The organism is Binatus sp. (SeqCode), assembly GCF_049584895.1.
In the GTDB taxonomy this organism is placed as follows: Bacteria; Desulfobacterota; Binatia; order Binatales; family Binataceae; genus Binatus.
Genome location: NZ_JBAUYR010000009.1, coordinates 57672 through 115342, shown reverse-complemented (window position 1 = coordinate 115342; position 57671 = coordinate 57672). Strand labels below are relative to the sequence as shown.

At 58.7% G+C, this 57671-nt stretch carries 42 protein-coding genes and 5 pseudogenes (1 of these 47 only partly in view); 19 read left to right on the top strand and 28 right to left on the bottom strand.

Annotation, left to right across the window (positions count from 1 at the left end; all coding sequences use genetic code 11):
- Nucleotides 1-80: 80 nt before the first annotated feature.
- The 4 genes and pseudogenes from WB650_RS02235 to WB650_RS02220 form a co-directional block, all read left to right on the top strand.
- Nucleotides 81-377 carry a DoxX family protein gene (locus tag WB650_RS02235; RefSeq protein WP_423959253.1) on the top strand — a complete coding sequence of 99 codons (297 nt, stop codon included), beginning with the start codon at nt 81-83 and terminating at the stop codon, nt 375-377.
- A 92-nt stretch (nt 378-469) separates the two neighbouring features.
- Nucleotides 470-1696, top strand: a complete 1227-nt coding sequence (locus WB650_RS02230) for a CaiB/BaiF CoA transferase family protein (RefSeq protein ID WP_422303505.1) — start codon at nt 470-472, stop codon at nt 1694-1696.
- Between the two features lie 45 nt (nt 1697-1741).
- Entirely contained in the window at nt 1742-2098 is a 357-nt protein-coding gene (locus tag WB650_RS02225) for a hypothetical protein (RefSeq protein ID WP_423959252.1), read from the top strand.
- A 240-nt stretch (nt 2099-2338) separates the two neighbouring features.
- A pseudogene (locus WB650_RS02220) lies at nt 2339-2551 on the top strand (ATP-binding protein); the annotation flags it as partial.
- 504 nt (nt 2552-3055) lie between these two features.
- On the opposite strand, the gene WB650_RS02215 reads toward WB650_RS02220, so the two are convergent.
- On the bottom strand, nt 3056-3304 hold the full coding sequence (locus WB650_RS02215; RefSeq protein WP_422303514.1) for a hypothetical protein: 249 nt from the start codon (nt 3302-3304) through the stop codon (nt 3056-3058).
- Nucleotides 3305-3333: 29 nt separating this feature from the next.
- Between WB650_RS02215 and WB650_RS02210 the strand changes: the two genes are divergently transcribed.
- From WB650_RS02210 to WB650_RS02195, 4 genes are all read left to right on the top strand, one after another.
- Nucleotides 3334-4371 (top strand): winged helix-turn-helix domain-containing protein, encoded by a 1038-nt coding sequence (locus WB650_RS02210; RefSeq protein WP_423959251.1) that lies wholly within the window; start codon nt 3334-3336, stop codon nt 4369-4371.
- 154 nt (nt 4372-4525) lie between these two features.
- The gene (locus WB650_RS02205; protein WP_422303502.1) at nt 4526-4753 is read left to right on the top strand and encodes a tautomerase family protein; all 228 of its coding nucleotides are present in this window, start codon (nt 4526-4528) and stop codon (nt 4751-4753) included.
- A gap of 302 nt (nt 4754-5055) precedes the next feature.
- Nucleotides 5056-5808 carry a glutathione S-transferase family protein gene (locus tag WB650_RS02200; protein ID WP_422303501.1) on the top strand — a complete coding sequence of 251 codons (753 nt, stop codon included), beginning with the start codon at nt 5056-5058 and terminating at the stop codon, nt 5806-5808.
- Between the two features lie 386 nt (nt 5809-6194).
- The gene (locus tag WB650_RS02195) at nt 6195-6587 is read left to right on the top strand and encodes a hypothetical protein (protein ID WP_422303500.1); all 393 of its coding nucleotides are present in this window, start codon (nt 6195-6197) and stop codon (nt 6585-6587) included.
- Nucleotides 6588-6665: 78 nt separating this feature from the next.
- Here WB650_RS02195 and yghU read toward each other — a convergent pair whose 3' ends face one another.
- From yghU to WB650_RS02180, 3 genes are all read right to left on the bottom strand, one after another.
- The gene (gene yghU, locus WB650_RS02190) at nt 6666-7532 is read right to left on the bottom strand and encodes a glutathione-dependent disulfide-bond oxidoreductase (protein ID WP_422303499.1); all 867 of its coding nucleotides are present in this window, start codon (nt 7530-7532) and stop codon (nt 6666-6668) included.
- The gene (locus WB650_RS02185; protein WP_422303498.1) at nt 7529-7675 is read right to left on the bottom strand and encodes a hypothetical protein; all 147 of its coding nucleotides are present in this window, start codon (nt 7673-7675) and stop codon (nt 7529-7531) included. The genes yghU and WB650_RS02185 overlap by 4 nt, the downstream gene beginning before the upstream one ends.
- Nucleotides 7676-7739: 64 nt before the next feature.
- Nucleotides 7740-8195 (bottom strand): hypothetical protein, encoded by a 456-nt coding sequence (locus WB650_RS02180; protein WP_422303497.1) that lies wholly within the window; start codon nt 8193-8195, stop codon nt 7740-7742.
- A gap of 291 nt (nt 8196-8486) precedes the next feature.
- Here WB650_RS02180 and WB650_RS02175 point away from each other — a divergent pair.
- Nucleotides 8487-8801: pseudogene (locus WB650_RS02175) on the top strand (PaeR7I family type II restriction endonuclease); the annotation flags it as partial.
- A 68-nt stretch (nt 8802-8869) separates the two neighbouring features.
- Here WB650_RS02175 and WB650_RS02170 read toward each other — a convergent pair.
- The 8 genes from WB650_RS02170 to WB650_RS02135 form a co-directional block, all read right to left on the bottom strand.
- Complete coding sequence (locus WB650_RS02170; RefSeq protein WP_422303496.1) at nt 8870-9040, bottom strand: hypothetical protein; 171 nt, start codon at nt 9038-9040, stop codon at nt 8870-8872.
- A 35-nt stretch (nt 9041-9075) separates the two neighbouring features.
- Nucleotides 9076-9894: a DUF4239 domain-containing protein gene (locus WB650_RS02165; RefSeq protein WP_423959248.1), complete on the bottom strand. Its 819-nt coding sequence runs from the start codon at nt 9892-9894 to the stop codon at nt 9076-9078.
- A gap of 228 nt (nt 9895-10122) precedes the next feature.
- Nucleotides 10123-10674 (bottom strand): hypothetical protein, encoded by a 552-nt coding sequence (locus tag WB650_RS02160; RefSeq protein WP_422306444.1) that lies wholly within the window; start codon nt 10672-10674, stop codon nt 10123-10125.
- 13 nt (nt 10675-10687) lie between these two features.
- On the bottom strand, nt 10688-11053 hold the full coding sequence (locus WB650_RS02155) for a hypothetical protein (RefSeq protein WP_422306446.1): 366 nt from the start codon (nt 11051-11053) through the stop codon (nt 10688-10690).
- 560 nt (nt 11054-11613) lie between these two features.
- On the bottom strand, nt 11614-12624 hold the full coding sequence (locus WB650_RS02150; RefSeq protein ID WP_422306448.1) for a hypothetical protein: 1011 nt from the start codon (nt 12622-12624) through the stop codon (nt 11614-11616).
- Between the two features lie 24 nt (nt 12625-12648).
- Nucleotides 12649-15243, bottom strand: coding sequence for a hypothetical protein (locus WB650_RS02145; RefSeq protein WP_423959245.1), 2595 nt, complete (start codon nt 15241-15243; stop codon nt 12649-12651).
- Between the two features lie 888 nt (nt 15244-16131).
- The gene (locus WB650_RS02140) at nt 16132-16791 is read right to left on the bottom strand and encodes a hypothetical protein (RefSeq protein ID WP_422302531.1); all 660 of its coding nucleotides are present in this window, start codon (nt 16789-16791) and stop codon (nt 16132-16134) included.
- Between the two features lie 134 nt (nt 16792-16925).
- Nucleotides 16926-17216, bottom strand: coding sequence for a recombinase family protein (locus WB650_RS02135; RefSeq protein WP_422302529.1), 291 nt, complete (start codon nt 17214-17216; stop codon nt 16926-16928).
- A gap of 384 nt (nt 17217-17600) precedes the next feature.
- Between WB650_RS02135 and WB650_RS02130 the strand changes: the two genes are divergently transcribed.
- On the top strand, nt 17601-19217 hold the full coding sequence (locus tag WB650_RS02130) for a M48 family metalloprotease (protein ID WP_423959242.1): 1617 nt from the start codon (nt 17601-17603) through the stop codon (nt 19215-19217).
- A 175-nt stretch (nt 19218-19392) separates the two neighbouring features.
- Here WB650_RS02130 and WB650_RS02125 read toward each other — a convergent pair whose 3' ends face one another.
- The 7 genes and pseudogenes from WB650_RS02125 to WB650_RS02095 all read right to left on the bottom strand — a co-directional run bounded on the left by WB650_RS02125 (nt 19393) and on the right by WB650_RS02095 (nt 33420).
- Complete coding sequence (locus WB650_RS02125) at nt 19393-27027, bottom strand: RHS repeat-associated core domain-containing protein (RefSeq protein ID WP_423959241.1); 7635 nt, start codon at nt 27025-27027, stop codon at nt 19393-19395.
- A gap of 305 nt (nt 27028-27332) precedes the next feature.
- On the bottom strand, nt 27333-27830 hold the full coding sequence (locus tag WB650_RS02120; RefSeq protein ID WP_422302524.1) for a YybH family protein: 498 nt from the start codon (nt 27828-27830) through the stop codon (nt 27333-27335).
- Nucleotides 27831-28315: 485 nt separating this feature from the next.
- A pseudogene (locus tag WB650_RS02115) lies at nt 28316-29323 on the bottom strand (alpha/beta fold hydrolase).
- Between the two features lie 96 nt (nt 29324-29419).
- Nucleotides 29420-29611, bottom strand: coding sequence for a hypothetical protein (locus WB650_RS02110; protein WP_422303469.1), 192 nt, complete (start codon nt 29609-29611; stop codon nt 29420-29422).
- Nucleotides 29608-30408: pseudogene (locus WB650_RS02105) on the bottom strand (DUF2652 domain-containing protein). Before WB650_RS02105 ends, WB650_RS02110 begins: the two are co-directional and overlap by 4 nt.
- A gap of 105 nt (nt 30409-30513) precedes the next feature.
- Complete coding sequence (locus WB650_RS02100; protein ID WP_422303468.1) at nt 30514-32226, bottom strand: ATP-binding protein; 1713 nt, start codon at nt 32224-32226, stop codon at nt 30514-30516.
- 63 nt (nt 32227-32289) lie between these two features.
- Complete coding sequence (locus WB650_RS02095) at nt 32290-33420, bottom strand: adenylate/guanylate cyclase domain-containing protein (protein WP_422303467.1); 1131 nt, start codon at nt 33418-33420, stop codon at nt 32290-32292.
- Nucleotides 33421-33658: 238 nt separating this feature from the next.
- Between WB650_RS02095 and WB650_RS02090 the strand changes: the two genes are divergently transcribed.
- A complete protein-coding gene (locus WB650_RS02090) occupies nt 33659-35050 on the top strand; it encodes an FAD-binding oxidoreductase (protein WP_423959238.1) in 1392 nt (463 codons plus the stop codon).
- 269 nt (nt 35051-35319) lie between these two features.
- On the opposite strand, the gene WB650_RS02085 is transcribed toward WB650_RS02090, so the two are convergent.
- The 3 genes from WB650_RS02085 to WB650_RS02075 all read right to left on the bottom strand — a co-directional run bounded on the left by WB650_RS02085 (nt 35320) and on the right by WB650_RS02075 (nt 36910).
- Nucleotides 35320-35637: a hypothetical protein gene (locus tag WB650_RS02085; RefSeq protein WP_422303465.1), complete on the bottom strand. Its 318-nt coding sequence runs from the start codon at nt 35635-35637 to the stop codon at nt 35320-35322.
- A gap of 48 nt (nt 35638-35685) precedes the next feature.
- The gene (locus tag WB650_RS02080) at nt 35686-36003 is read right to left on the bottom strand and encodes a hypothetical protein (protein ID WP_422303464.1); all 318 of its coding nucleotides are present in this window, start codon (nt 36001-36003) and stop codon (nt 35686-35688) included.
- Nucleotides 36004-36304: 301 nt separating this feature from the next.
- Entirely contained in the window at nt 36305-36910 is a 606-nt protein-coding gene (locus tag WB650_RS02075) for a hypothetical protein (RefSeq protein ID WP_423959236.1), read from the bottom strand.
- Nucleotides 36911-37117: 207 nt separating this feature from the next.
- Between WB650_RS02075 and WB650_RS02070 the strand changes: the two genes are divergently transcribed.
- A complete protein-coding gene (locus WB650_RS02070; protein ID WP_423959234.1) occupies nt 37118-37243 on the top strand; it encodes a hypothetical protein in 126 nt (41 codons plus the stop codon).
- Nucleotides 37244-37829: 586 nt separating this feature from the next.
- On the opposite strand, the gene WB650_RS02065 is transcribed toward WB650_RS02070, so the two are convergent.
- The 3 genes from WB650_RS02065 to WB650_RS02055 all read right to left on the bottom strand — a co-directional run bounded on the left by WB650_RS02065 (nt 37830) and on the right by WB650_RS02055 (nt 43103).
- Nucleotides 37830-40598, bottom strand: a complete 2769-nt coding sequence (locus WB650_RS02065; RefSeq protein ID WP_422303462.1) for a protease pro-enzyme activation domain-containing protein — start codon at nt 40596-40598, stop codon at nt 37830-37832.
- 147 nt (nt 40599-40745) lie between these two features.
- Entirely contained in the window at nt 40746-42308 is a 1563-nt protein-coding gene (locus WB650_RS02060; RefSeq protein ID WP_423959232.1) for a PQQ-binding-like beta-propeller repeat protein, read from the bottom strand.
- 441 nt (nt 42309-42749) lie between these two features.
- On the bottom strand, nt 42750-43103 hold the full coding sequence (locus WB650_RS02055; protein WP_422303460.1) for a hypothetical protein: 354 nt from the start codon (nt 43101-43103) through the stop codon (nt 42750-42752).
- 703 nt (nt 43104-43806) lie between these two features.
- Here WB650_RS02055 and WB650_RS02050 point away from each other — a divergent pair.
- Nucleotides 43807-43959 (top strand): annotated as a pseudogene (locus WB650_RS02050) (helix-turn-helix domain-containing protein); the annotation flags it as partial.
- Between the two features lie 159 nt (nt 43960-44118).
- Nucleotides 44119-44640, top strand: a complete 522-nt coding sequence (locus WB650_RS02045) for a PAS domain S-box protein (RefSeq protein ID WP_423959263.1) — start codon at nt 44119-44121, stop codon at nt 44638-44640.
- Between the two features lie 221 nt (nt 44641-44861).
- On the opposite strand, the gene WB650_RS02040 is transcribed toward WB650_RS02045, so the two are convergent.
- The gene (locus WB650_RS02040; RefSeq protein ID WP_423959230.1) at nt 44862-45344 is read right to left on the bottom strand and encodes a helix-turn-helix domain-containing protein; all 483 of its coding nucleotides are present in this window, start codon (nt 45342-45344) and stop codon (nt 44862-44864) included.
- A 523-nt stretch (nt 45345-45867) separates the two neighbouring features.
- On the opposite strand from WB650_RS02040, the gene WB650_RS02035 reads away from it, so the two are divergent.
- Nucleotides 45868-46482, top strand: a complete 615-nt coding sequence (locus WB650_RS02035; RefSeq protein ID WP_422303824.1) for an AAA family ATPase — start codon at nt 45868-45870, stop codon at nt 46480-46482.
- Between the two features lie 87 nt (nt 46483-46569).
- Here WB650_RS02035 and WB650_RS02030 read toward each other — a convergent pair whose 3' ends face one another.
- Both WB650_RS02030 and WB650_RS02025 read right to left on the bottom strand, forming a co-directional pair.
- Nucleotides 46570-49998, bottom strand: coding sequence for an NERD domain-containing protein (locus WB650_RS02030; RefSeq protein ID WP_423959229.1), 3429 nt, complete (start codon nt 49996-49998; stop codon nt 46570-46572).
- A gap of 191 nt (nt 49999-50189) precedes the next feature.
- Complete coding sequence (locus WB650_RS02025; RefSeq protein ID WP_422300741.1) at nt 50190-51950, bottom strand: thiamine pyrophosphate-binding protein; 1761 nt, start codon at nt 51948-51950, stop codon at nt 50190-50192.
- 218 nt (nt 51951-52168) lie between these two features.
- On the opposite strand from WB650_RS02025, the gene WB650_RS02020 reads away from it, so the two are divergent.
- The 4 genes from WB650_RS02020 to WB650_RS02005 form a co-directional block, all read left to right on the top strand.
- Nucleotides 52169-54055 (top strand): FAD-dependent oxidoreductase, encoded by a 1887-nt coding sequence (locus WB650_RS02020; RefSeq protein ID WP_422300742.1) that lies wholly within the window; start codon nt 52169-52171, stop codon nt 54053-54055.
- A 329-nt stretch (nt 54056-54384) separates the two neighbouring features.
- A complete protein-coding gene (locus WB650_RS02015) occupies nt 54385-55647 on the top strand; it encodes an acyl-CoA dehydrogenase family protein (RefSeq protein ID WP_422300743.1) in 1263 nt (420 codons plus the stop codon).
- 30 nt (nt 55648-55677) lie between these two features.
- Complete coding sequence (locus tag WB650_RS02010) at nt 55678-57237, top strand: AMP-binding protein (protein ID WP_423959226.1); 1560 nt, start codon at nt 55678-55680, stop codon at nt 57235-57237.
- Between the two features lie 13 nt (nt 57238-57250).
- A protein-coding gene (locus WB650_RS02005) for a thiolase family protein (RefSeq protein WP_422300745.1) crosses the window boundary here: on the top strand, nt 57251-57671 show its 5' end (the start). Its footprint extends 803 nt past the window's final position; only the first 421 of its 1224 coding nucleotides appear in the window; the start codon lies at nt 57251-57253; its stop codon lies off the right edge, out of view.

Sequence of the window (57671 nt, the reverse complement as noted above, 5' to 3'; positions counted from 1 at the left end):
TCTGCGCGCTCTTGGAGGGTCTTTTCCTTTCTGCGGTGGCAGACCGCTTTGGGATCTGGGGCGCTTACGGATATCCGAATATGGCCTGGGGCAGTTACCCCCGATTCGTTGCCTATACCGCTAAACTTCTTCGGCTTCTGCCGCCGACTATAGTTCCAGCGCTGGCTTTCGGAGCAACGGCGGCAGAGACTCTTTTCGGTCTGCTCCTCGTTCTCGGCGAGAAAACTCGGCTTACGTCTTTGTTGAGCGGAGCTTTTGACCTGGTTGCAGCAAAGCTGGTCCGTCGATACGTAACGGAGAGACCCTGGGGCTCAAATTCGGGCTCGGACTTCGTGCGCAATCCTCCGAGTGTCGCTGCGACTGGGAACTGGAATTGAAAATTAAGATTTCGGGCTCAAAACTTGAAAGATCGATAAGCAAGAAATAACGATTGGGCACCAAATGTTGGGCTGACCGATAGGGAATCGCAATGACCAAAGCAGAATTTTATCGTCACGCGCGCGCCGATCTGACCGGGCCGCTCGCGGGTGTGAGAGTGCTGGAAGCTACCACCACGGCCGCCGGTCCGCTCTGCTCCGCCACGCTCGCCGATCTCGGTGCGGATGTCGTCAAAGTGGAAGTGCCGACTGGTGAAGTCAATCGCCGATTGCCGCCCTTTTATCCGGGTACAAATGTCGGTGCGATCAACGGCAATATCAACCGAAACAAGCGTAGCCTGAGCCTGGATCTGCGAAAGCCGCAGGGGCGCGACATCTTTCTCAAAATTGCCGCCAAGTCGGATATCGTTGTGGAAAACTTCAAGAAAGGAACCATGGCGGGATGGGGCGTTGGCTACGACGATGTCCGCAGAGTTAAACCCGACGTGGTCTATGTCTCGATTACCGGCTGGGGACAGTTCGGGCCGAATTCGGATCGCGCCGGATACGATCCGATTGCGCAAGCTGCGTCTGGGTGGATGTCGATGAACGGAAGCGTTGAGGGTCCACCGGTCAAAGCTGCGACGGCGATTGGCGATGAAGCGGGCGGACTAAACGGAGCAATCGGCGCGATGGCGGCGCTGATCCATCGCAATCGCACCGGCGAAGGACAGCATGTCGACATCTCGCTGCTGGAAGGGCTCGCAGGGGGAGCCGCCGGAGTTCCGCTGGCGGTGTCGGCGATGGGTATCGTGCCGCAGCGCTTGGGTAACGAGTTCGGATTCGCGGTGCCGTCGAATTCATATCGATGCAAGGACGGATGGGTGTATGTCGCCGTGCTGCTGGATACTCATTGGAAGGCGCTGGCGCCGATACTCGGACATCGAGACCTGGCCGAAGATCCCAACTTTACGAAGTTGCCGAATCGATTGGCGAATCGGGACGCGTGCAATGCGATGGTCGCCGCGTGGGCGGCCGAGCGCACGCGCGCGGAGGCGATTGAGGTCCTGCTGAAGGCGGGACTCGCTGCGGGTCCGGTCAATACATACAACGACGCCGCCAACGACCCGCACATCATTGAACGCGATGTTCTGCAGCTGGCTAAGATCGAAGACGGCTCAATTGCGATTCATACCGGACCCGTCGCGAAGTTCTCCCGCACGCCAACACGCGTGCGAAGCGGCGCTCCTTCGATCGGCCAGCACAATGACGAGATTCTCGACGAGATCGGAATCGATGCGGCGTCTAGAGCGCACCTCAAGAAAGCTGGAGTGATCTAGCTCTCCTGTCTCAGAGCCAGCGAACTTTAATTGAGGTCAAATCCTATGAAATACACGCGCATCTACGCTGACGCCGCCGGGGAATCGCATCTGCAGGATGTCGACCCTGCAATGAAGCCGGCGGGCAACGCCTCCTCGATGTCCGAATTGATCGCAGCCAAGGGAGTCATTTTCCGCGCGACCCGCAGCGGTGAGTATTTGATCGATTGGCATACCGCGCCGCGCCGCCAGTTCGTCGTCAATCTGACCGGAGAGGTTGAGATAGAAGTCAGCGACGGCGAGACTCGCCGCTTCGGCCCGGGATCGATTCTTCTGGCTGAAGATACAACCGGCAAGGGGCACATCTCACGCGGAATCGGAAACGACGAGCGCCGTACGCTATTCATTCCACTTTCCGACTGAGATGGTGTAGGAACTCGATTCTCTCGAATGTGGATAGGACCTCTATGACCTGTGTGTGGCGAATTGTTAATTTTGCTTGGAAATGACCAATTCGCCACGGACACGGCATAAAGATTGCCGAAATCATCATGTTGGATCTTCCGCGACTTTTTCGTCGCTCGTCGCGGTTCTGATAGGACTATATGCAGGACGACCTTCGTTTAGCTTTCACGGAACGAGGTCGACGGTAGTACCGTCGAGATGTCTAGAATCGCTGCAACTGCGAGCCAGATGGTGCGTCCGATCTTCGGACGAGAGCGAGAGCTAAGGACGCTGTACGAGGCCGCGCGCATTGGCGGACCGCGCGTGATTCATCTGCACGGCGTTTCAGGCATCGGAAAGTCTGCTCTCATCCGTGCGTTTGCCGATGCCGAACGAAAGCGAGGCAGAAAGGTATGCTTGCTCGATGGCCGTGCGCTCGAGCCAAGCGAACGCGGTTTTTTGTTCGAGTTGTCGCGCGGCCTTCGAGCCGCGCGTCCGACGTTGCCTGCGGTCTCACGAGCCTTGGCCGCTATCCGAGGCACTGTTCTAATCATCATTGATTGCTACGAAGTCCTGGGCTTGCTCGATGCGTGGTTGCGCCAGGTTTTCGCAGTTCGGCTTGGCAGCAATGCGCGCCTCATACTGGTTAGCCGCTTCCCGCCGGCACCCCAATGGAGCGAAGCTCCTGAATGGCGCCATGAATTCCGTGCGCTCCAACTGCAGCCAATCAGCGAGGTCGCGGCGCTGGAATTGCTTGCAAGTCTCGGAACTGATTCTTCGCGCGCCTACGCACTCGCGAAGTTTGCACATGGCCATCCACTCGCCCTCGTCATCGGCAGCGCCGCCGCGTCGCGACTTCCGTCAACGGCAGGTACGCCGCATGCCGCTATAAGTGTTTTGGCTCGCCGGTTCCTGGGAGAAGTCGAGAACCCTAAATTACGTGAAGCTTTGCGCGCGGCGTCGTTGGCGCGCCGCATAACCCGAAGCCTGCTGCGAGCGCTGACACCCGACATTGCCGACGACGATCTGTTTGATCAGTTGACCGGCATTCCGTTCATCGAGCCGGCCAGCGACGGTCTGATTATCCATGACGCAGTGCGGGAGGCGCTTCGCGCCGATCTCGAGGCCATCGATCCCAGAGCGTTCCAGCGCTACCACAGGGCGGCCTGGCAACAACTCGTTCACGAAGCAAAGTCGGCGGCGGTTTCCGACTTGTGGCGCTATACGGCGGACCTGATTTTCCTGGTCAACAACCCCGTCGTTCGCGAGGCTTTCCTCGCGATGTCGGCGAATTTTATGTCGAACGCGCGGGACCGGCGGACGGGGCGGCTATCGCAGACATCTCGGCTGCTCACGATGGTGAAACGGGTGCCGGGATTATTGAACGCTGGCGCAGGCACCTGCCGAGGGCATTCTATGTGGTCCGCGATGCGCGCATGCAGGTTGCTGGCTTCTATTGTCTGTTCGATCCGCGGGAGGCGGCGCCGACGCTGTTGGACAATGATCCAATCACATCGAATTGGATAACAGACCTGAGGAAAAACCCGCTTCCCAAAGGACAGACCGCACTCTTCTTGCGCCGCTGGCTCAGCCGTCAATATGGCGAGGCACCTTCCGGCGTCCAGGCTGCAGCGTGGCTGGACATCAAACGCCACTACATGGAACGGCGGCCGTTTTTGCAGCGGGTGTATCTGGGGCTGACAAACGTCGCACCATATGCCGCGGTGGCTGAAGGTCTGGGCATCCGGGTAATCGATGAGCCCCCAACAGTTATCGGCAACACGAGTATTTCAAGTCTCGAACTCGATATGGGTCCACTATCGGTGGACGGTTGGCTCGCGCGGCTGGCAGCCGCCGAAATCGGCGCGGAGCAAGACGGCCTTCTCGACGAGCGGCGCAGAGCAATAGTTCTCAATGGGCGCGCGACTGATCTCACCCGCAAGGAATTCGAGGTCATGCGCTACCTGACCTTGAGACAGGGCGAAGCGGTAAGCAGAACCGAACTGCTCAACGATGTGTGGGGAATCAAGCACGACGGCGGAGGAAACGTGGTCGATGTGATCGTCGCATCTCTGCGGAAGAAACTTGGAGCCTCCGCCAGCGTGATCGAAACCGTTCACGGCCACGGCTACCTATATAGAAGCCCAGGACTCTCGGCGGAAATTGCTGAAGCCGACGCAGCTGTGCGTCAGCAAAGCAGCCGCACGGCGGGCCGTATCAAGACCAAACGGCTGGCCCGCTCCAGATTCTAATAAATTTCTCATCAATCTTTGCTGCGCGAGGCGGCGGGACGACGCACAATAGCACTCGTCATCGCAACCGATCGTCACCGGGGTCCCGGGCCCGCGAGGTCGCTTGCGAGGCAGTAGATGAATCTCAAAAGGACCGAATCATAGGAGAAGGAAAATGCCACTCATCCAAGTTCATTTAATCGAAGACGTATTCACGCCAAAGCAGAAGAACGAGATCATTGAGAAGCTCACCGAAGCGATGGTCTCGATCGAGGGCGAGAACATGCGCGGAGTAACCTGGGTCACGATTGACGAGGTGAAAAGTGGAGCCTGGGGAATCGGAGGAAAGGCCCTGACCACCGAGATGGTCAAGGCAATCGCGGCCGGTAAGTCCGCCGCTTGACGGAGCGACAGTGGCCCGGCGGCGATATCATCGCCGCCGGCTGTAATTGTCGCGTCACGGATTGTCCATCGGTCAATCCTCTCGTAGCCCCAACTGGTCGCCGACTGATCCGGTCGCCAATGCGAAACACTGCCCAGCGGGTCATCGCTTGATCCGCGATGACGTTCGCCAGTACCGAGGAGCAGCCGAGCGCTCGGCGAGCAGCAAGCTGCACTGGCAGCATTCATGAAGAAGTAAGAGACCTGGAATCTCTGTTCGACAAATAGATAGACGATAGTAGCGCGATAGAAATAGGAGACATAGTGGCGCACCGAGTACAGATCATTGGGAGTTACCTTTCACCGTATGTCCGCAAAGTCCTCGTGTTTCTCGACCTGAAAGGTATTCCTTACGAGGTCGACCCCATCGTTCCTTTTTTCGGTGACGAGCGTTTCTCACGCATCAGTCCCGTGCGGCGCATTCCTGTCCTGATAGATGACCAGACCACTCTCGCGGACTCTTCCGTCATCTGCCAATACCTCGAAGATCGCTATCGAGAGCCGAGGCTGTATCCCGCTGACATCGTTGATCGCGCCTGCGCCCGCTGGCTCGAAGAGTATGCGGACTCGCGCATGGGCGAGGTGTTCATCTGGAGGCTGTTCAACCAGGTGGCGATCAAACCAACGGTGTGGGGAGAGCAAACCGATAAGGCAACGCTGGAGAAGACTCTCCAGGAGGACATGCCGCAAGTGCTCGACTATCTGGAGGTGCAGGTTCCAGCCGAGGGTTTCATCTTCGGCAGTGTATCTATTGCCGACATCAGTATCGCGTGCTTTTTTCGGAACGCGACGTTTGCGCGGTTCCAGCTTGACGCAGCGCGCTGGCCCGGAACGGCCGCGTTCGTTGAACGCGTGCTGCGGCTGGAAAGCTTTGAGAAGCTCAAACCGATTGAAGAACGTTTGCGGCGCACACCGCTGATGCAGCATCGAGCCGCGCTGATGGAGATGGGAGTGCCAATAACGCAAGACACCTACGGCACCGCGAAGCCCCGCCGCGGCGTCATGCGCATCGATTAATCCAACCAATCGCGCCAACTGTGTGCCGCGAATCGCTGATTTTGCCAGAATCAGCAATCCGCCACACAGGCGCACCGGAGCGGCGCACCCGCGCTACCGCAAGCGCGCTTCAGCTCCTATTGGCGTCAGCATTGTAAGGATTACTTCGGACCCCAGCCGCCGCGTGAGTTGGAATTCGACACAGACAGGGAGAGCGCCGCGAATAATCGAACAAGCGGCGTGAGGCCGAGTGATTGGTGGAGCGGAAGAGATGAGTAGCGATCGTCGAGTCATGTGAGGTATGGCACGCCGTGAGCCGCGCCGGCCGCCACAACACTGTGAGTGACAGTTTGATACTAAATTCCCTTCTCCCTCCGAGCACCAACGGCGCTTATCGCGGCTCGACAGTGGCGGCGTATTTCCTCACTCTCTTCAGCGTTCTTACGATCGTGCCCGGCTGCATCCATGTGCTCGCTCCTGATGGAGGAGCGGGAAGCATCGCTGGCCTCGACCTCAGCCAGAACGGCCGACTAATCATCGCGCTTTTCGCCTGGGCGGGTGCGACGCAAATCGCGTTCGGCCTGGCGATGCTTATTATTTCCCTGCGCTACCGGACCCTGGTACCGATAACGCTCGCTCTGGCGATTGTCGAACGCACGCTGCACGCGCTCGACGCATGGGTTTTCAGATCCGTGCCGGGCGGACATCATCCACCGGAGCACTATGGCGTGCTGGTTGTTCTCCCGCTGCTGCTCGCGGCTTTGGGCGTCTCGCTCCGCTCGTCGCCGCGTGGCAGATGATCGGCGATCGAAGGCTTAGCGCGCCAGCGTGTTATGACGTCGTCCGAGTTAACGTCGCCAATCTCGCGCAACGGAAGTTCATCTTCCTGCGGCGAGCTTGTCCTGCGTCTTGGTGTCGAAATCGCTAGCGTCGTGCCGTTCGTGCAACTGGCTCGACGGCTCACCGTAAACGCGGTTGACCATCCGTCCCCGCCTTACTGCCGCCCGCTCCACGAGTGCGTCAGCCCAACGACGCACGTTCTTGTAGTCCTGCACGCTCAGGAACTCGGCGGCTCCGTAGAGCACGCCCTTCGCCAGCGCGCCATACCAAGGGAAGATGGCCATATCAGCGATCGTGTAGATGCTGCCCGCGATGTACTCACTTTCCGCGAGGCGACGCTCGAGGACGTCGAGTTGTCGCTTCACCTCCATGGCAAACCGATCGATTGCATATTCGATCTTCTCCGGGGCATACGCATAGAAGTGGCCGAACCCGCCGCCCAGATACGGCGCGCTTCCCATCTGCCAGAACAACCATGACAGGCATTCGGCGCGCGCGCTTGCCTCGGTTGGTACGAAGGCGCCGAACTTTTCGGCGAGATACAGGAGGATCGCGCCGGACTCGAAGACCCTGATCGGCGTAGAACCGCTGCGATCAACGAGAGCCGGGATCTTGGAGTTCGGATTCACTGCGACAAAGCCGCTACCGAACTGATCGCCGTTTCCGATGTTGATAAGCCAGGCATCATACTCCGCGCCGTTGTGCCCCAGGGCCAAGAGTTCCTCCAACATTATGGTGACTTTCACGCCATTCGGCGTGCCGAGCGAATAGAGCTGGAGGGGATGGCGGCCCACCGGCAAATCCTTATCGTGCGTTGGTCCGGCGATAGGACGGTTGATGTTTGCGAACTGTCCGCCGTTCGACTTGTTCCAGGTCCACACCTTCGGAGGAACGTAATCGCTCATTTTTCAATACCCACTTCTTTCGCCGGGTGAATAATCGGGATGCGATCACTCCGGACTTTATTGGTTTTATCTGCCGCGAAATCGCTTTGACGGCCGCGATCTAGCAGTTTAATCCAGGCCGCCGACCCGTGTGAAGTGCTCATCAGACGAGCAGACTACTTCAGTCATCTGAAGGTGAGTTTGCTCACACGATTCAGACGACGGTTCTTACCTCAGCGGCGGCAACACGATTGGGTCGGGGAGTTGCGACGCGGGCCAAGGCCGGTTGTGCTTCGCCGCGATCTCGGCGACGACACGTTCCCAGCGCTCCTTCCCGAAGCTCTTGTAGGTCTGGAACGGATTCACATATTCTCGCATGCGGAAAGCCTGACCGTTTCTGATGGTGATCAGGGTGAAATAGCGCTGGGTATAGCGGCCGCCGTCCACGGTATCGCCACCGCCTGATGATTCCACGATGGTAGTATCCGGATCGGCTGTGGGATGCACGCTACCGGCTTTGTGCTGAAGCGCGGAACCACGCTGAGCAGAAGACCGTTCCGGTACATCCGATCCGGAAGTCGACCAACGAAAAGACGACCGTCTTTCTGAAAAGATTTGTCGCCCGGCAATCGAGGAAATGGAGAAGTCGAGATGACCGAAGGTGAAAAACAAGTGGAAGCGCATGGATTGCTAAAATCCGCGGGCTTCAGCGCCAGTCACATGAAGGAAGATTGGTTCAATCACGAGCAAAGAAAATTCTTTACGAGAAGAGTCGTGCGGGATATGCCGTTGGTGTGGCTTCGGAAGAGACTGAAGGAAGCCGTGCCAAAAGGTGAATATTGGTTCTTCAGTTACTATAGTCGTGCATCCGGAGCGTGGGAGGTCATCTTCGCCAACTTCGAACTCATAGATTTGAGGCCAGTCCCGAAATCCGTGGAAATCCGACGTGAGCCAAGGCCGACTTGATGCCGGATCGGCCAGCAGCCGCGCCCGTTCGTCGGATGGATGATGCTGGTCGAAGACGCGCCCGAATCCCGTTCATCTATTCGGGACAGGTCGCCGCACTTTCCCGTCTTTCCGGAGTTTTAAGGAGCATCGTATCTAAAACGGTACGACATTCTGTGCCAGAAGCTCATTCAGGAACAGCTTTACACCACGGCTTCCATCATCGCTTCGCCGCGCACCGCGGCAGCGACAGGCGACTATGCGGAACTCTCTGACATGACGAGCCTGAAAACATTCGTCGCATCGCTTGCAGGACACGTTGCTGCTGAAGTGGCCAGGAAATGAGCTTGGAAAGAACCCTCCAGTGCAAGACCGAGGTCGTTACTAATCCTCTTCATGGCGGCGTCCTCCTATCAAAGCCGCCCGATCTTCAGATCGGGCGAGGATTGCCGCCACTTAAATTCAAGAGCTTCGCGGGCATCGCGACGCACTGGATTCCAGACATTGAGACCAAGAGCGAACCACATGCACGCGGTGCGATCCTGGTTGATTTCGACCCGCACGAGGTGGAAATCGTCAGCCACTGATTTATAGTTTACGCGATACTTCTACTGCCATTCTACGGAGCTTTTGGTGCAGGTGCGACCGACATCTTGTAGTTCGTGGCCTCTTCCATTCGCGAGATTGCGTATCGGTACGGATCATCCGGGATTGTCATCATCCCGTGGTACGGATGCGCCAATTCCAGGATCGCGAGAATGGTTATCCCAAGCCAAATAGAAAAGAAGGCGCACATGACTACTTGGGCGCGAAAATCGTGGCTGCTAAAGAAATAGCTGAACCCGATCGTTATTATGCAACCTAGGTAAATTATGAGCCACACCATCGACGGAAGGTCGTCATGGTAGAATAGCAGCCGCTGACTGCGCGTCTGGCTGATCTGGCTGAGCTGCTCGAGCGCCTTGTCGAGTAGCATCTCCTCGTGGCTATCGGCCGCGTGATAGGAGACCACCATCGACCAGAGGTTATGGGCGCCTTGCTTGCCCATCTGATAGCGCATGGTCGCCATCTGGGGCCATTCCTCATCCACCACACGATGGGTGTATTCGAGCACCGCGGAGTCGAGCTGGCTGCGCATCGGTTCGGCAAGTCCAGCTCCCAGCTTGTAGAGGCTTTCCAGTGCCGTCGCTTCATCGTGCGCGTTAGCGTTGGCCTGATTGAAGCGCTCCCAAGCCGCGACAATCACGAATCCGAGGACGAGCCCATAGAACGCACCCACTACTCCAAAGGTCACGCCTGCAACCTCATGGTTTTCTTGCAGGCGATCCACGGGCACCAGTCGCCTTACAACGTAAAGACCGAGGACACTGCCGCCTCCAAATACCACAGCGATGAATGCGAGTTGTGCGGGGATACCCCAGTCGAGCAAGAAGTCCATTTGTCGCCAATTCCTCCTGAGTTAGCCGAGCGCTCGCGCAAGATTAATGATCTACGTTATAGCGTCTGAATCCACGGTAGTGAGCGTGTTGGCGGCGATTCGCAGTAGCCATAATAACCAGCAGGGTGGTTGTTTTCGTGAAGTCGGAGTCGCCTTTCGTCCTTCCATAGAGTTTAACAAAATCGCTTTTCGGTACGTTAGGTCCTCATTAAATAAAATAAGACTTCGTCACTGAAACAGATTCCAACCGAGCGCCGGCACGAGTTGATCGTAGGACACTCCGAGGAGCCACACGAAGGCGACGGCGCCGCTGCCTGACGACGCGCGATTGAGAGCGACTTGGACACTGAGATTTATCTCGAATGTCGAGTTGAGCCACGCGATCCCTGGCGTCAGTTCGAAGTCCAGCTGCGAGGAGTTTCGATGCGCGCTCAAGTACTGCGCGTAGTCGAAATCGAGATGAGGGGTGAGATCGCGCAGTGCGTACGGCACCGAACCGCCGGCGACTTTCGCGTCGAGGTAGTTAAGCGAATACTCGAGCTCGAGGTCGGCTGACACCAGGTCGTCGCGCGCGCCGGTCACCTTGCTTTCCCATCCCGCGTCTCCTTCGATGCCGGCCGGGCGCCGCATGCTTAGCGAGTCGGGTAAATCTCCGAAGCCCTTCTGAAAAAGCAAATCACCGCCGGCGCGCGGATGGGATTCAGAGCCTATGTTGCTGCTGCCGACGGGCAGTTCGAGCGAGGGATTTACCGTGAACACGAATTCGTGGCGTGGGAGCATGATGAGCACGCGTTTATAGCCGAGGCCCAGGTTGGAGAATCCGCTGGCGCTGGTCTGCTCGCCTTCCTGTTCGGAGACGCTGGTAGCCGACGAAGAGCGAGAAGCTGGACTTGGGCGAAATGGTCTTTTCGAGATACAGCGACTCGGAATTCTGCGCGCGATCGTAGCTTCCTGAGAGAGTGAGATAGTTTTCCACCGTCGCGTCGTTGCCGATGAAGTTGCCGACGAAAGATCGCGGGGTGGGGTCGGCGCACGCGAGTGGCGTGCAGAGGAGGATCGAGTTGGCGCACACGATGGCAGCGAGTCGCGACGGGCAGTTAATACTGCCGGTAGTGGTCTGGCGAGGTGCGTACCAGCATCGGTAGTTTCGTTCCGTCAAATTGTGTTTTTGATCGAAGCGTGACCCGCTTTGTCAGCCAAGGCGATTCTCCGCCGGTCATTGCGGGCGAAGGCGGTGCTGTGCGGTATCTTGACATCGAGGTATAGGGAACCAGGTTAGCGCAGTGGGGGCCGCAGCATAAGGCGTAAAAGTTCAGGGTGCGGACAGTGGTGTTGGGGGAATTGCGCTGCCCGTGGTATGGAAAAATCGAAAGCTGACGGAGCTGGAGGCCTACGATGTAGATCTCGATGTTCCATCTGATGCCGTATCGCGAGCTGCCTGACGACTTCGCGCAGAGGTATCATTCGGTGTGGGTCGATCCGCCGACAAATGCCTGCACATCCTGCCTGAGTATTTTCCGGTCACTGGCAACCAGGACTGAACGACAGCTGAAACGGCCGATTTTGTCTCTCACCCGCCGCCTCGCCACCTCCGCACCGCCCCGATCACATCCAAACCAACGTCCATCAGCGCATTGGTAGCATTTTACCAAATTGCTAACTGAGTGAGAAAACGGAAATCCGGGCTTATAGGCCATCCGCCCTGTGCCTTGGCGACAATTATTGTGACGAAGGCGGCGATTCACAGTAGCCGTAATAGTTGGCTGGAGATTCTGTTACGGTCTTAAGGGGGCTGGGGCATGTATCAGAGACACTGGTGCATAATGTATCACAAATCCTTCCGTGTAGCTTATAAACATTCGCATCGCCTATTGATTCGCTTATGCTACCTGCCGGCAGTGCTTTTCCACAGTAGTATTTAGTAGAACTCACACTGCCGGCAGCCCTAAAGCTGGCAAAATTGAAGCATTGTACATATTGCGTGCTGTTCGATGGTGGAACAGATGGTGGATCAAAGACGCCGTTTTCCGCGTCATATTCAAAAACATAAACCGCATTTCTCGGCGGAACGCCTTCGGCTTTATTTTTGACTGGTATACCCTCGAAGCCCGTAACGATAGCCTTACCAAGGTCGTGTAAACCGTCACTCGTCCAAAACACTGCCGCTGAACCTGACGTCATCTTGTTTTTCAATTCACCAAGTAAAATTGTGGGTGTGACCCTCGTCAAGAATTCATCTAAATTCATACCACCGATCGTGATAATAGGGTCGGCATTCATCACGGTGTTAGCTAAAGGCCGGGCTGTATAAAATGGGTTATTTGTGCCCCCGCCACCGGTCGGCAAAACCGGGTTAACTGAATAGACAGTCGCAACAGGGCAATAGTTCTTGATGCTCTCGAAGCTGGTTATCATCTCGACGTAAAGATTGGCATGCTCGGTCCCCGTCGGTTTGAGTTTGGTGGTACAGTGGACCGAGGAGCCGGGAAAGCAAGCGTAAGGGGGCACCACCACATCCGACGAGACATCTTCGGCATGACGAAAGGCATAAACAACAGGCGTGCAGGCTGTCTGTGCGGTTGCGCTTGAGGTCAACAAGAGCAAGCTACAAAATGAAACTAGCGAAGATGATAGGACATCTCTTATATTCAGGTCGATTCTCCAGTTATTAAGGTAGCTGTTAGCCCAGCCGTCCCCGGCGCGTCGCAGGCGCGCCGGTAAACTGTTCACTCTTCCGCCAAGCTCCGACTCCGTTCACTGTATATTGACGTTCCCGGAGCTGCTGATTTTCAGTTTCCAGTTGGAAATCTCAGTGTATTTGTTCACGTCCAACTCGTTCGTGAAATTGATCAGTCTCGCGGTGTCCGGGCCACTGGCGTCCTCGGCGCGCTGGCGCAGATAGTAAGGAGGAATGCTTTGATAGTACAAGGTGGCCTGGACTAGTGTCGCGTTCGCGAGTCCTCCCGTGAGCGGTAGCTGGTAACGCACTACGCTGCAGCCGCATCCTCCCTGATAGCTCGGGTCTGCGCCGGTGCCCACCGGAGCAAGGATATCAGCGTTTGGACCGCTGGAAGACCTGCCCTGAGGCTGGATTCGATTGTCTTTAACCTTATTGTCGAGACTGAGGAAACTGGTGGTCAGCTGTCCCTGAGGATCCTGTATCATCTCCTCGTAGATCTCCACCTGTTGGTCGCTCGTAATCGGATTGCCAGTCCAGAAGTGCGGTTGAAAGGTCTGCTGGGACGGGCTGAAGAATTCGGTAGGCAGTTGATTGCCGGTGGTGTCAGTAATCACGCCGTCAGCATTGGTACCACCAGATTCCCACAGGACGTTCCCTTGAGCGTCCAGCACCTGGAAATCCAGGAACGCGCGGCGGAAGCTCACTCCCGAAGGGAGGTTGTGACCGGCAAGATTCTGAATCCGAACATCTGCCACAAGCTGTCCGGCGTTTTTGGTTGCGGAGTCGAATGTCACTTGCGCAGTCGCAGTCTGCGCCTGAGTGACCGCTCCATCAACCGCATTTTTCTGGGCGAAAACTATACTCGGGTCGGGTGGTAAGAACCCATCTTGCTGGTACAGCCCCAGATCGGTCCGAAACTGATCGAACATTTCAAGTGCGAAGAGGTTGATGCCGAGCAGTTGATGACGCGAATAGGATGTACGGCTCTGGAGAATCAATTGGTCAGCAGGCAACGATGTTTGTTGACCCATCTCTGGTATCCGGGGGAATGTGCTGTCCTCGATGTTGGCGATTTGGAAGTCCAGCTTCGTGCCCTTGAAATTATCGGGCATATGGCAGCTCTGGCACGGTTGATTAACGAAGGAGCTGTTTTGCCACTCGAGGTAGGTGCTCTGCTCGAAATCGGTCTTGGGAACGCCATTCTCAATGACCTGATTGCCCTTGGCGTCATAGACCGGGAGCACGATCGTGTGGCAAGAGGCGCACAGCGCTGCCTGCCCGACCTGATCTCCAAATGTAGGTACTATTCCCACAGAGTTTTTCATCGGCACCGGAATTACATTGTCGCCGATCTTCTCGTCGGAACCGCCGGAGGGATATGGACCATAGAGTACATCGGCAGGGCCGACGGGAAAACGCCCCGTATAAAAAGAGGGATCGTCCAGGTTCCCTTGGTCGTCGGCCATGTGATGGCAAACCGCGCACGAGACCCCGTCACGCGCCAGCGCCCCGTACGACGAGGTGGCACTCTGCAATTGATCGCGGGTGAATAGCGTCTTTGGTCCGTTTCCTTTGTCCAGATGGAACTGGCGCTGTCCCATTACTCCGTGGCAGGACAAACACGTATCCTGAATGAACGCGGGAGCGTTCTTCTGGCCTTTGATTTTGGAATGTATGGTCGACTCGGTATCCAGTTGGGCGAAGAATATGGGGTCGCGGCCTGAGAGCCCCATCATCGAATAGCGCCATTCGCCAGCGGTCGACAGGTTAACCGTAGCCGATGATCCCGGAGGTGTAAAAAGCATGTGGGTGGGCATTGGTGCGTTGTTGGTAGCGTCGTGGCAGCTGGCGCATTGATTCGAAGTAACGAACAGCGAAGGGCCTCCCTTCGAAGCAGGCTTCGAGGTCACTTGATCCAGCGACTCTGGCACCATGCAGGGTATCGTGGGAGCGGGGGGCATCCTCACATTGGCAAATATCGAGCTCGGCAGCCGGCCCGTGAATCCGGATGCCGGTTCCGGATTGGCTTGCGCTTGCGAATGCGTCGCGAAGGCCGGAAGCCTCCCATCAGCAGGTATCGATCCGGCCGTGCCCCCCGAGGTCATCGGGTCTATAAATTCCGGGCCGGAGAAGGTTCCGGCTCCGGGCGCGGGTGAGATTGCCGAGGCGTGGCAGCCTATGCAGTTAATACTGGTGGGGCCATTCGTCGGAAACACCGCTTCGGCGCATCCAGTCGTCGCGGGAGCCGGGGCCGGCGGGGGCGCGCCGCCTGTGGTTTCGGTTCCAACGACCGACCAATACCATCCGTCCCACCAAAGGCTTGAATCATGGACCATCCCGCTCCAAAACTGGATGGGGCCCGTTGAATCCCCATACTCTTCCTTGATGGCTATCGCGCCGTCAGGTATCGGACCCTGTCGGTTCAGAACGGTCATCCATTTGAACAGCAAGGGCGAGTACCAGATCTTGACGAGGGTGTCATGAATGTTCTGGCTGGTGCGCCGGTTCGCGTCGTGCTTCCAGTTCTGCTTCTGATAGCACAAATGCATGACGAACTGATTAAAGCGATTTGTAAAATCCGGCGCGGAAGGTGACGGCAATTTTTTGCAAGCACCCGTAAAGGCCGAGGTGTCCGAATCGCCGCCGCTAGCGCTGTCGGCCCAGGACAACGAGCTAGCCGCCACAATCAAGGAGGCCGATACAATCGAAATTAGAAGAAGTGACCCTCTTCCCCGATTCCCAAGCCCGCCGCGTAACTTCATGGCACTCTCCCCCGCAGGCTCTCCCGGACCGAGGAGAGCCCGCTGTTAGCGAAGCTCCTCCTTGCCGATCTCGGAACCGGGCAAGGCTTTATACTAGGTAAGTACTTGTTGGACTGGATGTTCCCGCGGCGTCGGGATGGCCTAGAGTCAGTTGCGGGCACTTTATGTCCGCCGACTCTGACGGATGTGTGCCAAACCAAGCTACTCGACAATTCAGGATGATTAAATAGCACGAGACTTAAAATGTCAACCTGTAGTCAAAACTAACCCGAACGTATTGATGATGGAGCCCTGTGCCTTTTCTCAATACTTTATCCGCTCAGATTCGTTGGAGGTTTCCATCGCCTGTGGGTGAGCCTTTCGCGCGATTCCTGTAAAGGGCTTACCCTGTTCTGCGGATCTAATTCCCTGTTACGTCGAAAATATTCCCTGTTCCTCCAAAATGATCCCCTGTTCGGTCGAGTAGGGAATTCGCCTAGAAACCCCCTTACAGGCCCTGCGTTATTCAGTGGTATCTGAGGCGTCTGAGGGCCGAAATCGCGAAAATTCCCTGTATTTTCCCTGATGATCTAGGAATTTGATGCTGAGAGCATTTCGCATCTGACTGCGTCATCCGCCAGACAGTCTGTATTGTTTACCTATAATCTGGAGATGGCGGCAAATCCGCGCGTGAAAGCTGTCTCGCTGCCGATTCGCTGAATCCACCGGTGTATTCTCCACGCGGGGAAAATACGGTTCGCTTCACGGTTGGAGCGGATTTCATCCATCGCTTCGCTGAGATGGGTACGCCGCGACTCAGTCGATCCCAAGCGCGTCTAGCTGCGCCGACCATTCGAGCGGCAGGTCGATCCGGTTGAGCAGCGTCTCGGCACTAAGATCAGTAGGCTGGCGTCCCTGGCAGACCGCTTCGACGATTCGGGGCGCTACGAGTGACAGACGCGAGAGACGCTCGACGTAACGCGGCGCTATCTTCTCCCGCCGCGCGATGTCGGTCAGCGAGCGCACCCGTCCGGAGGCAAGCTCTTCAAACCACGCCTTCGCACGCGCCACCGCCTTAAGCAGTGCCGGGTCTACCTTCCACGGCAGATCATCGCCCTCCGCCATGATGATTCGGGTTTCCACGCCGCGCCGCTTCATTCTCAGCGGCACGAAGCGCGATAGATTGAAGATGCTGTTGGTTCGAACACCTTCCCGCGAGCAGGGAACCTGGATTCTTAGTGCTACACATATGCCGTCATGGCGCAGATGGACCCTGTCGATGACGTCGGTAAGGCAAGCCATGCTGTTGGCTTCGATCTGCAATTGCCGCAGAAGGTTCGAAGTCGATTCGAGAGTAGCTCTCACATCAGGCGAATCGATCCCGGACTTCTCAAGCGCATCCAGCAGGCTCGCGCGATCGCTCAGCATGCGCCGTGCAGCGATGGTCACCGCCCGTTCGAGCTCCGGCGCCGCCAAGCGCCATCCTTTTCCATTGTCGCTGGCGGACCCATTTACGAGACACTTGGAGACGTAATAGCGGTAGCGCCGTCTGCCCTTGGTCGCTCCCTGCACGTACAGCGGCTGATCATCGGCGTCGAACAGCTTTCCTGCTAGAGGACTCGCAATAGACCTGTTCCGTGTTTTCCGCGTCCGCGCGCCGCATTTCCGTTGAGCCGCTGCTGGACTCTTTCCCGGAGTTCTCGGGGAAGAATCGCTTTGTGTTGCCCGGGGTGGCGCTCCTGCTTATGCCGGATTTCACCTATGTAAATCGGGTTGGCCAAAAGTTCGTATAGCGCTCCGCGCGAGAACCGGCACCCTCCGGACTTGATGTCCTTCTGCGAGACTTGGACTTTCGACACGATTCCTCGTTGATCGAGTTCCTTGCTGAGTTGCAGCGCCAAAGAGACGCGGTCGACTCACGCCCGCAGGCAGAAAGAGGCTGTCCGAAGCGATGAAACAGCGCTGGGCGGAAAGGAAGGCATAGGCTTCCTGAGCAGACTCGACTGATGTGAGCCGATCCTTACGATTGCGGCATGTGATACGGGTCAGTCCTGTGAGGAGGACATACGTACACTCGAGATAACGGACCGCTCGAACCTAAGTATGCCGCCCCATTCAACGGCGCTCGATCTAAGAACTCTGGACTTTCCGGCAGCTGCTGATGAAAAAGTCGCGTAAGACGCACCGAGCGACTTTTTCGTAACAATCGGGTACTCTCTTCGTGATCGAATTGATGAAATAATCTTGATTAACCGAACCCTGAATTTCGGCATCGGCTCGTCAGCTTGCGATGGGGGTCAGTCGTGGCGGAGCAGCATGACGATAACTTCCGCAACATGGAGCGCGCGAATCGGCGCGCGACGGCGAAGCTCGTTATCGTATTCATCCTGATTAACTCCGCCGGCGGGGTCGGCCTTGACTTTCTCACTCACCTTTACATCGCTCCAGTCCTCGCTCTGCATGGTATCCGAATTGGGTTTCCGATTTTTATGCCGCTCGCAGCGTTGGTGGCTAGCGTTCACGCGCTACGGGCATACTTTAGCGGCTCGTCGGTATTGCTGGATCTCGTTTGCGCCAAAGAACTATCGGGCGACTCGCCCAAAAATCAGACTGTTATCGACGTCGTTAGTGAGATAGCGCTCGCCTCACGAATTCCGCGGCCACGCGTTTGCGTGATGGACGACCCTGCTCCAAATGCGTTCGCATCCGGCCGCGACCCCGAGCATTCGACCATTTGCGTCACCCAGGGACTTATCGACCAGCTCGACCGCGAGGAGCTTCAGGCGGTCATCGCTCACGAAATCGCGCACATTCGCGGCCATGACACGCGGCTTATGCAGATGGCACTGGTGATGGTGGGCAGTGCGGGATTGTTTCAAAGTCCTGTAGCGCTACCTAGTGGGCCCTTGTCCGTTAGTTCTAAGGGCAGAGCCTGGCAACCTCCGTCGCCACAGATAGATCTGAGAGCGATCTTGTCACGCGGCGCGATGATATCGATGTCGCGGCAGCGCGAGTACCTTGCCGACGCCGCCGCAGTCGAGTTTACGCGCAACCCTATAGGTCTTATCCGCGCACTCGAGCATATCGCGCGGATCGAATCGCCGCTCAAATACCAACTACGCGCGGTCGCGCCGATGTTCATTGTCGATCCGGCCGAATGCGGCGGGAGTAACTGGTCAGATTTGCTCGATGGCGTGACTAAAATCGAATCGCAAGCGGACAAATCCAAGGAAGCACGCGACGCCGAAGTCGCGCAATTCATGATTCACGGGATGCCGCAGAGCACAAATGTATTTCAGGGCTTATTTTCAAGCCATCCTCCGATCCGCGATCGTATCGTGCGTCTCTCCGCTTTGGTCGCGAATCCCGCAGGCGCATCTGCGGAGACTACTTCGGATCTTCAAGCTCACCGACAGGCGGCGGCCAAAGTCATTTCTGAGATTTCGAAAAACAACCCCGATGTAGTGGCCGCGGTTCTTGGCTCGATGCTCAAGAACAATCCTATGGCGCAGGTCCTGGGCTCGCTCGGACAAGGTGCTCAAAACGACACTACGTTGCAGGATACCGCTCCGCTGGATAGTGGCGGCGGAGACTCGGACGGGGAAGCTTATAAGAAGCTCTACAACTACAACCTGAGTCTCACCGGCGATCTTACGCGCAACTTGCCCGATCCGACCGGCAATCCGCTCACGCCTTTGCAACAGATGTTGAGGGGCGCTCCGGCCAACTTCGATCCAAATCAACTGCGCACCGCGATTGCCGTCGCGATGGCAAATCAACACCAACCTCGCGTTGTAGTGACGGTCAAGCAATCGTCATCGTCGACATCGACGATGGTTCTGTTTTGGGCTGTGATCGCAATTTCCGCAGGCGCTATTGTCGCCGCGCTCGCCATCAAGTAATCCGCCGCTCTGGTCTATTTCTGACTCTCCGCGCGCCAAATTACCCATAGTTCGGCACATCCAGAACAGCCACTAGCTGCGGATTCGGATACCTCGAAACTCCAACATAGCGCGTTGAGCAGGCACAGTTGCCGACGTCGTGACCAGGTATGTTGCTGGCTCGCCGCCCTCGCGCTCAGGGGGGTGGGGGTGGCGGGGGTAGGGGTACGATGCCCGGGTAGCCTACCTCGGCGAATGCGGGAATAAGGGCGCCGGTCGCGTCGAGGCGCGTCATGCATGCGCACCAGTAGTAATTACCCGGGGGTCCGTTGACGATGAGGTCTCCGGCGCTCTGAACCGTCGGAACTGTGATCACGTTCGTAATCGGCGACGAACCGAGTTGAAACGCCGGCTCCGTGGGCGGATTTATCGGCGGTCCGAGCTTGAGTTGCGGCGGAATCGGCTCGCCCGGCTGTACACTCCAAGTTGGCTCATATGGAACAGTACCGCCCTCGACCAACACCCCGAAGTCACTTGACATTCTGATACCAGGACCACCCCAGCCGACCAGGCTTTTGCCCTCGGGCATGATCCATGGTTCCTCGTCGGTCGCGGCTTCATCCCAGAACCCGTGACCCGACAGAGTGTTGTATTGGGGGCCCTGCGCTCCGAAGGAGGGATCGCCCGGTCCCCGACCCCCTGGCCCCGAGACGTCTCCTGAGTTAGCGCCATGCGTAGCGTCTTCGTCGAGCGACTCGTCCAGCGTATCGGCCACGGGGGAGTTGAGCTCGAAGGGCGTCGTGTCCGCTGCTTCCTCTTCGGGCGTCAGCGGTGTCGGCATCGTGCCGGTCACGATGGTCGGCTCCTCGTCGAACTCGTGGACCTCCTCGACCTCGGAGGTGAGATCTGGAATGTCTTCCAAGTCAGGTAGCGGTGCCGCCAACGGCGTAATCTCTGACGCGGCCTCCTCCTCGTCGATTGATAGATCGCCCAGATTCAGCACGGATTCCGTGACCAGCTTGGCGGCGGAATCGTCGATGGCCTCTTGAGAGGCCATGCCCGTCGGATCGATTCGCGTGAGCGGCATGCCCGCCGCGAACGCGTAAAGGTTGTCGCCGCCATTGAAGCCGGCCGGATCCAGCGAGAGAAATCGGCCCAATGCGGGCGAGTACTCGCGCGCGCCCATCGCGTACATCGCGAGCGCGGGATCGTAAAGCTGCCCTTGATACAGCACGCGCATGCCCAAGGCCGACGTTGACCGCGGCTGCCCGCTGCCGTCGAAGATGCGCATCGTGCCAAAGCCGTCGTAGAGGTAGCCCTCAGCGAGTCCGTTGTCGCCGCTCAGCGCGAACACCGACCGCTCGCCGCCCTGATGTACATAGTGCGTCGCGCCCGCACCAAAGCCGTCGAGAATACCCAGAACATCCTGCGGTCCATTCCCGCTGACGTAGACGCGGGCCTGGCTGGCGTCCGTGGCGGAGCTAGTCGTCGCGCGAAGAATGCCGCCGTCCCAGACGAAGTAGGTCGATGTGGGCGACTGTCCCTTAGCGTTCACCGTCTCGCCGACGCGCCGTCCTAGAGCATCGTACAAATACGAGACCGAGTTTGAGCCGCTGGTCGCCGACACCAAGTGGCCGAGGCCATCGAAGACAAGGTTGGCCTGTCCCGTCGATGTCGTCTCGCCCGCGGCATTCGTCGACAGCGGCACGCCGCCGACGGAGGTGTAGGCGTCAGTCGCGTCGATCTGGTTGGTCGAGGTTCCAGATGCGGTGGTGACAGACATCCAGTCGGTCTCGCCGTCGAGCGTGAGGAGCATCCGATCCGCATCTGCGGAGAGCGCGGCCTGTACGTCGGCGTTCACGAGCTCGCGATTGGGGAGAGGCGATGGCAGCGTGGCGTCGTCACCTTCGGCGAATAGGGGACCGGCCGCGTCGATTTCGTAGAGGTCGGTGTGCGGAGCGCTCGCCGCGAGCTGGCGCACGCGAGCGCGTGGGATTCCGTCGAGGCCGACGTCGTCGTTCCAGTTCGCGACCACGGCGTCTGGTCCTGAAGTTCCGTACGACACGTTGATGCCGCTTCGTCGGCCGCGCGCGTCATAGCTGATGTGCGCGGTGACGCCGGTACCCTGGCCTGGCGACGATGCGCGTCCGCCATAGTCGATTGCCGCCGGGCCGCCCAAACCCTCGTACGTGAGATGAGCAAGGGGCTTGCTGCCGACGCTGACGTCCGAGAGGCGTCCGAGCTGATCGCGCGCCGTCGCCAGGACCAACGGTGTGCCTGATGTCGGGGTAAGTGTAGTCGACGTCAGGCCGCCCATGTCGTCGTAAACACGCGCGATCGCCAGCGGCTCGAGCGTGCCGCTGTTCTCGGTGATCTGATGACCGTCCGAGTCATAGGTCATCGTCACCGTCGACCCGCTGGCCGCATCCGGTGGCACCGAGTTTATCGCAGCGGTGTTCAGGCCGAACGCCGAGTAGGTGAACGATCTTGTGATGGTGCGGGAGTCGAGCCCGGGCGCTGAACCCGGCGTTAGGATCTGGCTTACCGCTCGTCCCGCGTTGTCGTAGGTGTAGGACATGGTCGTCCCGGCAGGATCGACAAGTTGGCTCAGCCGCGAGGAGCCCGGAAGGAAATTCTGCGTGGTCACGCGTCCGAGCGGCGCATCGGTCTGGATGATTCGATTCAACCCGTCGATGACGAAGTTGGTTGTTTGATCGCCCAGCGCGTTGGTGGTTGTGATCCCGGTGCGGCGGTCGTCGCCGTCGTAGGCGAAGCGCGTTACCCGGCTCGGCCCCGGCGCGCCCACGATGGTATAGCTGGTCCGGCGCCCGTAGTCGTCATAAGACAAGTTCGTCGTAATGAGCTGGCCAACGACGGTTGAGACGAGCTGACCATACGAATCGTAGGCCTTCGACACGAGTTGATCGGTCCCCTGGCGCGTTCCGGTGCCGAGACCGCGATCGTCGAAGTGCTCTGTGAACGTGAGCTGCGTGCCGTTGGCGTCGGGCGCGGTCACGTCTTGTTCGTCGCCGTCGGTTACCTCGCGCCAAACCGCCGTGCGGACCGAACCGTTGGGCAGTTGGTCCGACACCGGCCTGCCCAGCGTGTCGAAGGTGGTGACGCGCGGCGGATGGCTCCCGATTGTGGTCGTGAGCGTTAGGTGCATGTCGTCATACGCGTACGACGTTTGAACGGCCAGCTGAGCCCCGAGCGGCTGCCCGTTCGCGAAGCGCCAATTATCCTGGCCCGTCACGCGGCCCGTGCTGTCATATTGCTGTTCGACCATCGACTGCAGGCCCGGGAAGAGCCCGGTTGGCTCGGCGTACGCTGGCAGGTTCGGACCGGACAGCACTGCCTCCCAGATCACGCGATCGAGCGTGTCGTATCCACGCCAGCGGTGCACGATCGTGGTGGGGTCAGCCGTCGATGGATCGGCGTTCATCTCGTCGATGATTCGACCGAAGCCGTCTCGCACGTAAAACTTCCCGACGCCTGACCCGTCGACATCGCTTATGATCGCACCTCCGGGAGCATAATTTCGGACCGAGACGGTCTGCATCCCCGGATCGTTCTGAGGAACCGTCGTCGGCCATTGAGGCTGCGGCGGCGGTAGGGGGCGCGGCCAATGGTAGATGCCCGCAATCGGCTGGGCGATGATCTTGTAGGTCGCCGGCGGCAGTTTCAGCGCGATCTGTGCGTTCGTGATCCTGGTCGGCGCGCCCCGCGGCGTTGAGATGCGCGCCATAATGGGTGGTCCTATCGGCGCGGGTAGCGGAATCGGGCGAATTGGTAGCGGCGCCGGCGTCCCGGCAAGGCACGCGTTTGTCCAGGCTGTGAGGTTCGACGGATGCCCGAGGTCGACGCGCACGATCCGGTTGTTCGCGTCGTAGATGTTGTGCGTGACGATACCCTCGGGATCGATGGAGTAGTCGAGGCGCCCATCCGAGGCGTGCCGCTCGCATCGCGACTTCTGCGGCGTGCCGTCCTTCGGCACCTCCACCAGCGTCTGCGGATGATCGAGCGGGTCGAAAGTGAGCCACCGATCGAGGCGGGGGGTGACCTCATGGAAGCGCTGGCGGCTGTTGTTGTAGGCGATAGTCGTTCCGATCCATTGCCCGGCGTTGAGGGCGTCGGCGTACGCCTCCCACGTTACCAAGCTCGCGGGGTCGTAGGCCTGGTCCGAGTTGCTGCCCCAGTGTCCCGTGCGTCCTTGCTCGACCCTCCGTCCCAACGCGTCATATAGAATGAAGAGCTGCAGCGGTGTCGAACCGGGAACCTGGGTCGCGATCTGAGTAGGCCCCGCGCCACTCGCGTCGTAGGCCAGCGTCGTCGTTGTCCCGTCGGGCGCGACGATGCTCGTTGGAAAGATCGTGTGGGCGTTGTTAAGGGGCGATCCCGGGTATGAATACGTCGTGCGCTCCGTCGTGGCGCCGCCGATCTGTGTGTCAATCCACAGGATTCGGTCCCAGGCGTCGCGCTCGCGGTGAATGCTCGCCTGAGTCGGCTGCCCGGGGTCCCTGACGTAGTCCACCAGGGCGCCGGACGCCGTGTACGAGTATTGGGTAACGTGCGACGTCGTATCTCCGGGTGCGTTTGGCGCAGGCAGCTTGGTCAGGGTGAGCGGCTTGCCATAGTTGTCGGCCTCGATACATGTACGTGCGCCCGAGGCGTCGCGCATGCCGTGCAGCGTCCCGTTGCGATAGTTGTAATCGATGGTCTCGCCGGTCGAGCGGTTGACGTTGCGCAGAAGTCGCCAGGCGTCGTCGTAGTACTCGGTGCGGACGACACCATGGAGATCGTGGACGACAACGGCATGATCCGGGGACTGCACACTTGTCACCGTCGTGCCGGTCGCCGCCGACCCTTGGTTCCAGCGGAGGCACGCCATGCCGGGGGTGATCAGACCCTGAGACAACTCCTGGTCGAGTGAGGTGTTCACTCGTTGGTCGCCGAGCACGGCGGCGAGCGGGACGACGGCCAGCTCACCATCAGGCAAACTGACGATGCCGATGCGCCCACTGCCGTCCGCGGCCGCGGCCACGGGACCCGCGAGCGCGAGCGTCCGCGACGCGCCGGTAGCCTTGATGGTGATTTGCCCTTTTGCGGATGACGCGGTCGCGAGCTGCGTGCCTGCGGCAGGCGACACGAGCGTGGCAACATTCCCCTTGCGCTGAAGAACGAGCGGCGCGGTGCCGATTGAGATTCCGTCGCGGGCCATCGCAGTCGAAAACAGGTCCGTCGGCACCGGTGCAGTCGGCGGCTCAGTCATGTCGATCGAGCGGCGGCCAGTAAGTTTCTTTGCGGCAGGTCTGGGCGGTGTGACCTTGCCCGGGACCGGCGCCGGGGGAGCCTTCGACGACGCCAGTACGACCTGAGCCTTCGTCGTATAGTTCAGCCCCGTCCCTTGTTGCAGCTGCAGCTTGGAGTCCGGTCCGAACACGGTCGCAATGGCCGCACTGTCTCCTTCGATGTTGAAGGTATCGGGGGCCGCCGTCGCGCGCAGGCGCACGCCTCCAGCTTTCAAGACCGACGCCCACAGAACTTTGCCCGCGTCGACCACTCGCGGCGGGCCCGAGACGATCGAGTAAGTTCCGTGTCCATCGGGCGACAACACGATCGGCTGACCCACCCAGATCGTGCCGGTCTTCTTGGGGTCGATCGCACTCAACTGCAGCATCCCCGACGATTCGACTCCGGCCAGCGGGGGGACAATGGGGCTGATGCAGGAATCCTGGCAAATGTCGACGGAGCCGAACTGTGCCAGGGGCACGACGTTCGCCGGATCGGGGTGCACGGAATACACCGGCGTGCCACCGTCGAGCGTTAGCGCCTCCTCTAAAATCTCGTCCGGGCTGAGTCCCAGCGCTTCGAAGAAGGCGAGGAAGTCGACGCCGCTGATTGCCTGCTCGCCGGGCAGGTCGTGATATTCGTAGGTGATGTTGGCGTCGGTCGCGTTGCCGGCCTGGTTGTGTACGACGCGATCGAAATCAACCTCGAACGGATCTTGCCCATAGTCGTTGTGGACGACGAGGCGCCCGTCGCCGTCGTGAACTTCCACCAAATCGTGGTTCAAGTCCTGAGGCCGTCCGAAGGAGTAGCGGCGGTCGCCGTTGGAGTCCTTCGCTCCGTCGTCCTCGTGGCAGTCCTGGAAGCACTTGGTCGAGCAGTTCGCGTTGTCCGCGTTTACTTCGGCTCCAATCTTCGCAAAACAAGCATCGCTGAACGACGGACAGACCTCTGCGTGCTTGACGGACGCGGCCGCATTGGACTCGACGTCGTTGCAGAAATCTTTAGAGCCCTGCGAAAACGGGGGTGTGCCTATTTGCTGGTTAGACGCAATGTCCGCTTGGGTTTGAGGGTCCGTGCTGTTGCAGAGACCCAGGTCGCTGGCAACGTCGCATTCGCAGAGCGCGTGCCAGAAGTCTTTGTCGGGGCCCGGGTCGAAGTCGGCTTCCTCGCCGCACGAGAGGTAGTTCAGGTTGACCTTGCCATCGAAGCCGTCGGCGAAGCAGGGCTGGTTCGAGTTGTCCTGACAGGCTTGCCCGCAGTAGCTCCAGCATGAGTAGCCGTTCGCGGGCACGTTGAAGGGATGGTTGATCCCGTTGCACAGCGTATTGATCGTGGTGTCGATAGCGTTCGTGCAGACATCCTGGTTGTGGCACGACCACGTGCCGGGCGCCGCGTCGCTCTGGTTGTCGCAGATCTGATGACATGCAGGCGTGAGCTGGTCGTCCTCTACGTAGGTGGCGTTGGGAAACCCGCTCAAGTATGAGAACGTCGGTCCGTGGCCGTCGGCGTCGAGCACGCCCGTCAGATCGAACTCGTTGTTTTCGTCAGGAAACGTTTGCTTGAAGGACACGAGCGGAGCCGAGCAATCGTTCTGTTTCTGACTGACGCACATCAGCTCTGCGGTGGTGATGGTGTTGCAGGCATCCTCGAACCACGACCCAAGCCAGCCACCCAACACGCACAGCGCCGGATCGCGGTAACGCGTCCATTTCGCGTAGTTGTAGAAGAAGTTCCGCCCCGAGGTATCGATAACCTTGGTCACGATGCCGCCGTCGTCGTTGGTGACCGAGTTGTCCCACCCTATTGTGAGCGTGTTGCCGGCGGCGTCGGACACCTGCGTGAGGCTGGCGAACTGGCCGCCGACCTTGTTGAACCCATAAGAGAGGCCCGAGCCGTCGGTGACCACATAGAGGCTCGGCCCGTTGGTGTTTTTCACCAGTTTCAGCGGAACGTCGGCGGTCGTCGCTTGATAGAAGGTGACGCCGTTCCTGTAGGACGCGCCGACCGGACGGAACGTGATTCGCTCCATCGCATCGGTAACGTAGACCACGTCACCTTCGCAGTCATGGCCGCCCGAAGGCAGCACATCCTCGATGTGGCGGGCGTAGTTATGTGACCAGCCGAACCCGACGCTCGACTGGTGATTCGCGCGGCTGCGGTAGGTTAGCGCGACCTCGAACGGGACGCCGTACCCCGGCACGTGCAAATGGGTCTTGCGCAGGATGAACTCACCGTCGCCCAGGACGGGATCCGCCGTCAGGTTGGCGATGGGTCCAATGACTGCGGACGAGTCGGCGACCGCGTCGTCCGCCGCCGTGGTGAAATCCCCAAGGATCGGCACGAGGCCCACCTCGGTCGCGGCTTCCGTTTCGGCGGCGAGCACCTCGACCTGCGCCGCCGCCGCAGCCTCGGCGGCTTCGGCGGCCAGGATCGCATCTATCTCATCGTCCTGGGCCAGGGCCCGGCTCGAACAGCCGAGCAACAGAAGGCACACCGCGGCCGCGACATATCCCCATCGCAGTGCAGTTCTGATTCCTGCCATCGACCCGACCTCGCGCGAAAATGTACCAAAAGTAACAGATACTGTCATCCTGAAATTGCGCGCGCTTGCTCGGCAACCCTTCGATTCCGTCTTTGTCGAGCCCTTCCCGGGCCGTCCGTTGGAGCACTTGTCTTTCGATTGATATGGCGGGCGCCCAGCTTGCCTCGGCCTTCCATTCATTTGTCGGCTGGTCGCAAGCGGTCAGCGTGCGGCTGTCACCCGCTTGGTCTTAAACGGACTTCTTGGCGGAGCACAGGCATTTCATGGCCGGCCAGCCCCTTGATCTGAGTTACGGCCGATTGGCCTTACGACTTCAGATTCATCAGGCCCTGGCCGGTCTTCGGATCCACTGGCGCCGAGACATGGGAATGAAAAATTTTCCACTCGCCGTTGACCTTGTGGTAAACGTCGGTGACGCGGAGCGTAGCTTCCTGAGGTTTGCCGGCTTTGTCCTTCCAGGTGAAGTGCTGAATGCTGTGCGCCATCCCCAGCTTGCCGTCCGTTACCACGTCGAGGTCGGTGATTTCGTCCTTGATATCGGTGGCATTGCTGAAGAACTCGTCTGTATGAGCTCGGACTGCGGCGGCCCCTTTGTACTGCAGCCCCGGGAAAGCATCGTAGAGGACGATGTTGTCATCGAAATACTTCATCGCCTCATCGGTGGTGGTCGCAGCGGCGGCCTTGTTTTCGATCGCGGTAATCTGGTCCTTTGCACTGCCAGCCGCGTTCGCGTTGACGCCGAAGCTCAACACGATGGTTGCCATCGCCACGATCGCTCCGATCGTTAATCCAAATCGTTTCATCCTTTCACTCGCCTCCAGGTTCAGGTTGATGTTTTCTCAAGTCCGCAGCGAATCGAGGCTGGCGTGCTGTTACGGCGCCGGAGTGTTCTTTTGAAACCGAGTCAGGTTGCCACCAAGACCACACGATTTGCAAACGCAAAGTTTGAATCCGAATTTGAGCTAAACCGGAATTTCCGTTTTGAATTCTCGTGTATCTGCGCGACGTTATCGAGGGTATCGACCCATCCGGCGCGGCTGGGCCTGGAGTTGACGCCACGCCAGTGGAAACGCCTGCGGCGGGATTCCGGCACACAAGCCGCCGCCTGAACAGGGCCTCGGAGGAGGCTACTGGTATATTGTCTTGTGTCCCCAGCTGGGGTTCGCACCGCCAGTGCGCGCCGCGAGCAGGCGCTATGCACCCAATTCATCCAGCAGCGCCTTGGCGTCCTTCAGGTCGGCGGTGTCGAAGCCCTCGGTGAACCAGTTGTAGATTTCGGCGATCATCGTCATCCGGCTAGCAATTCGCGCAGTGCGGCATCGATGAACTCGTCATCGGGCGGATTCACCCCAAAGGCGGCGACGTGCCCCCAGATGGAAGGGATCGGTCGCAGTTCCGCATTCGGCATCTGCGCTACCTCGAGTTCGTTGTCACGCACTCGAAAATAAAGGTCGGTGGTGCTTGGCATCACGATGGCCCGTGCGCGGATAGCGCCTAAGGCGGCAGCCAAGTCACCCTTATGTTGCGGGTTGGCGCTGATGTCGGCATGCTGCCACGTCCAGAGCATCGCAAGCAGGTCGTTCGCGTCCCGTCTCCGAAAATTGCCTTCAACAAATCGGACCGTGTCCTCCACCGAGGCAAGGCCCATCTTGCGGTACTCTCCCTCGCGAAAGAAGTCTTGGGAGAGCAGCTAACCTGCGTACACCCGACTAAAGGCTTGCAGTCCCTTGATCGGCGGAGTTTGATACCAACCGTCTGCAAATGCCCCGTCGGCCAGAAGAGCAGCCTTCACCCCTTCGAGGAACAGGTGGTTATGGGGAGAGGTGCGTGCCGAGCCGCACAACGGCGCAATAGCCCGCACCATGTCAGAATACAAAGAGCCCCATTGGTAGGCTTGCTGCGCGCCCATCGAGTAGCCGACGACCAGCCGGATTCGGTCGATTCCCAAATGCTCCGTCAGCAGGCGGTGTTGGCAGACCACATTGTCGTACAACGTGACATTGGGGAATGCGGCGCGATCGAACGGCGGCGGGGCATTGCTCGGAGAGGATGATAGTCCGTTTCCAAACATATTGGGCACGACAATGAAGTAGCGCGCCAGGTCGAGTGCGCGGTCGGGCCGCATCATCGGCTCAGTGTCGGTGTGCTGACCGCCATAGAATGTCGGCATTACGATCACATTGTCGCGCGACGACGCGAGCTTGCCGTAGGTCTTGTAGGCCAGCTTCGCTTGCCGCAGCGTCAAGCCGGACTGAAGTACAACGTCGCCTAACTCAAAGATTTCGTGGTTGGGCATTGCTAGCTCCTCTCGCCGGCAGGACACACTCAACGCAGAGCTTTTTGATGGTGCGATGTCAGCGCCGCAGTCGAATAATTTAGTCTACTTTGACAGTCATGTGCTCAACTCTTCGAGCAGGGCGTTGGCGTCTTTCAAATCCGCGGTGTCGAAGCCCTCGGTGAACCAGTTGTAGATCTCGGTGAGCATCGCGCGGGCGTCGCCCGAGCCGTCCCGCCTATCTCCTTGAGAAATCACGATGCGCTCGAAGGGCCCGCCCCAGTGCCGCGCAGATTTGGACCGGTTCACGCCCGAGATTCCTTCCGTGCGAGCATTCGGCGAGGAATCACCAACGAGGAGTAGAGAAGCGAGAAGGGCAGTAGGAAGACATAATACATTAGGAACCCGGCGCTTCTCAGCCGTCCAACTGGCTTCACAGGATGTCGGAACTGTTCCAGCGCGGCACGGACGTGGGCCCCCGTCGCGCTACCCCAACCCAGATATTGCCGCAGGCGGGCCTCAAAAGTAGCCGGAGGCAACGAGTAAAATGCTTCGCGCTCGCGGTCCAAGGCCTCGCCCATGAATCGCGCATAAGTAGTTACGCGCTCGAGTCCTTCGCAGTTCTCCTCGCCTTTGAGGAACTCGCCGCTCATTCCGCTTCCGAGATCGCGGTAGGCGGCTTCGGTCATCAATAGATATTCGTGACTGGGCACCGAGTTCTTCAGAAGTCGATGAGCCAAAATCACATCGGTGCCCGAGATCTGGGAAAGCCCGGCAACCGTATTAAATACTGCGCGTCCGCTGTGAACGATGACCTTCAACTGAAGGTCTTTGTTTCTTCATATAGCGCACTTGCACGGAGTCGCCTCGGTCGCGGTAGCCATCGCCGCAATAAACGCCGCGAAGAAACGCTCCAGCTTGGTTCGTATCTGGGCCAGCGTCTCCTTCCAGGCCTGTTCGTCTCCAGGGTTGGCGGCATAAAGAAAGACCGCGTCTCCTTCGATCGCCTGGAGATGCAGGGGGATGTCGACCTCGTGCAGCATCGCTTCGATCAAATACGTAATGCAGAGCTGCCCATGAACGGCCGCGAGTTGGCTCTCGACCATAAACCGGGTGTATCCGCTGATATCGGCCAGAATCAGGACAACTTCTTGTTCGCGCGGTTCCATCGGCGAGACTCTAATGATTTTCCGGGTCAATAAACAGTCGATTCAGGCGGTCAGCTCATCCAGCAGCGCCTTGGCTGCCTTCAAGTCGGCGGTGTCGAAGCCCTCGGTGAACCAGTTGTGAATTTCGGCGAGAGTCGCGCGCGTTTCGTCGCGGCGATCGGTGTCGCGCAGCAGGTGCGCAAGCGAGGTGGCAGCGCGCAGCTCGAACATCCTGGCGCTCATCGCTTCTCGAAGGTGCCGGTAGAATAAACTCTCGAGCATCTTGCCAATCATCAGCGCAAAGGGATCTTTCATCGCGGAAGCGAAAGCTATCGCTTCGGCCATTCGGTCGCGTGCCAGGCTGATACGCCCCATCATCAATGCGCATAGGGCTGCGTTCAAGATGACCACTACGCTCGCCGCGGAATGAACGCTGGAAACGTCGGCGTCTCGATATTTTCGCCAAAGCGCGAATTGCGTTTCCGTTCCAACCAAATCTCCGCCGTAAAAGTGCGCCTGCAACATGCCGTGATATGCATTGCTAAAGCTGATCGCGCTGCCTTCCCGTTCAGCGAGTTCCAACAGCCGATGCGCCAATGAAGCAGCGCCGGCAAAGTCGCCGCTGCGCGTCATTATGATTCGACGAAGGTTTAGTTGTCTGATGAGTTCGGCAAGATTTCCGGTCTTCTCCGCGAGAATTGCGGCGCGGAGCGCCATCTGAAGAGTCTCGGGCGCACCGATGCCCTTTGCGCGCCACATCGCCTGCACCATCGAGCAAACCAGCTCCAGCTCGCGCGCGTCGCGCTCGGTCGACTCAGGCATCGTTCGTAGCAAGTCCAAACCCTTGCTCGACAGCGCTTGCGACTCCGTGTAGGCAAAGCGTTCCAGCGCTTGCGTGCTCGCCAGCGCCAGGTAGAGCACCGCCTTGTCGAGGTTGGCGCTGCGGGCGAAGTGATGCGCCAGTTCCGCCAGGTGGTCGTCGAGACTATCTGCGTAAATGGCCTCGATAGCATTGCCTGCGCGATCATGAAGCGCGCGGCGCCGTTCCATCAGCAGGGAATTGTAGGCGACCTCCTGCGTCAGCGCGTGCTTGAAGGTGTACTCGACATCGCCGACCGCCGGCTGCTCGTAGATGAACTCGCCCAACTGCAAGTCGTTCAGCATGCGATTGAGTTCGTCATCCGATTTCGCGACGACGCGACGAATCAATGACATTGGAAATTCTCGGCCGATGACCGCCAGCGTTTGCAGCAAGTCCTTCTCGTCGGAGGGCAGGCGGTCGATGCGCGCGGCGAGGATCGCCTGCACGGTGGGCGGAATCTTCAACTCGCCCAGCGCCTTGGTGAGGCGCACCGACGACCCCTCGCGCATTAGCGCACTTTCGTCGAGCAGCACCTGCACAGTCTCTTCCATGAAGAACGGATTGCCCTCGGTCTTCTCGACGATCAGCCGCTTGAGTGGCGCCAGTTCGGCACCGTCGCCAAGCATCGCGGAGAGCATCTCGTCGGCTGACTCCTTGCCCAGCGGATCGAGCCGCAACTGCGTGTAGTAGGTCTTCGAGCCCCACTGATGCGAGTACTCGGGGCGGTAATTCAGGAGCAGCAGGATCTTCGCGGTGCCGATCGAGTCGGCGAGCAGATTGAGGAACGCCTGCGTCTCCTCATCGATCCAATGCAGGTCCTCGAAGATCACCATCAGCGGCTGATTGAGCGACTCGCGCAGAAGTATCCGCTTGATCGCGTCGAGCGTGCGGCGCTTGCGGACCTGCGCGTCCATCTGCGCGAGCGGATCGTCGCCTTCGATGATCCCGAGCAGCGCGAAGAGATACGGCAGCGTGTCTTAGAGCGCGCGGTCCAAGGCTAGCACGGCGCCTATGACCTTGGCGCGGCGCGATCGCTCGTCGTCATCGCCGCTAATCTTGAAATAATTGTGCAGCAGATCGATGACGGGAAAATATGCCGACGCTTTGCCGTGAGACACCGAGAAAGTTTCCAGCACCATCCAGCCCGACTGATTCTTCACTTTGAATTCGAAGAAGAGACGTGACTTGCCGGTGCCCGCCTCGGCCATCGCCGCAACGATTTGCCCGCGACCGGCCCTGGCCTGGTCGGTTGCGCGCGCAAGCACTTCCATCTCGCGCTCGCGCCCGACGAACTTCGTCAGCCCGCGCCCCGCCGATCGTTGCAGCCGCGTGCGCAGCGGCCCCAACCCTGTCACCTCATAAACGTTGACGGTTTCGCTAACGCCCCTGACCCTGGTCGGGCCGAGCGGCTTGAGTGCGAAGTAGCCTTCGCACAGCTTGCGCGTCTGCTCGCTGGTCGCGATCGAGCCGGTCGGCGCGAGCGCCTGCATCCGCGAGGCGAGATTGGTGGTGTGCCCGATGGGCGTGTACTCGGTGTGTCCGCCGCCGGTCGCGATCGAGCGCACCACGACTTCGCCGGTGTTCACGCCGACGCGCGCTTCAATCGGCAGGTTGCCCGCTTCTCGCAATCGCGCTGAATAGTGTTTCAGTTCCTCCTGCATCCGCAGCGCTGCGTAGAGTGCGCGCTGCGGATGGTCCTCGTGCGCGACCGGCGCGCCAAAGAGTGCGAAGATGCCGTCGCCGGTGCTCTGCACGATGTAGCCGTCGTAGCGGCGGACCGCGTCGATCATCAGCTTCAGCGCCGGGTCGACGATCGCGCGCGCTTCTTCGGGGTCGAGGTCCTGCTCAAGCTCCGTCGAGCCCTTGATATCGGCAAACAACGCGGTGACGGTCTTGCGCTCGCCCTCGAGCGTCGGAGAGGCTTCTTCCGTTACGACGCGGACTGTCGCGACAATTTTATCTTGGTTCGATCTGGGTTTCGCAGTCCCCGTGTCACCCTGAAGCGCCGCGGCGCATTGGCCGCAGAAATCGAATCCCGGGGGATTTTCAAATGAACAATTCGGGCAGGTCACGCCGAGCGTAGTTCTGCACTTCCCGCAGAACTTCATGCAGCTGGATTGTCAAACTCGCACTTCGAGCACCGCATCGGCAGTCTCCCCGATTTCCTCACTCCGATGCGCGAGTATCGCCGGAACACGGAACAAAGAAAACCGCCTCGAAGACAAGCGCTGCGCGGGAAGCTCCCTGCCAGAGCCATCGGACAGCGATGTTAAAATCGGACGTTATCTGTTAGAGCACCATGGCCGCGCTCTTTGGGGCGAGCCCAGTCCGTACAACCAGGAAAAGATGGCAAACAACACTGCGCGCGTGTACCGCTCAGATGAAGGCTTCGTGCGTCAACTCATCGAGCCTCTCTTCAACAAGCTCGCTCTGCACCGATCACCTGACGTCATTGCATCGCCTCGAAGCGAAGTCGAGGTTGTGGAGTTGATGAGGGAGGCGAGTCAGCAGGGCTGGAAAGTTGCCGTTCGATCCGGCGGTCATAGCTGGATCGCCTCTTCGGTGCGATCCGGCGGGCTGCTGTTAGACATGTCCGCCTTCAAGTCGATCTCAATCGACGCAACGAAGCGAACAGCGAAGGTGGGACCCGCCGTCAGAAGTGGAGAACTCGTCAAAGCATTGGCCGCCCAAGGACTTGCCTTTCCAGTCGGTCATTGCGGCACTCCGGGAATTGGAGGCTTTCTGCTGGGAGGCGGCATCGGTCTGAATTGGGGCCATTGGAAGCCGGCGTGCTTCTCGGTTCGGAGCGTTCGCGTCGTCATGGCCGACGGCCGGGTCGTCGTGGCGTCGGAGTCGGAGAATTCTGAACTTCTGTGGCTTGCACGCGGCTCGGGCCCCGGATTCCCAGGCGTGATCACTGAGTTCGAGCTCGAATGTCAAACACGCCCGGCCGATACGCGACTGTCCTCCTGGCTCTTCGACCTCGACTCGCTGAACCAGGTCACGGGTTGGGTTGTGAAGGCATCGCGAAACCTGCCTTCGAATGTCGTGGTCGTCGTCTCCACTTTTGGACCTGACCGACCGATGCTGCCGCCCAGTGAGGGTGTCCCATCGCACCTGGTAGGCGTCACCGCAATCGCCTATGTCGACTCAGAGGAGGAGGCTCGCGAAGCGCTCAATGCACTTAGCGAAGGTCCTGGCTGCAGTTCGGTCTTTCAGAGTGAACTGGACCCGGTGCCGTTTGAAATGCTCTACAGCATTATCGACGCGACTTTCCCGGAGAACCACCATTATCTGGCTGACACTTTCTGGACCCCGCTGGACGTGCAGGGTGCCATGTCGACCATCAGCGAGTTGATGAGGGAGGCACCGTCGGGAAAGAGCTTTCTGCAAGCTGTCATGCCGGGCCATGGCGCCGCCGGACAGGGCCTTCCGGACAAGGAGGCAGTCTATTCAATGGACGAACGGACTCTTATGTGGACTTATGCCATTTGGAAGGAAGAGGCTGATGATCAATCCAATCGTCGTTGGATGAAGGACCTAGTGGCCAAGCTTGAGCCTATCAGCAAGGGACACTTCTTGAGCGAGGCCGATTTGCACGTTTCACCTCAGCGGGCATCGCGCTGCTTTTCACAAGCTAACTGGCAGCGCTTAATCGATTTGAGGCGAGTATTCGATCCTCATGGAACCTTTCACGGATTTCCAGGAGCTGGCTTCGACAAAACGCCATCAAGCTGACCTTGGTACCTGGGTCTCGTCGTGATAACTGATCCGATGCCTTGCCGGCGGCTGTTTCCGCTAACCGATGGCTGTGTCTATTCAAAACCTCATCCGCGTGACGAAGCGCGACGAGTGTCTTACTGCAACGCTCGATGCTCGCATTGCTGATTCGGTTCCTGCTTGCGCTGCGCGCGGTGTCTGAGGCAGGCGCCTCCCGCCCGAAGTCCTGACCTTTCGCGGATGGCAGATGACGGGAGGGGAATCGTATCCCCTCCCGTGAGATTCAGTTAGCCGAGCGGGATTTCGGAGTACACTGCCGATGAAATGAGATCGGCGGACGGTTTGTCAGTCGAGCTGACCTCCGCGACCAGCTTTTGCCAATCCTTGTCGGTCTGGAGTTTTGTGTTGAGCTCGCCATGAGCCTTCCAGTCGGGCGTCTCGATCACATAGAGAACGGCATTCGGATTCGCGCCTGCGACGGCGCTGAGTGTGCGCGTGGTCGCGCCCAATCCTCGTAGAATTTTATCCGCACGCTTGGCGATGCCGATGAATTGTTCCGCAGCGCCGGGGCGCGGCGTGTAGGTAAAGACTTGTGCGATAGCCATAGTTATCTCCCAATTAGTGATGAAGGTGTTTTCGCGTTCGGGCCCCGCCTAACTCGGCACTTCGACGTTGAGGCCTATGGCGACTCTTTCGGAGTTCGGCGATTTGCTCGAGTTGATCTCAGTCACGAATGACTGCCAGTCCTTATCGGTCTCGAGCTTAGTCATGTAGTTGCCGTACTCCTTCCAGTCGCTGTGCTCGACCACGATTGCGATGGCTCCCGCGTTCGGGCCGGACACTTCGTTGTAAGCGCGGAGTGTTCCACCCAGACGCTTGATCATTTTTTGAGCCCGCGCGATGTCGCGCATCAGCGCTTCGAGACGACCGGGTACAGGTTTGAGAAACAACACGCTTGATACCGCTGCCATAGTGAGCCTCCTGCCGTTGGTAACTGTTGCCGAACACCGTGGAGCGCGCGCGAGGGAAATCACCTCGCAACCGCGTCCACCCCTTTTCGGCGAATCGCTGGTTCCGAGAGAAATCAGGAAGAGCTGGCCGAAGCTGGCGAGAACTACGCCGTTGCCAGGTTTGCGTCAAGGGCGATTGCGGCCAAGATCAGTCGACGATTTCGGTGGCTAGCAGGATCCGGAAAAAAGGAAGGCTACAACTAGTCTGAGTCGAGGTCTTTGGCCGAAGCAGAGGATATTGGCCCAGGGGTGATGGAACCGGTTATGCGTTTAGCTGGTCGAGCAGTGCCTTGGCGTCTTTCAAATCGGCGGTGTCGAAGCCTTCGGTGAACCAGTTGTAGATTTCCGCGAGCATCGCGCGCGCCTCGTCGCGCTTGCCCTGCTTGTCCAGCAATCGCGCGAGGCTCATCGTCGCTCGCAGTTCCATTATCTTCGCGCTCGTCCTTTGCGCGAGCGCGATCGCTTCGCGGAAGTCGGCCTCGGCCAGTTCGCGTTTGCCGATCTTAAGCTGCAGCTCTCCACGTAACGTGAATGCATCAGGCCGAGTGACCGCCTCGTCAGGATTCGCTTCGAGCGCGTTTTCGATTGTGACCAGCGCATCGACCAGCGCGCCGTCCAGGGCTTGGGCTTCTGCCAGGTACGTGAGCTGGGCGGTGATTCCGGCTTTTGTCTTGAGTTCGATCAGGCCGGCAACACCGCGGCGGAGCAGCGCGACGCCTTCGCCTGCGCAGCCGAGTTGTGCGCGCGCCCAGCCCAAATAGACTCGTGCGACCTCGGCCATATAGAGAAAGCCGCACTCTTCGCACAGGGCTAACGCTCGCGTGGCCGCGTCTTCGGCGCGCTCGGGCTCTCTGAGCGACGTGTACATCGCACTCTCCCAAGCCAGAGCCTGTGGGATCTCGTAAGGGCTTTTGCTATCGTGGGCGAAAGCGCTCGCCTTAGCCATTCGTTCGCGGGCTTTGTCGCTCAGGCCCAGCGCCCAAGCGCAATAACCTCCGTACGCGAACCCAAGCGTGGTAAGCGCAGGAAACGGACCAAAACCGGAGACTTCACAAATGCCGCGCCAACGGGTGAAATGCTCCTCGGCGCCGACGAGGTCCCCGCGAGAATAGCGCACCACGAACTGAGCTTCATGCGCGAGTCGGAGACAGGTGTCACTGCCTTCACGCCGGGCAAGGTCGAGTGCCTGGTCGGCAAGTGAGGCCGCGCCGGCATAGTCTCCTGCTGCGAAAACGGCAACACTGTTCACCCCTACTTCTAGAGCGAGCTGGGAAAGATTTCCGCTTTTCTCGGCCATGGCGCGGCTGCGCGCAAATATCTCGACAGTCTCGGGCGCAGTCGGGCCTTTCGTCGCCCACAACACCAAGCCGACTGCCGATACGCATCGGAAAGTCAAACGACTTGCCCCCGTATACACCTAGCGCGTGGAGGGGACTAGCAGGCTACGCGAGAACGACTCAGCAAAAACAAACTTGGCGGCCTGTGTGTGGCGAATTACTGATTTCCCTGCTCCGTCCCGCAAATTCCCTGATCCGCAAAAAGACTGGGTGGCGGATGTTCTCTGCGTCAAATTCCGCATTTTCTGCTACGCGAGGGCACCGGAGAAGGCGAGTCTTTGGGATCTGCCACCGATTTATGCCCGATTCTCTCTGATCGGGATCGAGTTTGTGCCCTTTCATTGAACATCAAGCCAGCGGCGCAAGCCGTCGCGAATGTGCGAGGTGAGTGGACGAAGCAGCCAACTCCAAGGATGCGGCTCTTCTGGTCCGAGCGAGTTATTGCGGTTCTCACTTTGGCGCCTTGCCCATGCCCTTGAGGTTCACCGACTGCGGGTCGCGTTCTGCATTGTCGATGATCGTCAGGGTGGCGTCTTGCGGTCCCGGCCCGGCCGGCGTGAAGGTAACTCCGATCGTGCACCTATCGCCAGGCAGCAGCGGTCCAGTACAGTCATTCGTCACGTTGTAAGGACTAGAGGGTCCGCTTAGCCCTTCCATCAACACGGTAACGCCGGGCTTCTTCTTGTTGCTCCTTGGATTGCTCACGGTGACGTTCTTGGGTCCGCTATGCCTCCCGACCTCGACCGTACCGAAGCTCAACGTCGCGGGCTTGATCTTGAGCTTGACTGGAACGGGGGTGGGCGTGGCTGTCGCAGTGGTGGTTGCCGTTGCTGTCGCGGTCGGTGTGGTCTTTGAAGAGGGTGTCGCTGTCGGAGTTGCCCCAGTCGCAGTTGCAGTGGCCGTGGCCGTTGGGGTCGGGATTGCGCTTGGCCAGGCGCTCGCTAAGTTGTATGCGTCGACCGTGCCGATTCCCGTGGCAAAGTTCCAGCCGGTGGTTGCTGGATATGCCGGTTGGTACACACTGGTGGAAGTCGAAAGCACGCCAACATCGGGCTCATCCAATCCACCAGGCAATCCATCGGCAAAACAGTCAGGGTCGCCTATAGTGCAGGGTTCGTCCATGTCGCCTTGGGTTACGTCGTGGAAGATACATGAACTGGCCACGCCATTGCCGAGGGTCGAGTTGCAGGAAGAGTTGCCGCTCGCGCCATACTCGGTGCGGGCGAGGAAGTAGTAGAAGGGATTTGGATTCGCCTGGCTACTTCCAGTGCTCTGATCCACCAGCGCCTGAATCCCGGCCATGATGGGCGAAGCGAACGACGTCCCGCCCGCGCAGGGCCACGTGCTGGGAGCGCCAGAACACGAAGCGTTGTGTGTATCGCACAACACGTAGCAGTGCCCCAAGAGTCCGTCCGCGGCGAACAGCGAGATGTCGGGAAGGTCGCGCACTCCATCGCTGGGATTGCCGAAAACCGATTGGTAAGATGGCTTTGACCATCCAACGCAGCTCCCGCTCACGACGCCGGGGGTGGACGGCGCGCCAGTCGCGCAGCTGCTTGGTCCGCCGCCGCCCCCGTCGACCGCCACTAAAATAGGAAATGCCTCTGCATCGAGCGAGTTGCACAGTCCGCTCGATCCGTAAGTCGAGGAAAAGCCAAGAAACCCAGCGAGCAACTCACTGGCGCAGGAGTCGTTCCAGGGGATTTCCGGAATATAGGAAAGTGCCGAGCCGTAGGTCGTCCCGTTCGACGAGCTCCAGTAAGTGCTGCTGGTGCCCGCGTAGACGTCGCCAAAATCGGTGCCGCCCACGGCAACGTTGTACTCGGTGGAGGCAAATCCGCTGACACTAAGTCCGAAGGTTGCCGGTCCCCCTTCTCTATCCGCGTCATTGGCATCAGCGCCGGCATCGCCCGACGCAACGAAAACTGAAACGCCTTCGCCCACCGCCGTCTGATACAAAGACTCGATGGCGGCGTTGGACGCTGTACCGTTAACCGCCTCGGATTCGCCGTAACTGACGCTCACGACGTTCGGCACCGGGGTCAAGGCGCCGTTGAGTATGTTCTGCAGAGCAACGAAGACCCCGGAAGCGACGGTCGCGCCGAAGGTCCCGGTGCTGACGTCCCCGCACGATCCCATGACGATGGTCGCGTTGGGCGCCGCCGCGCTGGCCCATTCCGCATCCAGAATCGGCTCAACCTCTACGAAGGCGACCGCGCCTGGATCGGTACAGTTACTCGTGCCGCCAGGCGGCGGCGGTTGGAATTGGCGGAAGCTTCCGCTCGGGAAGGCGGTCGAAAGACCGAAGGTGCTTCGGAAGGTATCCCAGTCTCCGGGACCGCAGCTTCCGGTTGCGACACCAGTACAACAACCAGATGGCTCGCCACTCCCTGCACAAACCGCATTTCCAGGATTAAAGACGTCGCTATCTTCGACCACCGCAATGATCTGGCCTTTGCCGGAAATGCCCTCGGAAAAGAGCGGATTCAAATCGTAGATTGTGGCCAGGTCCGCCGGCACGACCGGGTGACAAGGGGTGTACAGGCCGCAAAGACCACCAGGGGAGTAGTCGGGGCCAGCCTTGTGCATCTGGTGCGGCCTGAAGTCGTGCAGCGATACGATGCCGACAACCGCCGGTGCCAGCGCGGCCGGAATCCGCGGGTCGCTCACGTTGGCGATGTGCTTGGTGCCGTTCACGTTGAGCTGATGAACCTCAGTGTGGAAGGCCTCGCGCACCTGGCCCGCCGTACCTGAGAAGTCGATGACCATGCCGTTGGGGTAGACGACATTGACGGTGAAGCCGTGTGACCTGAGCCAGCCGGTGATTGTGGCCATATCTTCCGGCGCCAGACCGTAGCGCTGTCCGATTTCCTTCGGGGTCAGCCAGTGGTGATAGTTTGGTGACTGGGGGTCGCTCAGTTGATCGATGTAATGCTCAAGCGCCTGTTCCCGTTCGGGAGAGCGCCGCAACTGGAGAAACATGTGCTCGATCCGGAAGCTGTCAGCGACTGGCCCGCGATCATTCTTTGCGTTCGCTTCCGGACGCGTGTTCCCTGCGAGGGTCACCAATTTCGTATCGCTTACCGCCTCAGTGATTAAAGGGCGGGGCTGTGCCTGCGCTCCAAAGGCTTGCCGGAAGCCGGCTATCACTACCAGAATGATCGAGCAGCCCAACACCACGCGAATGCGAGTGGTCGAATAGGCTATTGAAGCCTTCACTCGGCCTCTCCCGCGGTCACGGTGAACGGTGGCGTCAGGCTGCCCACGCTTGAGCTCAGCATCCCCTTGCCAGCGTTCTTCAGCACCGGTTACTCCGATTTCTGAGAGCCGGCGCGGTATTGGAAGACGAGAGCGCATTGCACACGGTCATTTGCCGGCAACCCCAGTGCCTGAAACCTTCACGCTGACGCTTGGTTTGCGTGCGTCGCTGCTTTGGACGACGAGCGACTGCGACGTCGGCCCCGCGGTGGTGGGCTCGAAGAGAATTTTTTCCTTTAGATATTCTCTGGGCCCCAAGAGAAACGCGCCGGGCCTGCCTGCTGTAAACGGGGAGGCAAGATTGCCTACGCTGCCGGTAAGCGGCTGACTCCTGCTGATATTCGTGATCTTAAGAATTTTGATCCTTGGAGCATCTCCGATACCGGTCGCTGGAAATTTGAGCGGATCGGGATTCAGCGACATCATGCCACTGGGCGTCGGTGTGGCCGTTGGTGTGGGCGATGGTGGAACGCCATGGCCGATTGCGAAAAGACGATTTGACTCTTCGACGTTCATGTAAATCGTCCCATCGGCGCCAATCGTCGGCGAGGACTGTATGAAAGCCCCGACGGCGAACTTCCACTTAATCGAGCCATCGGGATTTACCGCGTAGATAGTGTCGTCATTGGCGCCAACATAGACAGCGCCGTCGGCTCCGATGGCGGGCGAGGAGATTACCGCTCCGCCAAAGCCTTGGTCTTCGTCGGTGAAAACTTCCCACTTGAGCGTGCCGTCGGGGGTTAGCGCGTTCAAGCTGACTCCGTCTCCGAAATAGATCGAACCATCGACGCCGACAGCGGGGGAGGATAGCACCCAGTAATTCGGGTTAAGGTAGAACCACTTCAGCGAGCCGTCGGGATTGATGGCAAAGAGGGCGGCGACATCATGACAATACGGACAGAAAACCAAAAAAGAGGAACCGACATAGACAGTACCGTCTGCCCCTACCGCTGGAGAGGACTCCCCGTCGCTCGCCGGGAAGGACCACTTCAACGAGCCATCTGGGTTTACCGCGTAGGTGTTGCCGTCAGCGGATTCGAAGTAGATAGTTCCGTCGGCGCCGATCGCCGGTGAGGAACGCTCATTGGTAAATGCAAGTCCTTCCGCCAGCACCCACTTCGGCGTGCCGTCGGGGTTGATCGCATACAGTTTGCCGTCATCGCAGTAAACGTAGATCGTTCCGTCGGCTGCGATGGCGGGCGAGGATTCCAATTCGAAGCCGGTCTGGAAAGTCCACTTCAGCGTCCCGTCCGGATTTACGGCATATAGATAACCGTACGAATCATTGCCGGCTAGGACGCCGAATGAGCTAGCATAGATAGTTCCGTCGGCTCCGATTGCGGGTGAAGCATCCAGTGGCCAGGCGGCTGCGTAGGTCCACTTCAGCGTTCCATCCGGATTAAAGGCGTAAAGATTATTGTCCCCAGGCGTTGAATAGATTGTTCCGTCTGCGCCAAGGGTTGGGGACGCGAGCGGGTCATAATAGTCATAATCCTCGGCTGAATATGGATAGGTGAAGACCCACTTCTGCACGCCGTTGTTAGCGGTGGTATCGTACTGGCTCTGGCCGGTGTGCTGGGAATCGTGCCGAAAAGCTGGCCAGGGCGAAGCCGCCAGTTGAGCGCGCGGCGTGTTCGCCAAAGCGAACGTAATCAGGGCGCACGCGGCCAAACTTAAGACCACGGTGGCGCCAATTCGGCCTGCTTTCTTGTAGCGTCTCGTTGGGTCCCCCCCGCTTGCACGGTCCGCTGGGCAATCACATTTATCTTCGTACTAGTGGAAGAAAGTCGCAACCTGTTTACAACCAGAGTTCCTAAATGACAACGGGCGAGCTCTGCAAATATCCTGATCTGCGAATAGGGGCTCTGGGGTTCGTATGGACTGTCTCCCCGCCAACCAGTCCGCGATTTTCACCTTCTCTGCGGAAAATTCGAAAATAGTGCGCAGGCTCGCGCATTTCCTTCGATCTGAGGGCGCCGAAGAAGCTTAGATTCGGCCGTCGGCAGCTGATTTATGCTCGATTCTCTCCGTCGAGGACTGAGCCGGTGCCCCTTCGCACCACAGCGGCCACTTTTTGCCTAACGTGTTGCGGATGATGCTCCCTCGGGTCGTTCAGCCGCTTTGGGGAATATGAGCTCGCGCGACTGAACGCAGAAGAGAGTTCAGGTCTTTCGCGGTGCGGTGCAAGCGGCGCGCTCGACTCTCGAGCAGTCGAGATAGTGACTTATCGAACACCCTTTCGGCTGCCACCATCTCCATCTCCTCGGCACCTTCGTCGATTGTCCGCCGGAGGTTCTGAAGCTGAGCGAGCATGGTGGATCGGTCGATCTCAAAATATTTCAAAGTATCATTCGGACGTTTGCTGGAGCCCCGCTTGCCCTTTGTGAAAGTCTCTGTTGTGATTCGTCCTGCATGACCAGATCGCGGCTTCAATTTTTTCGGAGGGATTACCACCTTCTCGACCACTTCCCGTTCGAGCTCGACTGTGATGCGCGGTTGAACTTGGCGCGCGCGGATTGTACTGCTCAGTTAGTGCTGCCTGGTGGCAATGCACTTCGCAGGTGGCGAAACAACTCACTCCTAAGTAGGTCGTGAAAGATACTTGTCTCGTCAGCGACAAATGCAGCTGCGTCCGTTGCCCGGATCATTTCGAAGGACGGGAGGCACGCGCTGAGTATCTGCCAGCAACGTTCCGCAAGCTCAGACGGTCCCGAACCAACACTCCTGGAATCATGAGCGGCAGCGTTGCAAGGAGCTGATGGCAGTCGATAGGCGGACCGCCGCCTATCAAAAGTAGATCGGCGCTCGGCTAGAGGCTTGGCCACGGCTCGCATCCTTGATTTTCGTCCTCGCCAATCTTCAGCTCGGTCGGAGAGTTGCGCGCGGTTGACAATTTGTCTAGTAACGATCCGTTGTCCCGACTGTTTTTCATCAATGAGGAGAAATTTGCATGACTAAGATGGTCATAGCGGAACGAACGCGCCGAATCGGCCACTGCGACAGTGCAATTAGATGAAGAGGGGTTGCCCGATCAGCGCCAATTGTTTTATGTTCCCTGCAAACTTTTTGGGACCGCTAAATATGACGGTCGAACGCGATCCGTGTTCATGCGATGCTCATTAAAGGCTGAAGGACTTGATACCTGAGATGCCCAGCGACAGCATCGTCGATGACAATGGAAAAGCGGAAAAAGCGCCTTCTCACCGTAAAAGAAGTAGCTGCCTACCTGCGGGTTAACCAAACCACAATTTATCGCCTGGTACGGAAGTCGCAAATTCCCTCGTTTAAAGTGGGGGGCGATTGGCGATTCAATCTCGATAGCATCGATGAATGGAGACTAAGCTCGAACGCGATTCGGCTTGAATCTCGCGATTCCTTCTCGTCGCGACGGGCGATGGATGCCGTGGACATGCCGTCCGATTTGGTTCGTCTGACCCAAACCATTGTCCAGATGATCGCGCCGATAGATGGGTTGCAAGCGATGATTCCGCGCTTAGAAAGCATCGCGCATGCGATCGAGGACAAGCGCGAAACATCGGACGAGCTCGCGCTCCTCTATGAGGGCCAGGCGGTTCCCTATCGTACGCATTGGGAAAACCTCTTCGAGTTTGCGCCGCTCGCATTCGGGGTTGTGAATTCCAAGGGTCGCCTGGTGAGTTTCAACGACGCATACTGCCGACTGTTCGGATTCTCATCCAAACAATTGCGAACGGTTCAGCTGGCTGGCCTGGTGCACGAGGCGGATTTCGGTCGCTTCACACAGTTGAATCGCCAGTTGTTAAGCGGCGAAGTCGAGTCGGCCGTGTTCGTCGGCAAAAGGCTCACGGGAAAAGGGTTGCCAATATTGATCAGGTCGCACGCATGGACGGTGCGCCGAAGACCCTCCAGGAAACCGGAGTATGCGGCGGCCGTTCTCCAACGGCTCGCTACTCAGGAGGAAGCTGCTATCGGATTCGAGCGATGCGCAGAAAAACTTTCCAAGCAGCGTCGCCAAGTTCGGTAGAGCCCACAGCAGGTGATCGTCTCGGCATTAAATTCAAACTGAACAAATTCCCCAGGTCCCCACAAATCAGGATACGGTGTTTGCTTTGATTCCGTTTCAAAAATTCTCACTATGCAGGCGTGAATAATCGCTGCACAAAGCTGTGCGGAGCGGAATCAGGTACCGCTAAGCACGCTGGACCTCAGAGCCTGTGGCTTGGGAGCTAACAGGACTGCTGATAGCTATCTTCCGACGGCGTGACGAACCGTCTTCAAAATAAAGATCAATTCGCGAGGCGACTGAATTTCCCCAAGAAGCGCCACTTGTGACAACATCTCCATCTCGTCGTTCGAGACGTTGTGGATGCGTCGAAGTTGTTCGTTCGTTCGGAACTGTTCCCAGGCCGAAACCGAACCTTCTGCCCTCTTCGCTTGAGCAGAGAATGAAGCCTGAATGTGCGGGTTGGCGAGAAAGGACAGTTCGCGGTAGTCAAGACCGAGCACTTCCGCCAGTCTCCTGACAATCTGATCGGATGGGTGCCGCTTGCCCGATTCCAAGTACGCCACATATGGCGTCGAAGTCTTGATCAACGAAGCGACTCCGTCCTGCGTGAGATCCAGCTCTCTGCGCCTGCTGCGTATCGCCTCACCGAAATCAGGTTTCTTCGGACGGTCTGATTTACCTTTCGAGGCGCGTCGCGCAGAGGTTGATCTTGCTTTCGACATTGTACTGGACTCGCAACCTTATCGACCACTCTACAATATCTTTCATCCGAAGATCTCTCGCATTCGGCATCGGAATGAACCCACCGCCACGCCGCCGCGCTCGCGCGCTCGTGGGCTCGTAGAACGAGGCACGCGTTGGCTTCACCATGAGGGCATATTTTCCACGTGTGCCTTCGGCTTCCCGGTGGATGGGAAACCGACGATCTTTGTTTAGTACTTGCGCGCGGCTAGCGCCAATGGCGGTCGTTACAGGAGGAACGAATGGTCCTCTTCTTAAAAATGCATGCCGGCGATATTGCGTCGGCGAATTCAAAAACTCCAGACTTTTCGGCGCATTCGGAGTTTTTAGTAAAACCACCGCTTGAGAACAGAAGTGTGTCTTTCGGATGCATTATCGACCTTTTGGTAGGTAAGCTGACGATTCCAAAGCCCCTCCCGACCGGTCGTTTTTCTGATACCGATCTATGGCAGAGACCTTGCTTAAAATTGCAGCAGCCTCCAGGTATGTCGAGGTAAAAAGCAAATGCTCTACCTGATCGGCGGTGCCCCGCGTTCCGGGAAAACCACGCTTGCGCGACGAATGCTCGCCGAGCACGGAGTCCCGTACTTCTCGATCGACACTCTAATCGCCAGTTTGGCGAGCGCGCAGCCTGAAATCGGAATGCGGGTGAGCGATCCGGCGCCTAAGCGGATGGAAATAGTCTGGCCGACGATTCGGAAGGTCGCCAGCGATGTGCTGCAGAGCGGCGACGATCTCCTGCTGGAGGGCGACGTGCTTCTACCCAAGCATTTGGTTGAATTCGGTCACAGTAGCCACGCCGGCATCAAGGCCTGCTTCATCGGCTATGCGGACGTGGATCCTGTAAAGAAGCTGCGCGCGATTCGGGAGCATGTCGCCGCTGGAATAGACTGGACCGAGGAACTCGACGATGCCCGTCTGCTCAATCTGATTGGCGAGCTTCGCGCCTTCAGCGAATGCCTGCGCCGCGAATGCTGCCACTACAAGATTCCCTATTTCGACGGATCTGTATGTTTCGCGAGCGCGATTAGCGAAGCCAAAACCTATCTGCATTCGCCCGCCCAGCTCAACCACCTGCACGCGCCGCCATCTCGTCAATCCAGTTTGCGCTTTCCATAATAGGGCAGCGTAGTTTCGCTTTCGCTGCCGGCGTCGGTTTTGGGGCACACGGCTGGGAAAATCAACAGGGAAGCATCGAAACATGCCTCATCTGGTTGTCTCGAAACCGCGCTCGCGATTTCGAATCTTCTTAATTGCCGCAATGGCGGCAGCGCCTACTCTCGCGTCCTCAGCCGAACTTTTTAGCAATTCTATGTTCGCCTCAATTCCGAACTCGCCAAGGCTGTCGATTACGAACCGAAGGCGTTCGATGTCTCGACCCTGCCAAACCCGAAAAAGTGAAGTCAGACTATCTTTATTTGACAGGCTCGTATCGAGCATCTTGCGAGTCTCATTCGGGAGGAGCCGCATCAGCTTTCCATGCACATCTTTGCGGAGCTCCGAAAACCCGCCTGAAACGCTAATTTCGTAAAAGACATCGGCAGCCGCCAGTGGCGCCTCGCGGTTAAGGCATTTCCACAGCGACTCTATTCGAGCCTTACCCGGCGCGGACTCAAGGCGAAACATCCAGAACAGCATCTGAGCCACGAGTCCCCAAGCTCTGAGGTCCGGCGTCTCTTGACCCTCCAGGCGGCAGGGTTCTGCGCTAATCGTGGCCCAGCCTGCGATGCCCAAAATCAACGCGCCCACCGCGTCCTGTCGAAAAGGGGAATCCTTGTCGAGAAACGATGCGAACCGCTGGTAGATGGGCGCTGCCAAGGCGCTACCGTTCGCGATCAACTGCTCCAGAATCCAACTGATATGGAACCCTGCTTCAGCAGCCATTCCAGCGCGGCAGAGGACGCTCACCTTCTCACCCTCATCGAGCGAGTCGTAAGCCTCCGAATAGACTCCTTGAAAAATGTCTTCGAATATTCGGCTCAATAGGCCATAAGCGGTATCCGCTAAAAACTGATCGCGCGATTGTTTAGGTTCGAGACTTATGAGGAACAAATCGTGTTCCGACAGCTCGCCACGAGCAGCCCTTCGGAATTCGTCCAAGGCGCCCTCAAGGGGCACAGGGGGATCCATGGCTCCAAACCCGCTAAGAGCCTCCAAGATGCCAATCGTGTCGACTCTTACTGATTCAAGCATCCCCTCAAGAATTTCAATAATTCTGCGTCTGGCTTCAGGCCGCTCTTCCGCGACATAGGCGGAACAAGATTGAATCATTGCGACAGCCTGAACCCAAAGAATGTGGATTCGACTCTCGGCTGCAATTTCGAGCAGCTTCACACGCACATCCACATCGGTCGGTTGATCCCATCTTACTAGCTCTAGAATCAGAGACAATGCGAAGTCTGATCGTGGCGCACTCATAGCTCGATCCACGAGGCCGTCATACAGATCTCTAGCCAGTTGGCGAGCGCGGTGGGGGAACGCGTTCATACGGATGCAGGACATGATACGCTCGAGCGGTAGTTGCAATTTACCACCGATCAACACGCCGGTGTTCTCTCGGATAAGTTCCCCCCAAGCTGCGCGCACGCTGATCTTGAGCCGTTGAGCGACCCGGTCGGTTGCCGCCCTCAGGGTCTGCTCCGCAAGGTCCAACAGCGTAAAAAAGCGATCGCGAAATTGTTCGTCGTCCAAGCTTCGCGCAAATAGGCTACACAGTTGTGCCTCGTGCGCAGACCACTGACGCGTCCCGCTCAGAAGCGCCGATCCGACCCTGCGTTTCTCGTCAGAATCCTCGAATGTCTGAAATGTCAATTCAATGCTTCCAAGGTCTTGTATGGCATTGTCGATAAGAACATTACACTCCTCTCGGAGGACCTGGCGCGCCTTGGATCCCGCCTTCCCCTTCAAAATATCAAGAAGAAAGTCGCCGCTATTGACGCTGCGAAGAAGTTGCTTGATGTCCGACGACGAGGTGTATTTAGGTAATATAAATTCTATAAGATCTTGATTCGCGGGTTTGCTAAGTTCCTCGCCGAGTTGGACCAAGTCGACTCGATCCCTCCATACGGCTTCGGCGAGAAAATAGTCCTTCAGCAGATCGTGCTGGAAAGAAACCATATCGTCGCCAATCGTCAGTAACCGACACCCGCGCAGTTCATCTAGTACGTGCAGGGACCCGCGGCTTCGTTTGAGCGAGGCCTCCACGCAGCGCTCAAATTCGTGCAGAGAGATCGAGCTGACGAAATTGATACTCAGTTGTCGGGCCAGGTCGCGTAATGCTGAAGCTGCAACGGCAGAATAATGCGCCGGCAAGATTTTCCGGCAATAGAGTCCGTACAATTCTGCCCGGGTGAGAGACTTGCGAGCGTCGGCGTGGACCCTGCCAGCGATCGTGAGGTCGAACGCCGTACCGAACGCTTCACAAAACTGCTCTAGATCTGGCGTATCTGCAATACCGGCGTGGAAACTGTAGATCGCGCGCTTGTGTTCCGGCGTTAGTGGCGCGAGGTTGACTGGGTGCGCTGTGAACCCGCCAGGCAAGTGAAATTCGTGCTGTGATCCGATGATCACACGTGACTCACATTGCACTTGGAAAGCTAGAATATCCTTGAGCAAATCCGGGACAAACGGTTCGCGGCCGGTGATGCCATCGACCACGAGAAGAGGTTTCAAAGCGCACTTTCGAATGCTATCTAAGAAGACTCTGGGCTCAATTTCAGTATAGGGACCGACGGCTCTGCGAAGTGCTAGCGTAAAGTCGCCTTTAAGGTGTCTCGCCTCGACAAGGATGGGGATCTCTTCCTGCTTTGAAGCTCTCCGGGCCAAGTGCTGCAGATGAAACGACTTCCCTAGTCCGCTGCGACCTAGAAGTAAGTAGTTCGATTCGCCCAGGAGATTTTCTACGACATTTTCTCCACACGTTTCACCTTCCGCGTGATCCAACAACGGTCCAAGCTCCTTAGCTAAGGTGTTTTCTACGCGAGCTAAATATTCTCGCGTATGATGCTGAGCGAGATTGAAGGAGGGATCGATGGCCCCTTCCAAACTGACTGGCGTCAACCGAAGATATTGCGTAGCGAAGCGTCGCCAGTCATCGAGGCTCCAGCTCGAAGTCAACGGTCGTGTTCTCAGTGCGGAGAGGGTGTCACTATAAGACCTGACCCAAGCTTTAAAATTTCCGTGCGTGACGTGAGAACGAGGGTGTAGCTTGGGATATATGCAAACGCTCGCGTCAAACTCGAAGAAGCGCCCATTGAGAGGACTCGGAGCGCCAGCGAACCGTTTTCGATACTGGTGCATCGCATCGTTAACTATGAGCTTGTCATCCTTCGCTTGTTGCCATGGGTTTTTGCCGGGATAGGTCACAAGGTTGCCGCTGGTGTCTTCGATCTTCCATGGCCCATTCTCACTCCCGAAAACCGGGCCTGAGAGACACTTCAGTTCCAGCAGTTCCGCTCGCTTGTTGGTGACAGCGACGAAGTCAATTTGCGCGGAGGTCGAGTTCCGTACGACCTCAAAGTTCGCTAGAATCAGACACTGACCTTCAGAGGTTAGGTCCGAATGTAGTTTGGAGAGAAATCTGGCTTCGCTCCCAGCGAGAGGAGCGCCAATGAAGACTTCAACGGTAGGTTTCATACTTCTCGCCAGGTTCCACACCCGACGCTTACACTGCGACACGAACCTACCAGTCACGTAACTTATTATTTACCGCTTGGTTCTGTCAAGCTGTCTACCGCGCGCTCAGTTCCAGTGAGCGCGATTCGCGACGCGAAGACCTATCTGCACAAGGGCGCGATACCCAATCACGCCCCCGCGTACCATTCTTTTCAATCCAGTTTGCGCTTTCCATAATAGGGCAGCGTAGTTTCGCTTTCGCTGCCGGCGTCGGTCTTGGGTTTTTCCTTCGCGGGCCCCGAAAGGCCGGCGCTGTACATCGCGAGAGTGCCCGGCTCGATCACGTCGCGGTCCGTGACGATGTTGAGGCAGGCCGGTCGTCCCGAAGCGAGCGCCCGCTTGAGCGCCGGCGCGATATCGGCCGCGCGCTCGACCAGTTCGCCCTGCGCGCCAAGGCCCTCGGCGGCGCGTTCGTAGTGAACCATCCCGAGTTCGGTCGCCATGCTGCGGCCTTTGCCCCACATCAGTTCCTGCCCGTGTTTCGACATCCCCCATTGCTGATCGTTGTTGACTACAACGCTGATAGGCAGGTTGTTTTTCGCGGCGGTATGGAATTCCGAGAAATTGAGTCCCGCCGATCCGTCGCCGACGATGCAAAAAACCTGTTGGTCAGGATGCGCCGCCTTGCACGCCAGTGCGAACGGCATGCCGGTCCCCAGACATCCGAGATAACCATGAGAGAGGAATCGTCCCGGGTGGCGCGCCGTCCACGCATTCGACATCCAGTTAGCGGTCTCGCCTCCGTCGGCGACGACGATCGCGTCGTGACTCAAGGTCTTTGCGATCTCATGCACCATCCGCGCCGGATGAATTGGGCCGGGTCTGTCTTTGAGCGCTTCGTCAAAGCGATGACGCATCGCATTGCGCACCGCGTTCAGCCGCTCGATCCATTCCGCATGAGGGTCGAACTTCTCGCCCTTCGCCGCTTCGCAGGCCTGGCGCAGGAATTCGCCGCAATCCGAAACGATGCCGAGCTCGATATTCCGATTGCGCCCGATCTCCTCGGGCTCGATATCCACCTGGATTACGCGAGCGTCGCCCGGAATCACCGAGTTGCGTCCTCCCGTGAACATCCCGATTCGCGTGCCGAGCATTATTACCAGGTCTGCGCTGCCGCCGCTCTTCGAGTGGATAGCTGGATGGATCGCGCCGAAGCCGCCGAAGCATAGCGGATGCTCTTCGGAGATCGAGCCGCGCGCCTTGGCGTTGGTCATCACCGGCGTGTTGGTAATCTCGGCAAAACGCGTCAATTCCGCCGCGGCCTGCGCGAACCATATTCCACCGCCGGCAAGGATCGCCGGACGCTTAGCCTCACGCAGCCATTTGAGCGCCTGCGCCAGCGCGGCTTTGCCAGGACCCGCAGACTCCTTGAGCCGATCCCTCGGAAACTCGACTCGCTCCTCATCGACGCGTGCGAACAGCACGTCAATCGGCAATTCCAGGAACACCGGCCCGGGACGGCCAGTTGTCGCGTGACGGAATGCGGCCGCCAGGTACTCTGGAATCCGCTCGGTATGCGTGACGCTGCGCGCCCACTTGGTGATTGGCCGCAGGATGCCCATCTGATCGACGGCTTGCAGCGGCAGCCTGTCGTCGTCGGCCAGTGGACTGCGCCCGCCGATCAGAATCATCGGGATCGAGTCCATGAACGCGTTGGCGGCGCCAGTGACCGCGTCGGTGACTCCCGGCCCCGCGGTCACGATGGCGACGCCCGGACGCCCGGTCGTGCGAGCCCATCCGTCAGCCATGTGTGCCGCCGCCTGCTCGTGACGAGTATCGATCACACGCAAGCCGTGAGCACTGCAGGCCGCGTAAATCGCATCGAGATGGCCACCATGCAGCGTGAAAATTTCGTGAACGCCCTCGTGCTCGAGCGTCCGTACCAGCATCTCGCCGCCATCGATCTTTGCCATTGGAGAATCTCCTTGTGCGGTGCGATCTCAAGCGCGCCGTCCGCGCTGCTCGAACGTATGTAGCGCGCACACCTCTCTTCAGCTTATAGACCCGCGCGGCGCTTCCGCCTAGCGGCGCATTGAACCTCGATCGAAAATGAGATGACACTCTGAACTGGAGGGTGGGTCGGTCTGATGGATCGAAAGCCTATCGCGGAATCGGGAAAGGGTAAGGGCAAATGAACAGAAGAGCATTCTTGAAAGCAATCGCGTCGGCGGCGGTCATCCCGATTTTGCCGATTTTGCCGCGCCGCCTGTTAGCTAGCACAAATTTCCGCCGGCGCCGTCCGTCCGATGCCACGTGGCCGTCGCAGTCCGCGTGGAAGCAACTCAATGAGGCAGTCGGCGGAAATTTGATTCCCGTCGACTTTCCGCTCTCGGTACTCAAAACCGATCCGGATGGGGCCGTGGCCAAGCGTCTCTCGATGATCCTGGCAGATCCATATTACATCGGCGATCAGCCGGGGCTCACGCAGACCTTGGGATGGGTCGACGCATGGGCCACCCAACCAAGCGTTTACGCGGTCGCCGCAAGAAATGCGCATGACATTGCTGAGGCCGTGAATTTTGCTAGCGAAAATGACTTGCGCCTGGTGGTCAAGGGCGGCGGGCACAGCTACCAAGGCACGTCCGATGCGCCTGATTCGCTTCTGATTTGGACCCGGCACATGGACGAGATCGCGATGCATCCCGAATTTGTTCCACAGGGATGCGAGCATACTTTACAACCGCAGCCGGCTGTGACGCTCGGCGCTGGAACGATCTGGATTCAGGCATACGACTCGGTTACGACCAAGGGTGGAAAATACGTTCAGGGTGGCGGATGCGCGACAGTAGGCGTGGCGGGTCTGATTCAAAGTGGTGGCTTTGGAAGTAACTCGAAGCATTACGGCACCGCCGCGGGAAGTTTGCTGGAAGCCGAAGTAGTCACCGCCGACGGCCAGATTCGCATAGCGAATGCATGCACCAACCCCGATCTGTTCTGGGCGCTCAAGGGCGGTGGCGGCGGTACCTTCGGCGTAGTGAGCAAGCTGACATTGCGCGTGCACGATCTTCCCGAGTTCTTCGGCGTCGCCAATTTCACAGTCAAAGCGTCGTCGGATGATGCGTATCGGCGTCTGATTCGCGAGTTCGTGAGCTTCTACCATAAGCATCTGTTTAACGACCATTGGGGAGAGCAGACCCGCATGGGGTCCGACAACAAGCTCGTCATCAGCATGGTCGCTCACGGATTGAACCTGGAGCAGGTGAAAGAGGCGTGGCAGCCGTTGCTGGATTGGGTGGCGCGTTCAGGAAGCGAATGTTCGATTAAAGGACGGACGGTTTTCGGAGCCATACCGGCGCGACACATGTGGGACGTGCGATGGATGAAAGAGCATTGGCCTGAAATCGCTTTTCCCAATCCGAATGGCAGCTTCCTGATCGGGTTGCTTGACTATGGCCTCTTACACTTGATTCCGCAGCCGCTTGTGGACTTCGATAGTCGCCCTGGCGCTGGACCCAATAACGTCTGGTGGAAGGGGGACGGTGGGCAGGTCGGATGGTTCATTTGGGGGTACGAGTCGCTGTGGTTGCCCGCATCGCTGCTCGAGGATGGTGCGCAGCAGCGTCTCGCTGACGCATTGTTTGCGGGCTCTCGCTTTTCAGATATCGGACTGCACTTCAACAAGGGACTCGCGGGATCGCCACCCGACGCCTTAGCTTGGGCGAAGGACACCGCGACGAATCCGACAGTACTGACCGCCTTCGCTCTCGCGATCGTGGCCGACGGGCAGGGGCCGGCATATCCGGGAATGCCCGGGCATGAGCCATCGGTTGTAGAGGGCCGGAAAGCTGCGGAGCGCATTGATCGATGCATGAATCAACTTCGAGCCGTCACAGGGGAAACGGGAGCGTACGTGAGCGAGAGCAATTACTTCGAGAAGGGATTCCAGCAAGCGTACTGGGGAAGCAACTACCCTCGCCTCGCAGAAATCAAGAAAAAATACGATCCGGACGGGCTGTTCTTCGTCCATAACGGAGTTGGCTCGGAACAATGGAGCGCGGACGGCTTCACGAAGCTATGAGTTTAAGAGGGACAAGGTCGCCGAGCGTCAGCCGGAACGCTGTCCTTCGAATACTTGTGTCAAAGAATTAGCTTCCTTTGGCCGACCTGCTGCCCGGTCAGCGGCCATTGCGGTGTGGTCTGCCGTGCGCGGTCCCTACGCTCACCTTATAGACCCGCGACGCGAATTCGGCCAAGCGAACGCCGCCATTTGAGTTGTCCCGAAAGGAATCATTGCAGCGATCGGATACACCTCGCCAGGGAAAAAGTCGTCATTGAACGATCGTTCAGCGCAGGCACGACGTATGCTGTTGGTTTCCATACGCCGAACACGACCGCGTGGAGCAAAAAATGGAGACCTACCGCGAGCTGAACCTCGAAATCCCTAAAGACATCGAGTCCGTCAAGGAAAGCGTCCATCGCTTCGCAAAAGATGTCCTTCGCCCGGCTGCGGCGGTGCTCGACGGGATGACGGATCCGCGCGAGGTGATCGCGCTCGATTCACCGCTAAGAAAGGTCTTCAAGCAGTCATACCAGTTGGGCTACCACGTCGCGGGCCTTCCCGTGGAGATCGGCGGGATGGGACTGCATGGGCTCGGGATGCACGTGCTGATCGAAGAGATGTCGTGGGGCGCGGTGGATCTTGGGTTGAGCCTTCTGTGCGCCAGCTTCCCGTTTACCGCGGCCGCCGCGAGCGGCAATCCGGAGCTCCACGAGAAATTCGTTCTGCCTTATGTAGCCGATCGCGAAGGAAGCATGATCGGATGCTGGGCGATTACTGAACCTCAACACGGCTCCGATGAATTGGTGCCCGGCACGCCGCAGTTTCACAATCCGCGCGTGACCGGCCAGGTCGTCGCGCGCGCCGATGGCGACTCGTACCTGATCAACGGACAGAAGGCGGCGTGGGTTTCGAACGGCACGATCGCAACTCATGCGGCGCTGTACCTGACGACCGAGCGCAAGGCCGGCATGGCCGGCGGCGGTATCGCGTTCGTTCCACTCGACCTGCCCGGCGTGTCGAAGGGCAAGCCGCTCAACAAGCTCGGCCAGCGCGGGCTCAACCAGGGCGAGATTTATTTCGACAACGTCAGGATTCCACGCACCTGGATGCTGACCGGGAGCAACGGCTACGAGCTCGAGCTCGAACGAACTCTCACTTTTGCCAACTCCGCGATGGCGGCTGCGTTTACCGGCGTCGCGCGCGCCGCTTACGAGCAAGCGCTCGAGTACGCAAAGCAGCGCATTCAGGGCGGGCAGGCAATCTGCGAACATCAGCTGGTCCAGAAGCATCTGTTCGAGATGTTCACCAAGGTCGAGGCATGCCGCACCCTTTCGCGCGCCGTGATGATCTACAACCAGACCTCGACGACTCCCTCTCTGGAGCATGCGATTGCGGCCAAGACGTTTTGCACCGAGACGGCCTTCCAGGTTACGAGCGACGCCCTCCAGGTATTCGGCGGCAATGGCCTCAGCAAGGAGTATGGAATCGAAAAACTTTTCCGCGACGCACGCGCCTCGTTAATCGAGGACGGCACCACCGACGTGCTGAGCCTGGCGGGTGCGCGCCACATTCTGAGTCACAACGGCGTGACCGCTCACGCGGCAGCGTAGGAACCCGAAGCAACCGCGGAGGAATCGATCATGGCGCGCCTTCAAGGACCGATCGAGCAGCTGATCAGGTATCGCGTCGCGCAGCATTCAGCCGAGGTCTGGCTCAAATTCAAGGACCAACGCTTCACCTGGGAACAGGTGCTCGACAACATCCAACGCGCCGCCAACGGCCTGCTCGACTTGGGTATCAAACCCGGAGAGCGCGTCGCGATCATGATGGGCAACCGGCCGGAGTTTATCTGGCTGCACTTCGCGATCGGATTCATCGGCGCCGTCAGCGTTCCCGTGAACACTTCCCAACGCGGCGCTACGCTGCATCACATTCTCGCGGATTCAGATTCAACTGCAGTCATTTTCGAAGAACCGCTCAGGGAAGCGATGATGGCGGTCAAGGCTACCGTGCCGAACCTTAGGCGCACGGTGGTCGCGGACGGCAAGGCAGGAGGTGGAGTCGATTGGACGCTCGAGCGACTGTTCGACCATTCCGCTCGCGAGCCGCAAGTAGAGGTCGGCCAACACGCGGGCGGCGGCGGCATGATGTACACGTCCGGGACAACCGGACCGCCGAAGGGCGTCGTCGCCAGTGGATCCGACGGCTACTCTCTCGCCACCGTCCTTGCCGCCACGGGAGTCAAGCCGGGCGAGACAATGTACACGGCGCTGCCGCTGTTCCACGGCAACGCGCTGATGATCTCGGGCTTCGGCTCGATGACGCTTGACGCGAAGTTCGCTCTCGGCGAGCGCTTCAGCGCTTCAAGGTTCTGGGACGACTGCCGCAAATTCGACGCGGTTGAATTCAATACGCTGGGAGGGATGCTCTCGATCCTGCTCAAACAAGCGGCGCGGCCCGATGATCGAGAGCATGACGTGCGAGTGGTGCTCTCGGCCGCATGCCCTCCAAACGCCTGGAAGGAATTCGAGCGGCGCTTCGGCGTAAAGATCGTCGAGTTCTACGGAATGGTGGACTCACCGGGGCTCCTGCTCAACGACGTCGGTCGGGTCGGGTCGATGGGCAAGCCGGTGGGCGGGGTGGATTTCAAGGTCGTAGATGATGACGACAATCCGCTCCCCGCCGGCAAGGTGGGCGAATTGGTCTTTCGCCATCCCAAGGGCCAGCTCAGCCAATATCACAAGCTGCCTGAAGCTACCGCCGAGGCATATCGGGGCGGATGGTTTCATTCGGGCGATCTCGCGAAGACCGACGACGACGGGTTCTTCTATTTCAGCGGCCGCAAAAAAGCGTCGATTCGAAGGCGTGGCGAGAACATTTCCGCCTGGGAAATCGAAACCGTCGTCAACGAACATCCCGCGGTGCTCGAATCAGCCGCTTACGCGGTGCCGTCCGAGCTCGGCGAGGACGAAGTTAAAGTCGCAGTCGTCGTGAGAGACGGTGCGCGCTTCAATCCCGAAGAACTGATCGAGTTCTGTCGCGGACGAATGGCCTACTACGCGGTCCCTCGATACGTCGAGATGGTCGAAGAGCTTCCCAAGACCGGCACCCAACGAATTCAGTACGCCGTACTCAAGCAGCGCGGCATCGGCAACGCGTGGGATCGTGAAAAAGCGGGAATCAACGTCGCCCGCGTCTGACAGGGAGAATGGTATGTCCAACAGAGAACGTGTGACAGTCGCCGGCGTCGGGATGACGCGTTTCGGCAAGTATTCCGAGCGCGGCGTTCGCTCGCTGGCAGAAGAAGCCGTTGGCGACGCGCTCAAGGACGCGGGCATCGTACCCAAGGACGTCGAGGCGGTTTTCTTTTCCAATGCAATTTCCGGATTGATCACAGGCCAGGAAATGATTCGGGGACAGGTCGCGCTCCGAAACACCGGAGTCCTTGGCGTTCCCCTGTTCAATGTGGAGAACGCATGCGCCTCCGCGTCGTCAGCGTTCCACCTAGCATGGATGGCGATTCAATCGGGACTGTACGACGTCACGCTCGCGGTCGGCGCGGAGAAGATGACGCATCCCGACAAGGCCCTCACGTTCAGGGCTATCGGCACCGCCGTTGATCTGGAGCAACTTC

Coding starts and splice junctions, on each gene's coding strand:
- WB650_RS02235 (WP_423959253.1), top strand. CDS start 81: ATGGCCTGGGGCAGTTACCCCCGATTCGTTGCCTATACCGCTAAACTT.
- WB650_RS02230 (WP_422303505.1), top strand. CDS start 470: ATGACCAAAGCAGAATTTTATCGTCACGCGCGCGCCGATCTGACCGGG.
- WB650_RS02225 (WP_423959252.1), top strand. CDS start 1,742: ATGAAATACACGCGCATCTACGCTGACGCCGCCGGGGAATCGCATCTG.
- WB650_RS02205 (WP_422303502.1), top strand. CDS start 4,526: ATGCCACTCATCCAAGTTCATTTAATCGAAGACGTATTCACGCCAAAG.
- yghU (WP_422303499.1), bottom strand. CDS start 7,532: ATGAGCGATTACGTTCCTCCGAAGGTGTGGACCTGGAACAAGTCGAAC.
- WB650_RS02185 (WP_422303498.1), bottom strand. CDS start 7,675: ATGAGCACTTCACACGGGTCGGCGGCCTGGATTAAACTGCTAGATCGC.
- WB650_RS02180 (WP_422303497.1), bottom strand. CDS start 8,195: ATGCGCTTCCACTTGTTTTTCACCTTCGGTCATCTCGACTTCTCCATT.
- WB650_RS02165 (WP_423959248.1), bottom strand. CDS start 9,894: ATGGACTTCTTGCTCGACTGGGGTATCCCCGCACAACTCGCATTCATC.
- WB650_RS02160 (WP_422306444.1), bottom strand. CDS start 10,674: ATGCTCCCACGCCACGAATTCGTGTTCACGGTAAATCCCTCGCTCGAA.
- WB650_RS02125 (WP_423959241.1), bottom strand. CDS start 27,027: ATGGCAGGAATCAGAACTGCACTGCGATGGGGATATGTCGCGGCCGCG.
- WB650_RS02120 (WP_422302524.1), bottom strand. CDS start 27,830: ATGAAACGATTTGGATTAACGATCGGAGCGATCGTGGCGATGGCAACC.
- WB650_RS02100 (WP_422303468.1), bottom strand. CDS start 32,226: ATGGACGCGCAGGTCCGCAAGCGCCGCACGCTCGACGCGATCAAGCGG.
- WB650_RS02095 (WP_422303467.1), bottom strand. CDS start 33,420: ATGAAGTTCTGCGGGAAGTGCAGAACTACGCTCGGCGTGACCTGCCCG.
- WB650_RS02090 (WP_423959238.1), top strand. CDS start 33,659: ATGGCAAACAACACTGCGCGCGTGTACCGCTCAGATGAAGGCTTCGTG.
- WB650_RS02085 (WP_422303465.1), bottom strand. CDS start 35,637: ATGGCTATCGCACAAGTCTTTACCTACACGCCGCGCCCCGGCGCTGCG.
- WB650_RS02080 (WP_422303464.1), bottom strand. CDS start 36,003: ATGGCAGCGGTATCAAGCGTGTTGTTTCTCAAACCTGTACCCGGTCGT.
- WB650_RS02075 (WP_423959236.1), bottom strand. CDS start 36,910: ATGTACACGTCGCTCAGAGAGCCCGAGCGCGCCGAAGACGCGGCCACG.
- WB650_RS02070 (WP_423959234.1), top strand. CDS start 37,118: ATGCTCCTCGGCGCCGACGAGGTCCCCGCGAGAATAGCGCACCACGAA.
- WB650_RS02045 (WP_423959263.1), top strand. CDS start 44,119: ATGATTCCGCGCTTAGAAAGCATCGCGCATGCGATCGAGGACAAGCGC.
- WB650_RS02040 (WP_423959230.1), bottom strand. CDS start 45,344: ATGTCGAAAGCAAGATCAACCTCTGCGCGACGCGCCTCGAAAGGTAAA.
- WB650_RS02035 (WP_422303824.1), top strand. CDS start 45,868: ATGCTCTACCTGATCGGCGGTGCCCCGCGTTCCGGGAAAACCACGCTT.
- WB650_RS02030 (WP_423959229.1), bottom strand. CDS start 49,998: ATGAAACCTACCGTTGAAGTCTTCATTGGCGCTCCTCTCGCTGGGAGC.
- WB650_RS02025 (WP_422300741.1), bottom strand. CDS start 51,950: ATGGCAAAGATCGATGGCGGCGAGATGCTGGTACGGACGCTCGAGCAC.
- WB650_RS02020 (WP_422300742.1), top strand. CDS start 52,169: ATGAACAGAAGAGCATTCTTGAAAGCAATCGCGTCGGCGGCGGTCATC.
- WB650_RS02015 (WP_422300743.1), top strand. CDS start 54,385: ATGGAGACCTACCGCGAGCTGAACCTCGAAATCCCTAAAGACATCGAG.
- WB650_RS02010 (WP_423959226.1), top strand. CDS start 55,678: ATGGCGCGCCTTCAAGGACCGATCGAGCAGCTGATCAGGTATCGCGTC.